The organism is Streptomyces sp. NPDC055243 (genome assembly GCF_044544025.1).
Lineage (GTDB): Bacteria > Actinomycetota > Actinomycetes > Streptomycetales > Streptomycetaceae > Streptomyces.
On sequence record NZ_JBITWR010000001.1, the window covers coordinates 330,240 to 385,854 of the forward strand.

At 70.8% G+C, this 55,615-nt stretch carries 54 protein-coding genes (2 of these 54 only partly in view); 23 read left to right on the top strand and 31 right to left on the bottom strand.

Annotation, left to right across the window (positions count from 1 at the left end):
• The 7 genes from ACIGXX_RS01830 to ACIGXX_RS01860 all read left to right on the top strand — a co-directional run.
• Positions 1-26: the final stretch of a phytanoyl-CoA dioxygenase family protein gene (locus ACIGXX_RS01830; RefSeq protein WP_361464147.1), read on the top strand. It extends 856 nt beyond the left edge of the window; 26 of the gene's 882 nt are visible here — the last part of the coding sequence; the start codon falls outside the window, past its left edge; the stop codon is at positions 24-26.
• Between the two features lie 193 nt (positions 27-219).
• Positions 220-1,320, top strand: coding sequence for an LLM class flavin-dependent oxidoreductase (locus ACIGXX_RS01835; RefSeq protein WP_383816642.1), 1,101 nt, complete (start codon positions 220-222; stop codon positions 1,318-1,320).
• Positions 1,321-1,635: 315 nt separating this feature from the next.
• Complete coding sequence (locus ACIGXX_RS01840; protein WP_383816645.1) at positions 1,636-2,073, top strand: hypothetical protein; 438 nt, start codon at positions 1,636-1,638, stop codon at positions 2,071-2,073.
• 17 nt (positions 2,074-2,090) lie between these two features.
• On the top strand, positions 2,091-2,570 hold the full coding sequence (locus ACIGXX_RS01845) for a PP2C family protein-serine/threonine phosphatase (protein WP_383816648.1): 480 nt from the start codon (positions 2,091-2,093) through the stop codon (positions 2,568-2,570).
• A 96-nt stretch (positions 2,571-2,666) separates the two neighbouring features.
• Positions 2,667-3,008: a metalloregulator ArsR/SmtB family transcription factor gene (locus tag ACIGXX_RS01850; RefSeq protein WP_351157098.1), complete on the top strand. Its 342-nt coding sequence runs from the start codon at positions 2,667-2,669 to the stop codon at positions 3,006-3,008.
• Positions 3,009-3,011: 3 nt separating this feature from the next.
• Positions 3,012-3,518 carry an SRPBCC family protein gene (locus ACIGXX_RS01855; protein WP_351157094.1) on the top strand — a complete coding sequence of 169 codons (507 nt, stop codon included), beginning with the start codon at positions 3,012-3,014 and terminating at the stop codon, positions 3,516-3,518.
• Positions 3,518-4,138: a dihydrofolate reductase family protein gene (locus tag ACIGXX_RS01860; protein ID WP_366461645.1), complete on the top strand. Its 621-nt coding sequence runs from the start codon at positions 3,518-3,520 to the stop codon at positions 4,136-4,138. The genes ACIGXX_RS01855 and ACIGXX_RS01860 overlap by 1 nt, the downstream gene beginning before the upstream one ends.
• 133 nt (positions 4,139-4,271) lie before the next feature.
• Here the strand turns inward: ACIGXX_RS01860 and ACIGXX_RS01865 are convergent, their stop codons facing one another.
• The 3 genes from ACIGXX_RS01865 to ACIGXX_RS01875 all read right to left on the bottom strand — a co-directional run bounded on the left by ACIGXX_RS01865 (position 4,272) and on the right by ACIGXX_RS01875 (position 5,777).
• Positions 4,272-4,706 (bottom strand): DUF2267 domain-containing protein, encoded by a 435-nt coding sequence (locus ACIGXX_RS01865; RefSeq protein ID WP_351157985.1) that lies wholly within the window; start codon positions 4,704-4,706, stop codon positions 4,272-4,274.
• A gap of 110 nt (positions 4,707-4,816) precedes the next feature.
• A complete protein-coding gene (locus ACIGXX_RS01870; RefSeq protein ID WP_351157090.1) occupies positions 4,817-5,206 on the bottom strand; it encodes a DUF2267 domain-containing protein in 390 nt (129 codons plus the stop codon).
• A gap of 136 nt (positions 5,207-5,342) precedes the next feature.
• Positions 5,343-5,777, bottom strand: a complete 435-nt coding sequence (locus ACIGXX_RS01875; RefSeq protein ID WP_351157087.1) for an Hsp20/alpha crystallin family protein — start codon at positions 5,775-5,777, stop codon at positions 5,343-5,345.
• 127 nt (positions 5,778-5,904) lie between these two features.
• Here ACIGXX_RS01875 and ACIGXX_RS01880 point away from each other — a divergent pair, with 127 nt between their 5' ends.
• Entirely contained in the window at positions 5,905-6,567 is a 663-nt protein-coding gene (locus tag ACIGXX_RS01880; RefSeq protein ID WP_366461644.1) for a type III effector protein, read from the top strand.
• Between the two features lie 49 nt (positions 6,568-6,616).
• Here ACIGXX_RS01880 and ACIGXX_RS01885 read toward each other — a convergent pair whose 3' ends face one another.
• A complete protein-coding gene (locus tag ACIGXX_RS01885; RefSeq protein WP_351157082.1) occupies positions 6,617-7,405 on the bottom strand; it encodes a SigB/SigF/SigG family RNA polymerase sigma factor in 789 nt (262 codons plus the stop codon).
• Between the two features lie 305 nt (positions 7,406-7,710).
• Here ACIGXX_RS01885 and ACIGXX_RS01890 point away from each other — a divergent pair, with 305 nt between their 5' ends.
• The gene (locus ACIGXX_RS01890) at positions 7,711-7,938 is read left to right on the top strand and encodes a DUF5133 domain-containing protein (RefSeq protein ID WP_351157080.1); all 228 of its coding nucleotides are present in this window, start codon (positions 7,711-7,713) and stop codon (positions 7,936-7,938) included.
• A gap of 202 nt (positions 7,939-8,140) precedes the next feature.
• On the top strand, positions 8,141-8,968 hold the full coding sequence (locus ACIGXX_RS01895) for a VOC family protein (protein ID WP_361464137.1): 828 nt from the start codon (positions 8,141-8,143) through the stop codon (positions 8,966-8,968).
• A 70-nt stretch (positions 8,969-9,038) separates the two neighbouring features.
• Here the strand turns inward: ACIGXX_RS01895 and ACIGXX_RS01900 are convergent, their stop codons facing one another.
• The 4 genes from ACIGXX_RS01900 to ACIGXX_RS01915 all read right to left on the bottom strand — a co-directional run bounded on the left by ACIGXX_RS01900 (position 9,039) and on the right by ACIGXX_RS01915 (position 15,592).
• On the bottom strand, positions 9,039-10,259 hold the full coding sequence (locus ACIGXX_RS01900; RefSeq protein WP_351157075.1) for a metallophosphoesterase: 1,221 nt from the start codon (positions 10,257-10,259) through the stop codon (positions 9,039-9,041).
• A 291-nt stretch (positions 10,260-10,550) separates the two neighbouring features.
• Positions 10,551-11,222, bottom strand: coding sequence for a DUF4232 domain-containing protein (locus ACIGXX_RS01905; RefSeq protein WP_399971843.1), 672 nt, complete (start codon positions 11,220-11,222; stop codon positions 10,551-10,553).
• Positions 11,223-11,498: 276 nt separating this feature from the next.
• Complete coding sequence (locus ACIGXX_RS01910) at positions 11,499-14,846, bottom strand: S8 family peptidase (protein WP_399971845.1); 3,348 nt, start codon at positions 14,844-14,846, stop codon at positions 11,499-11,501.
• Positions 14,847-15,112: 266 nt separating this feature from the next.
• On the bottom strand, positions 15,113-15,592 hold the full coding sequence (locus tag ACIGXX_RS01915) for a CGNR zinc finger domain-containing protein (RefSeq protein WP_399971847.1): 480 nt from the start codon (positions 15,590-15,592) through the stop codon (positions 15,113-15,115).
• 106 nt (positions 15,593-15,698) lie between these two features.
• Here ACIGXX_RS01915 and ACIGXX_RS01920 point away from each other — a divergent pair, with 106 nt between their 5' ends.
• Positions 15,699-16,565: an alpha/beta fold hydrolase gene (locus ACIGXX_RS01920; protein ID WP_399971849.1), complete on the top strand. Its 867-nt coding sequence runs from the start codon at positions 15,699-15,701 to the stop codon at positions 16,563-16,565.
• Positions 16,566-16,642: 77 nt separating this feature from the next.
• Here the strand turns inward: ACIGXX_RS01920 and ACIGXX_RS01925 are convergent, their stop codons facing one another.
• From ACIGXX_RS01925 to ACIGXX_RS01935, 3 genes are all read right to left on the bottom strand, one after another.
• A complete protein-coding gene (locus ACIGXX_RS01925) occupies positions 16,643-17,524 on the bottom strand; it encodes an SDR family NAD(P)-dependent oxidoreductase (protein ID WP_399971851.1) in 882 nt (293 codons plus the stop codon).
• Positions 17,521-18,018, bottom strand: a complete 498-nt coding sequence (locus ACIGXX_RS01930; RefSeq protein WP_399971853.1) for a MarR family winged helix-turn-helix transcriptional regulator — start codon at positions 18,016-18,018, stop codon at positions 17,521-17,523. Before ACIGXX_RS01930 ends, ACIGXX_RS01925 begins: the two co-directional genes overlap by 4 nt.
• Before the next feature lie 90 nt (positions 18,019-18,108).
• Positions 18,109-18,699 (bottom strand): TetR/AcrR family transcriptional regulator, encoded by a 591-nt coding sequence (locus ACIGXX_RS01935; RefSeq protein WP_399971856.1) that lies wholly within the window; start codon positions 18,697-18,699, stop codon positions 18,109-18,111.
• Positions 18,700-19,015: 316 nt separating this feature from the next.
• Here ACIGXX_RS01935 and ACIGXX_RS01940 point away from each other — a divergent pair, with 316 nt between their 5' ends.
• Positions 19,016-19,609, top strand: coding sequence for a dihydrofolate reductase family protein (locus ACIGXX_RS01940; protein ID WP_366461639.1), 594 nt, complete (start codon positions 19,016-19,018; stop codon positions 19,607-19,609).
• Between the two features lie 269 nt (positions 19,610-19,878).
• Positions 19,879-20,301, top strand: coding sequence for an Hsp20/alpha crystallin family protein (locus tag ACIGXX_RS01945; protein WP_351157982.1), 423 nt, complete (start codon positions 19,879-19,881; stop codon positions 20,299-20,301).
• Here the strand turns inward: ACIGXX_RS01945 and ACIGXX_RS01950 are convergent.
• The 4 genes from ACIGXX_RS01950 to ACIGXX_RS01965 all read right to left on the bottom strand — a co-directional run bounded on the left by ACIGXX_RS01950 (position 20,291) and on the right by ACIGXX_RS01965 (position 23,449).
• The gene (locus tag ACIGXX_RS01950; RefSeq protein WP_361464121.1) at positions 20,291-20,458 is read right to left on the bottom strand and encodes a hypothetical protein; all 168 of its coding nucleotides are present in this window, start codon (positions 20,456-20,458) and stop codon (positions 20,291-20,293) included. The two genes, ACIGXX_RS01945 and ACIGXX_RS01950, sit on opposite strands and share 11 nt — an antisense overlap.
• A 118-nt stretch (positions 20,459-20,576) precedes the next feature.
• Entirely contained in the window at positions 20,577-21,410 is an 834-nt protein-coding gene (locus tag ACIGXX_RS01955) for a PIG-L family deacetylase (RefSeq protein ID WP_351157051.1), read from the bottom strand.
• Between the two features lie 250 nt (positions 21,411-21,660).
• Positions 21,661-22,077 carry a cupin domain-containing protein gene (locus tag ACIGXX_RS01960; protein WP_361464119.1) on the bottom strand — a complete coding sequence of 139 codons (417 nt, stop codon included), beginning with the start codon at positions 22,075-22,077 and terminating at the stop codon, positions 21,661-21,663.
• 91 nt (positions 22,078-22,168) lie between these two features.
• Positions 22,169-23,449, bottom strand: coding sequence for an MFS transporter (locus tag ACIGXX_RS01965; protein WP_399971859.1), 1,281 nt, complete (start codon positions 23,447-23,449; stop codon positions 22,169-22,171).
• A gap of 705 nt (positions 23,450-24,154) precedes the next feature.
• On the opposite strand from ACIGXX_RS01965, the gene ACIGXX_RS01970 reads away from it, so the two are divergent.
• Complete coding sequence (locus tag ACIGXX_RS01970; protein WP_351157045.1) at positions 24,155-25,039, top strand: helix-turn-helix transcriptional regulator; 885 nt, start codon at positions 24,155-24,157, stop codon at positions 25,037-25,039.
• A gap of 80 nt (positions 25,040-25,119) precedes the next feature.
• On the opposite strand, the gene ACIGXX_RS01975 is transcribed toward ACIGXX_RS01970, so the two are convergent.
• A complete protein-coding gene (locus ACIGXX_RS01975; protein WP_351157042.1) occupies positions 25,120-25,536 on the bottom strand; it encodes a CBS domain-containing protein in 417 nt (138 codons plus the stop codon).
• A 379-nt stretch (positions 25,537-25,915) separates the two neighbouring features.
• Here ACIGXX_RS01975 and ACIGXX_RS01980 point away from each other — a divergent pair, with 379 nt between their 5' ends.
• From ACIGXX_RS01980 to ACIGXX_RS01995, 4 genes are all read left to right on the top strand, one after another.
• Entirely contained in the window at positions 25,916-28,522 is a 2,607-nt protein-coding gene (locus ACIGXX_RS01980) for a hypothetical protein (protein ID WP_399971862.1), read from the top strand.
• Positions 28,523-28,537: 15 nt separating this feature from the next.
• Positions 28,538-32,155 (top strand): Hsp70 family protein, encoded by a 3,618-nt coding sequence (locus tag ACIGXX_RS01985; RefSeq protein WP_399971864.1) that lies wholly within the window; start codon positions 28,538-28,540, stop codon positions 32,153-32,155.
• A gap of 5 nt (positions 32,156-32,160) precedes the next feature.
• Positions 32,161-33,345 carry a hypothetical protein gene (locus tag ACIGXX_RS01990; protein WP_351157034.1) on the top strand — a complete coding sequence of 395 codons (1,185 nt, stop codon included), beginning with the start codon at positions 32,161-32,163 and terminating at the stop codon, positions 33,343-33,345.
• Between the two features lie 267 nt (positions 33,346-33,612).
• Positions 33,613-34,182, top strand: a complete 570-nt coding sequence (locus ACIGXX_RS01995) for a hypothetical protein (RefSeq protein WP_399971867.1) — start codon at positions 33,613-33,615, stop codon at positions 34,180-34,182.
• Positions 34,183-34,208: 26 nt separating this feature from the next.
• Here ACIGXX_RS01995 and ACIGXX_RS02000 read toward each other — a convergent pair whose 3' ends face one another.
• The 11 genes from ACIGXX_RS02000 to ACIGXX_RS02050 form a co-directional block, all read right to left on the bottom strand.
• Entirely contained in the window at positions 34,209-35,432 is a 1,224-nt protein-coding gene (locus ACIGXX_RS02000; RefSeq protein WP_351157979.1) for a low temperature requirement protein A, read from the bottom strand.
• Positions 35,433-35,646: 214 nt separating this feature from the next.
• Complete coding sequence (locus tag ACIGXX_RS02005) at positions 35,647-36,261, bottom strand: hypothetical protein (protein WP_351157030.1); 615 nt, start codon at positions 36,259-36,261, stop codon at positions 35,647-35,649.
• Between the two features lie 99 nt (positions 36,262-36,360).
• Complete coding sequence (locus ACIGXX_RS02010) at positions 36,361-36,948, bottom strand: hypothetical protein (RefSeq protein WP_351157028.1); 588 nt, start codon at positions 36,946-36,948, stop codon at positions 36,361-36,363.
• 204 nt (positions 36,949-37,152) lie between these two features.
• Positions 37,153-37,992 (bottom strand): endo alpha-1,4 polygalactosaminidase, encoded by an 840-nt coding sequence (locus ACIGXX_RS02015; RefSeq protein WP_351157026.1) that lies wholly within the window; start codon positions 37,990-37,992, stop codon positions 37,153-37,155.
• A gap of 126 nt (positions 37,993-38,118) precedes the next feature.
• On the bottom strand, positions 38,119-38,997 hold the full coding sequence (locus ACIGXX_RS02020; protein WP_399971870.1) for an SIS domain-containing protein: 879 nt from the start codon (positions 38,995-38,997) through the stop codon (positions 38,119-38,121).
• 84 nt (positions 38,998-39,081) lie between these two features.
• Positions 39,082-40,392 (bottom strand): alpha-glucosidase/alpha-galactosidase, encoded by a 1,311-nt coding sequence (locus ACIGXX_RS02025; RefSeq protein WP_361464104.1) that lies wholly within the window; start codon positions 40,390-40,392, stop codon positions 39,082-39,084.
• Positions 40,389-41,345, bottom strand: a complete 957-nt coding sequence (locus ACIGXX_RS02030) for a carbohydrate kinase family protein (RefSeq protein WP_361464102.1) — start codon at positions 41,343-41,345, stop codon at positions 40,389-40,391. Before ACIGXX_RS02030 ends, ACIGXX_RS02025 begins: the two co-directional genes overlap by 4 nt.
• Positions 41,346-41,415: 70 nt before the next feature.
• Positions 41,416-42,306, bottom strand: coding sequence for a carbohydrate ABC transporter permease (locus ACIGXX_RS02035; RefSeq protein WP_361464101.1), 891 nt, complete (start codon positions 42,304-42,306; stop codon positions 41,416-41,418).
• A complete protein-coding gene (locus ACIGXX_RS02040) occupies positions 42,306-43,256 on the bottom strand; it encodes a carbohydrate ABC transporter permease (RefSeq protein WP_399971872.1) in 951 nt (316 codons plus the stop codon). The genes ACIGXX_RS02035 and ACIGXX_RS02040 overlap by 1 nt, the downstream gene beginning before the upstream one ends.
• A 19-nt stretch (positions 43,257-43,275) precedes the next feature.
• Positions 43,276-44,604 carry an ABC transporter substrate-binding protein gene (locus ACIGXX_RS02045; RefSeq protein ID WP_399971874.1) on the bottom strand — a complete coding sequence of 443 codons (1,329 nt, stop codon included), beginning with the start codon at positions 44,602-44,604 and terminating at the stop codon, positions 43,276-43,278.
• Between the two features lie 151 nt (positions 44,605-44,755).
• The gene (locus ACIGXX_RS02050) at positions 44,756-45,574 is read right to left on the bottom strand and encodes an endo alpha-1,4 polygalactosaminidase (RefSeq protein ID WP_399971876.1); all 819 of its coding nucleotides are present in this window, start codon (positions 45,572-45,574) and stop codon (positions 44,756-44,758) included.
• Positions 45,575-45,843: 269 nt separating this feature from the next.
• Here ACIGXX_RS02050 and ACIGXX_RS02055 point away from each other — a divergent pair, with 269 nt between their 5' ends.
• Positions 45,844-46,602, top strand: coding sequence for a DeoR/GlpR family DNA-binding transcription regulator (locus tag ACIGXX_RS02055; protein WP_366461631.1), 759 nt, complete (start codon positions 45,844-45,846; stop codon positions 46,600-46,602).
• Between the two features lie 96 nt (positions 46,603-46,698).
• Here the strand turns inward: ACIGXX_RS02055 and hemC are convergent, their stop codons facing one another.
• On the bottom strand, positions 46,699-47,634 hold the full coding sequence (hemC, locus tag ACIGXX_RS02060; RefSeq protein WP_351157007.1) for a hydroxymethylbilane synthase: 936 nt from the start codon (positions 47,632-47,634) through the stop codon (positions 46,699-46,701).
• A 178-nt stretch (positions 47,635-47,812) separates the two neighbouring features.
• On the opposite strand from hemC, the gene ACIGXX_RS02065 reads away from it, so the two are divergent.
• Positions 47,813-48,292, top strand: a complete 480-nt coding sequence (locus ACIGXX_RS02065; RefSeq protein ID WP_351157005.1) for a GNAT family N-acetyltransferase — start codon at positions 47,813-47,815, stop codon at positions 48,290-48,292.
• An 89-nt stretch (positions 48,293-48,381) separates the two neighbouring features.
• Here the strand turns inward: ACIGXX_RS02065 and ACIGXX_RS02070 are convergent, their stop codons facing one another.
• From ACIGXX_RS02070 to ACIGXX_RS02080, 3 genes are all read right to left on the bottom strand, one after another.
• Complete coding sequence (locus ACIGXX_RS02070) at positions 48,382-49,899, bottom strand: MFS transporter (RefSeq protein ID WP_361464090.1); 1,518 nt, start codon at positions 49,897-49,899, stop codon at positions 48,382-48,384.
• Between the two features lie 15 nt (positions 49,900-49,914).
• The gene (locus tag ACIGXX_RS02075) at positions 49,915-51,441 is read right to left on the bottom strand and encodes an MFS transporter (RefSeq protein ID WP_383816705.1); all 1,527 of its coding nucleotides are present in this window, start codon (positions 51,439-51,441) and stop codon (positions 49,915-49,917) included.
• 167 nt (positions 51,442-51,608) lie between these two features.
• Entirely contained in the window at positions 51,609-52,022 is a 414-nt protein-coding gene (locus ACIGXX_RS02080) for a VOC family protein (protein ID WP_399971880.1), read from the bottom strand.
• A gap of 284 nt (positions 52,023-52,306) precedes the next feature.
• Here ACIGXX_RS02080 and ACIGXX_RS02085 point away from each other — a divergent pair, with 284 nt between their 5' ends.
• The 3 genes in view from ACIGXX_RS02085 to ACIGXX_RS02095 are tightly spaced (at most 56 nt apart) and all read left to right on the top strand, a layout consistent with a single transcriptional unit that may run on beyond the window.
• Positions 52,307-53,917, top strand: a complete 1,611-nt coding sequence (locus tag ACIGXX_RS02085; RefSeq protein ID WP_399971882.1) for an ABC transporter substrate-binding protein — start codon at positions 52,307-52,309, stop codon at positions 53,915-53,917.
• A 56-nt stretch (positions 53,918-53,973) separates the two neighbouring features.
• Positions 53,974-54,927 (top strand): ABC transporter permease, encoded by a 954-nt coding sequence (locus ACIGXX_RS02090; RefSeq protein ID WP_366461701.1) that lies wholly within the window; start codon positions 53,974-53,976, stop codon positions 54,925-54,927.
• Positions 54,924-55,615 carry the 5' portion of an ABC transporter permease gene (locus tag ACIGXX_RS02095; protein ID WP_399971884.1) on the top strand. Its footprint extends 193 nt past the window's final position, so the window shows 692 of its 885 coding nt (coding positions 1-692); it begins with the start codon at positions 54,924-54,926; the stop codon falls past the right edge of the window. Before ACIGXX_RS02090 ends, ACIGXX_RS02095 begins: the two co-directional genes overlap by 4 nt.

The window sequence follows — 55,615 nt, forward strand, 5'->3', positions numbered from 1 at the left end:
ACGCCACGCTGGGGGAGGCGAAGTGACAGCCCCCTGAGTACGCCGAACGTGACCGTCGTCCGTGCCTGCCCGCGGGTCGGCGCGGACGGCGGCCACGCCACCGTCACCGCCACGGCGGGCCGGACGGGCAGGCCGAACTCGGCTGCACCGTGCGGGTCCTGGCGGAGCAAAACCATCAGAATCGAGCGATCGGAAGGTGAGAACGTGGTCGTCAGTGGCTTGTCAAGCCAACCGCGGTCGGACTCGGACGAGTTGAGAGTCCACTGGAACTCGCCGCTCAGTGGGCAGCAGAAGGCGTCGGGGAAATACCAGGTCGGCCAGCTCGACTTCGAGGGAATCGTCGACTTCGCGCAGGAAGCGGACCGCCTGGGTGTCGACTCGCTCCTCATGGGGATCGGCTTCCACATGCCTGATCCGCTCCCGATGCTCGGCGCCCTGGTCCGCGAGACCCAACGCGTCAAGTTCCTTCTCGCCTACCGTCCCGGGCTGCTCCCCCCGACGCTCTTCGCCCAGGTGGTCAACACGGTCTCTTGGATGGGGGACGGGCGGATATCCCTCAACCTGGTCGCCGGTACCTCCCCGGTCGAGCAGGCGTTCTACGGAGACTTCCTCGCCCACGACGAGCGCTACGCACGCTCCAACGAGTTCCTGGACATCCTGCACCGGTTCTGGCGCGGTGAGACCCCGCTGTCCTACGAGGGCGACCATTATCGACTCAAGGACGCGCAGGTCGGCCTCGGATACAAGGGCGGAGGCCGTCCCGAGATATACATCAGCGGGGCATCCGATGTGGCGCAGCGGACCGCCGTGGACCACGGCGACTGCTGGCTGCGGTACGGCGATACTCCCGAGGGAATGGCCGCGGCGGCGAAGCCCGTCCTGACGCGGGGCGGCCGTGTGGGAACTCGTATGCATGTGCTGGCGAGGGAGAGCCGCGCGGAAGCGCTGGCGGATCTCGCCGACATGATGCGCGACCCCGACGAAGAACACCGGAAACGGATCGCGGATGCCGTGGCCTCCTCCGATTCCGTGGCAGTGAACACTTCTTTCCGCCTGGCCGAGTCCGCGGACTCCGGCTGGCTTTCCCCCATGCTGTTCTCCGGTGCCGTGGCATATCGCGGCGGGCCGGCCCTCTGCGTGGTGGGCAGCTATGAGGAAGTGGCGGCGTATCTCTACGCGTACAAGGAGGCCGGGATCAGCGAGTTCATCTTCTCCGGCTGGCCGACCCGGGAGGAGATGCGGATCTTCTACACCCGCGTGCTGCCGCTGTTGCGCCAACTCGAACGCGCCGGGTCTCCCGCGGGCCGCGCGGCGCCGTGAACTGATCGTCGCGACGCCTGTCAGTGGGCCTTTCTAGGCTCCGGGCCATGACGGCAGAGCTGGCCCATGACCCGCGTCCGACCTTCGCCCGAGCACGTGATCAAGCGGGGGAGCAGGTCGCGGCGACACCCGCCTGACCACCGTTTGGCATCCGGGCACGGGCAGCCCCGAAGGCTTCTACCTCGGGCTCGGATTCCGCCCGAGGAGAACCTCAAGCGGTTCGGCGAGTACTTCACCCGACGTGCCAAGAAGGCGACGGCCGCTCGCAAGCGGACCGCCCAGTGCGAACTGCGACTGCCCAGCAGGGGCGGGCGCGTGATCCGGATGACGGCCGAGCCCCTCCGCATCGCGCCCGGCGGCCTGGTGTGGGCCGTGCGCGGCGTCCTCGTCGACGTCACGGGGGACCTGCGCCACCGTGCCGAGGCCGAACGGGCCGAGCGCGAGGCGCGCCGTCAGCGCGAGCGCGCAGAAGCGGTCGCCGAGGTTGCGGACGCGCTGCGCGAGGCGGTACTGCCGCACTTCCAGGACGAGTTGGCCGCCTACGGACTCGAAGCCGCCGCCGTCTACCGCCCCGATGCGCGGGAGGCCGGGGTCGGCGGCGACTGGTACAAGGCGCGCAGGCTCCCCGGCCGCCGCCTGCTGATCACCCTCGGCGACGCACGGGGCCACGGCCTGGAGGCGGCCACACTGATGGCGAAACTGCGCTACGCGCTGGCGGGCTCGCCTGTACCGATCGGCCGGTCGAGCAACTGACGTACTGGCTCAACGAGTTGGCGTGCGCCGACGGCATCGAATCCACCGCCACCGCGATCATCGCCCGATTCCACCCCGAGCGCGATCTGCTGCGCTGGACCTGCGCGGGCCATCCCCGCCCCGTGCTCGTCCGAGCGGGCGAGGTCACCCAGCTGCCCGAACCGGAAGGCGGGCCCGGACCGCCGCTCGGAGTGCTCCCTGGTACCGGCTACACCGCTGCGGCCGTCTCGCTCGAGATCGGCGACATCGTGCTGCTGTACACCGACGGCCTGACCGAACGCCGTGACCGCGACCCGGACGAGGACACCCGCCGCTTCCTGACCGCCGCCGGCAGTGCTTCGCCCAACAGCCTCCCGGCGCCGGGCACGACGGCTGACGACTACGCCCGCCGCCTGGCCGCCCATCTCGATGGGTCGCACCGCACGGACGACGCAACCCTCCTCGCCCTGCGCCGCATCCACCCGAGCCAAGGAGCCGACAAACAGGCACTTACTTGAGCCTGGACTCGTCGGTGCGTGGCAGGATCCGGCAAGCCTCACCCGGCCCGTCCTGACCCGCTTGACGTATGCCGATATGGGAATACGATGGCTTCCATGGCACGAGCAGCGACGACGTCGGATGTCTTCAACGCGATCGCCGAGCCGCAGCGCCGGGACATCCTGGCGCTGCTGCGGGCGGGGGAGCGGCCGGTGACCGAGCTGGCCCAGGAGCTGGGGATGAGCCAGCCGGGAGCGTCCAAGCATCTGCGGGTGCTCCGGGAGGTGGGCCTTGTGCGGGTCCGCGGGGCGGGCAAGCAGCGTCTCTACGGCCTGGACGCCGACGGGCTGCGGCCGGTCCACGAGTGGGTCGGCGGCTTCGAGCGGTTCTGGAACGAGAGCTTCGACCGGCTGGACGCCTATGTGCAGGACCTCAAGCAGACGCAACAGGAGGAATGACCGATGACAGGGGCAAGGCAAGAATCGCGGGCGGAATCGGCGACGGCCGACCGGGAGACCGTGATCTCCAGGGTCATCGACGCCCCGCGGGAGCTGGTGTTCACGGCGTTCACCGAGGTCCGGCACCTGTCGCGGTGGTGGGGGCCTGAGGGGTTCACCACCACCACGCGGTCGTTCGAGTTCCGTGTCGGCGCGGAGTGGGACTTCGTGATGCACGGACCGGACGGGACCGACTACAGCGAGTGGATCACCTGGACCGACATCTCCGCGCCGGAGCGCATCGAGCTTCTCCATGGTGCGTTCCGCGGCGACCCGAACGCCTTCGAGACGGTCCTGACGTTCGCGCCCGACGGCGCGGCGACCCGGATCGAGATGCGCACGGTGTTCCCCACCAAGGAACTGCGCGACGAGGCGGTCGAGAAGTACCACGCGGTCGAGGGCGGCCGGCAGACCCTGAGCAACCTGGCCGCCTACGTCACCGACCTCGCTCGGAAGGGAGCGGAGGGCTGATGGCCGGCAAGGTGTTCTTCAGCGTGACGATGTCGCTCGACGGGTTCATCGCGCCCGAGTCCGTCGAGGACTTGATGCGGCAGCAGTGGATGGAACTGCAGCGGTGGGTCTTCCCGCAACGGTTCTTCCGGGAGAACCTGAAGCTCGGCGAGGGCGGCGAGGAAGGGCGCGACAACGACATCGTGCGGGAGACGTTCGAGCGCACCGGCGCAAGCGTCATGGGCAAGCGCATGTTCGACGCCGGCGAGCGGATGTGGCCGGAGGAGGCGCCCTTCCATACGCCGGTCTTCGTCGTGACGCACGAGAAGCGCGACCCCTGGGAGCGGGCCGGCGGCACCACGTTCCACTTCGTCAACGACGGCATCGAGACCGCGCTCGACCAGGCCCGCGAAGCCGCCGGCGACCGCGACGTCCGCATTGCGGGCGGCGGCGCGACGATCCTGGAGTACCTGAACTCCGGTCTGGTCGACGAGTTCTCGATCGCGCTGTCACCGGTGCTGTTCGGCGCCGGCATCCGCCTGTTCGACGGCGTGGACGCGTCCAGGGTCGCTCTGGAGCAGGTCCGCTCGGAGCCGTCCCCGCGGGTGACGCACCTGACCTACGCCGTGCACCCACGGTAGCCACACCACCGCTCCAAGGGCACGCGGGCAGGGCTTCGACAGTGTTCTCGCCGGAGCCCTTGCCCGGTGCCCGGTGCGCGCTCACTCCTCAGTCGCTACGGCTGCCGGTGCCACGTCTCCCGCCAGGCATCGCTCATGCGGCCTGGGTGAGTTCGGCGCGGCCGAACAGCAGCGCGTAGCCGGACGGGAGTTGGGTGAGGACGCGATCCAGGAGGCCGGGACCTGCCAGGTGGCCGACGGCGGCGAGAACGGCTCCGGTGTCCCAGCGGGCCGTCGCGGGGGTGGCGCCGGTGCGGGTGGCGAGATCCTTGACGAAGCCCCATCCGGTGAGCCGTTGGGTGTCGGGTACCTGGCCGGTGAAGACACGTGCGGCCTCGAAGGGGAGGCGGGCGGCGAGGTCGACGCGTTCGTCGCCGGTGAGTTGACGGCCCAGGGCGGCCAGCACGGCACGCGTGACCTCCTCGGCCCGCTCCCGGGTGGGATAGGCGCCCTCGTAGCGGATTCTCTCGACCATCTGGTCAAACGTCATGCCGACCCGTGCGGTAGCTGGTGCACGCAGCGGAAGCATCGCGAAGTGACTGCCTTTCTCGTCCAAGGGTGTTTCTCGCCGGGGAGGGCCGGCCGGGGGAGCGGTGGCCGACTCTGCCGATGTGGTGGGCGGGTGATGGTCCGGTGGGTTCAGGTGTGTTGGGGGCGGCCGAAGAGGAGGTCGTACCCCGGGGGCAACTGGAGCAGGATGCGGCGGGTCAGGTCCTCGCCCGCCGCATCGGCGGCCACGCTCAGTACGGCGCCGACGTCCCAGGCCGCGGTCTGTTCGGTGGCGCCCTCGATCCACGCCGCACTCGCCCGCAGGAACCGCTCCGGCGGGAGCGGCTCGGGGGCCTGGAGCGGGTTGAGCAGGATCATGGCGAAGGTCTCCGGGAGGCGGGCGGCCAGCTCGGCCCGGACCTCACCCACCAGATGGGCGCCCAGCAGCGCCAGAACCGTACGCGCGGCCCGCTCGGCTTCCTGGGGGGTGGCGTACTCGCCGCGTTCCTGCACGTGACGGAGAAATGCTTCCCATCGCATGGCCACTACTGCCCCTTTCGCTTCGGGGTGCGAAGTGCGGAGTACGGGGTGCGAGGGCGAAGTGCGGAGGGCGGAGCTGGAAGGGGAGCTTGGTGCCCGCCCTCCGCTGTCGGCGCGGTCGAGAAGCGCCGGTTCCTCAGCCCCTGATCTGCTGGTGCCTGGTCTCCCCGCCGATCGCGATCTTGCGGGGCTTGGCGCGCTCGGCGATCGGGATGCGCAGGGTCAGTACCCCTGCTTCGTAGTCGGCCGTGATGCGTTCGGTGTCCAGCGTGTCGGCCAGGACCAGCTGACGGGAGAAGACGCCCAGGGGGCGCTCGGCGAGCTCGAGCTGCACGTCGTCCTCCTTCACCAGAGGCCGGCGCTCGGCCTTGACGGTGAGCATGTTCCGCTCGACGTCGATGTCGATCGCGTCCTTGGCGACCCCGGGCAGATCGAGGGCGATCACGTACTCCTCGCCCTCGCGATAGGCGTCCATCGGCATCGTCGAGGGCCGGGACCACGTGCCGCTCACACCCGTCAGCTGCTGGGCGAGGCGGTCGAGTTCGCGGAACGGGTCAGTGCGCATCAACATCACGAAAACACCTCCACAGGTCTGGCAGTAACTGCCAATGCGCTTCGTCTGACACGGTTGTAACATGTCATCCAAACGATGACAAGTTCCGGTGTCATCCAACGGGTGACGCCCTGAGAGGATCTCCATGAACGCTTCTCCCGAGCCTCGTGACCCCACCTCGTTCTTCGCCGCCGCGGCAGCACTGAGCGCCATCGACGAAGCCATCCGCACCGCCCAGACCCCGCAGGCAGGGCCCCGCCCGGAGGACGGGCAAGCCAGTGCCGACCAGGCGCTGGCGGCCCTCCTCCTCCTGCGTGAACTGCGCGACCAGCTCGCAGGATGGGAGCCCTCGTTGATCGACGCGGCCCGCACCGCGGGCTCCAGCTGGGCGGACCTCGCCCACCCCCTGGGCGTCGCCAGCCGCCAGGCCGCGGAGCGGCGCTACCTGCGCGTACGCCCCGGAAAGCCCGGCACCACCGGCGAAGAGCGCGTCCAAGCCACCCGAAGCCGGCGCGCCGCCGACCGCACCGTCACCGCCTGGGCGCGGAGCAACGCCGCCGAACTTCGCCAACTCGCAGGCCAGATCACTGCCCTCTCCGACCTCCCCGCCCGCGCCCGCGCACCCCTGGCCCGGCTCACCGAAGCCCTCGCCGACAACGACGCCGCCCGCCTCATCACCCCGCTCGCCGACACCCACACGCACCTCAAGAGCAGCCACCCGGACCTCGCGGCCCGCATCGACGCCATCACCCACGACACCGACCGACTCCGCCAAACGGACGGCGACGGCCGGGGGCCCACCACCTGACGTCCCAGTCCACCGCGGCGAACCGATACGGCCCGTGAGTAGGCCGGGGTCAAGCAGCCTGCTGGACGTACAGATCGCGGCTGACGTCTTCGCGGACCTTCTCGCAACTGCTGGTGATGAGGCGGGAGATGTGCATCTGGGAGACGCCCATTTCCTCGGCGATGCGCGATTGCGTCATGTCCTTGAAGAAGCGCAGGTAGAGGATGGTGCGTTCCCGCTCCGGGAGCTTCTTCAGGCCCACTTTCGCGGCTTCCCGGTCGGCTATCAGGTCGTAGCGGGGTTCGGCCCGGCCGAGGGTGTCGGCGAGGCTGTACCCGTCCTGTGCGGTACCGATTTCGGCGTCCAGGGACAGGCTGCTGTAGCTGTCCAGGGCTTCCATTCCGTCCCGCACCTCGTCCGGCGTGAGCCCCGCCTGCGCGGCGATGTCCTCCACGCCGGGTTCGGTGCTGCGGCCGGGCTGGAGCATCAGGTCCCGTCGGGCGGTGCGGACCTTGTTCCGCAGGTCCTGGACCCGGCGCGGAACGCGTACGTCCCAGCTGTGGTCGCGGAAGTGGCGGCGCAGTTCCCCGGTGATGGTGGGGACGGCATAGGCCTCGAAGGCCCCGCGGTCGGGGTCGTATCGCTCAACGGCCTTGACCAGGCCCAGGGCTGCCACCTGTTGCAGGTCCTCGAGGCTTTCGCCCTTGTTGCGGAAGCGACCGGCAAGGCGGTGGGCCATCGGCAACCAGGCCTTCACCAATTCCTCGCGCAGCACATCGCGTTCACGGCCCTCAGGTGTGGCGGCGAGACGCTGAAAGACCTGCTCGGTGTCGGGGGCATCGTGGTGGCGGGTGGCCATAGAACACTCCTCATGACGGTGGTCAGCGGGAGGACCTGCGGACTTGAGTCCTGGTCCCTCCTTGAGAAGCGCCTGTTGTCCCAAGCACTTGATGACCGCCTGCCCCTCGGCCCCGCCGACAAACAACGCCGACAAACAACGCCGGCGAGCGAACGCCGCGGGCCGGCCGGTGGTGGCACGACGCCCGCGACCGAGGGCTTGAACGGGCCGGGCGACAGAGCGAAAGTACGGTCGAATACTGGTTTGGTCTTGGGGCACAAGGTGCGTGCAACCCCTACACATAGAGGCTTTGAGGGAGGCCCCTGATGTTGATGGCACACCCGGTCGTGCTGAAGAACCTGCTCGAGCAGTACGAGACGCTGAGCGCCCTGCATGCCGAGAAGGGCACCAAGGAAGCGCGTCAGCGCATGGAAGATGTCGCCTACACGCTGTGCGTGTCGACCGGTACCCGCAACATCAGCGCCGCCCTCATCGCCGCCCGACGCCGGCTTTCCGCGGCGCGCGTCGAAGACGACTCCGTCCCCGCTTCCTGACCGGCGCGTCTGCCGCGCCGCAGCAGACCCACGGCTGAGGCCCGGGGCGCAGGTCCGGGCCTCAGCGGACGCCCGATGCCGGATAAGATGGAGAAAGCGGGTAAAACCGGGCGATCAAGCCCTCCGGATGGGCTTGGCGTGGCAACGCGCGAGTCGCGGCTGACCCACTCCCGCGTCTCCTTGCCCAGGGATGTCGAGTGCGATGACCGAACACCGAACTGCCACCCATGCCGCGGACGCGACCCGCAGCCGCGAGATCGTCGGCGCGCCCTGCTGGACGAGCTTGCTGACGCACGACCTGGCGGCCGCGGAGTCCTTCTACAGCGCGGTCTTCGGCTGGACGTTCCGCCCGGCGAGTCTCGGCGAGGACTTCCGCGTCGCCCTGCACGAGGGCAAGCCCGTGGCCGGCATCGGAGCTTTCGCCTCGACGCTCAGGGTTCCTGTCGCCTGGACGCCCTATTTCGCGGTCGAAGACGCCGACGAGACGGCCGCACGGATCCGTGAGCGCTGCGCCACGGTCGCCGTGGGGCCGCTGCGCTTCCCCGTAGGCCGGGGCGCGCTCGCGGCGGACCGGGACGGCGCCGTTTTCGGCATCTGGGAGGGTCAGCTCATCTCCGACTGGCACTCCTGGCGTGCGGACGCCCCCGTCTGGCTGCGCCTGCGGTCACCCAACCCCTTCGAAGCGGCCATTTTCTACGGCCAGGTCCTGGACTGGGCCTGCGAACGTCCCGGCTGCTGCGACGTCGGCTACGAGCACGACGAAGTCGTCCTGAGCCAGGAGGGTCAGGTGCTCGCCCGACTCGGATCGGGCGCCGTCGATGCCGCCCCCAACCCGGCGGACCTGCCCCGATGGGACGTCTACTTCACGGTCGCCGACCCTGAGGCCACCGTGCGTGCGGCCCTCCGCCATGGCGGATCCGTGGTGCGACACGGTGACCAGCACACCCCTGCGACTACCCTGTGTGACCCTCAGGGCAGCATGTTCACCGTGACGGGACGCGCGGAGCCTCGGAGCGAGAATCTGCGCTGATCCGATCCTGTCTGCCGCGGCGGCCTGCGCGATCGTCGGCACGCTCCGTGTCAGGGCGTGTCAGGGCGTGTCAGGGCGTGGCGGGCCGCTGCGGGGAACGGAGCACGAGCAGGGTGATCTCGCTGGGGGCGAAGACGCGGAACGGCGGGCCCCAGAAGCCGGTGCCGCGGCTCGTGTAGAGGAGGGTGCGGGTGCCGTGGCGGCTGAGGCCTGCGAGGGCGGGCTGGTCGATGCGGACGAGGTGGTGGAAGGGCCAGATCTGGCCGCCGTGGGTGTGGCCGGAGAGCTGGAGGTCGACGCCGCCCGCTGCGGCCCGGTCGACGAACTTGGGCTGGTGGGCCAGGAGCAGGACGGGCAGGTCGGGGTCGGCGCCGTCCAGGGCTCCGGCGAGGTGGGCCCGGTGGCCGGCCAGGCCCGAGGACTCGGCGGTGACGTCATCCACGCCGGCGACCACAAGGGTGTCGCCGCCGCGTTCGAGCAGCAGATGGCGGTTGCGCAGCGGCTCCCAGCCCAGCTCGTCCATCAGGTCGACCCAGCCCTGGGCCTCGCTGTAGTACTCGTGGTTGCCGGTGACGTAGACCCGGGCCCGGGTGGCTCGCACGGTGCCGAGCGGGGCGGCCTGGGCGCGGCGGCGTTCGGCCGTGCCGTCCGCGATGTCGCCGGTGTGGCAGACCAGGTCGGCTTCCAGGGTGTTGACCGTCTCGCAGACCCGCTCCGACCAGCGGGCGCGGTCGAGCGGGCCGTAGTGGGTGTCGGTGATGAGGGCCACGCGGGTGCCGTCCAATCCGGCTCCCAGGCGCGGGAGTTGGACGTCGAGCCGACGCACCCGGGGCACCCGGCGGGCCTCGGCGTATCCCCAGGCGAGCAGCACGGCGGCCGTGCCGAGGACCGCCCAACTGACGATCCGGGCCCGGCTCTGCCCGTCGCCTACGCCCGCCACGGTCAGGGCGAGGCGCAGCAGGACGCCGAGCAGGACGGACCAGGTGAACAGTACCCAGGCCGCCCCGAGGAGGGTGTCGCCGACGATCGCCGCCCGGTCCTGCTGCCGTCGGCCGTGGCCGCGCGCCATCGCGAGAGGCATCCCGATCAGACCGAGGGCGAAGAGCGCGGTGCCGCCCAGTGCGACGGGGAGCGGCCAGTGCTGGCCGGTGTGGAGCAGCACCCAGCACGGCACGGTCCACAGCAGGACGGGAGCGATCAAAGGGATGTAGCGCATCAGGCGGCGCAGTCGGCTCTGCTGGGCCGCATGCGCCGCACTGTCCGCGGATCGGGCCTCGCTGGTGTCGGTCACGCTTCCCCTCCTCAGGTAGCCAGGCTGCAGGCGCGCACTGTACCCGGTCGCCCTAATGCCCTGAGCAGGTCCCGCTCCGCAACCCCCTGGCCCAGGACGGCGAGTGCGGCCTGATGACCCGTGACGGCTGCACCGCACCGTTCCCCAATGACGATCGTCTGCTACTTGCTACTTGCTACTTGCTACTTGCTACTTGCTACTTGCTACTTGCTATGTGCTGAAGACCGTCCCGGAGCGGAACAGCGGAACAGCGGAACAGCGGACCACGGGCGCTGTCTATGGCCGCGACCTCTACTTGGTGGTGTGTGTGGGGAAGACCTGAACATCGGTGTAGGCGCCCTTGATGTCCCCCGCGTCCGCGGGCCACCGCAGGGTCACGGTGTGGGTCTCGTTCGGGGGCGTCACCAGGATGTTGGTCGGGTGCGAGAGGGTGTCGCCGGTGGTGTCGATGTCGTAGGCGAGGTTGAAGACAGCGGCGTCGCCGGGCTTCAGGGTGGTGACACGCGGCTGGGCCCGGCCGCGCTCGATGGGGTTGGAGGTGTTGTCGGCGTCCTTGATGTCCACGCCCGCGAAGCCGGTCGCCGAGCAGGTGGCCGAACCCCGGTTGATCATGGTGATGTCGATCCGGCCGGAGGCCTCGTCGGGCGCGGCGTCCTTGGCGTCGATGGCCAGGTCCTCCGTCTTGCAGAACGTGACCTTGCCGCCGGTCTTCGTCGCACCGTTCGCGGCGCCGGCCTTGGCGTCCTGTCCGGAGCCCGACTGTGTGTCGCCGGCCTCCGACTTCGAGCTGTCGGAGCCCGAGCCGCTCTCCGACTGTGAACCGTCCTGCGAGGACGAGGAAGACGGGGACGAGGAGCCCTTGGAGGACGAGTTCTTCCCGGAGTCATCGCCGCCACAGGCGGTGAGCGAGAGGCTGGCGGCGACGCCGATGGCGGCGAGAGCGGCGATGCGGGTGTGCTTCACGGTGTTCCCCCAGGAGGAGCTCGGTGCGTGCGGTCTGAAGTATTTGTATCCCGCACCGAGTTACAGGCGGTCCTCAGCGACGTCCTCGTTCTGTCACAGGCAGCGGACGCAGCGGACGCAGCAGATCACCGGGCACCTCGGGATCGCCCGCCAGGTCCCGGAGGCTTCGCCTCAGCCGACAAAAGGGGCCGGGCCACGGGAAGTGTCCCCGTGGCCCGGCCCCGACCCGGCCTCATGATGTGGCCGCTGGGTCTGTGCTGAGTGCAAGTTTCCCCGTTACGGGGCGAGCCGGTAGGCGTTCGTGATCGTCTCGGTCACGGTGTTGCCGGTCGTGTCCTTCAGGTACACGCGGTACGACACGGCCTTGGCCGTCGCCGGGTGCTTCACGCTCGCCGTACGCGCCCCCCTCGTGTCGGTCGTGACGGGGGCCGACTTCCACGTGCTGCCGCCGTCGTAGGAGACCTTGACGGTCAGGCCGGCGATCCTGCCGGTGCCGGCCGCCGCTCCGGCCACCTTCAGCGGCACCGTGAGCGTGCTGCCTGCCCGGGCCGTGCCGTTCAGTGCCAGTTTCGGCGCGAGGCGGACGGTGGACAGGGGCAGCGCGGTGGGCGGGGTGTCGGGCGTCTTGGCCGACTTGAACGTCCAGACCGCGGCCACCTTGGTGCTGGTCGTGGAGACCTTGGCCGCGCGGGTGGCCTCCATGATCAGGCGGTAGGAGGCGGAGGCGGCCGGGAGTTCGGCGCTCACCGCGCCGGGACCGCCCTCGGCGATGGTGCGGCCGCCGGACTCCAGCCGGGTGAAGCCGCCGGTCGTCAAGGAGCTGCCCGCGTGCCCCGCGCCGTCGCTGAAGAGCTGGACGTACGCGTCCATGGCGTTGCCCGCGCGGCGCGCGCCCTGCCCGTCATCGGCGTCGAGATCGGGGCCGACGACGCCGGTGTTGAAGTTCAGCGTGTAACGCTTCCCCGCCTTGTACGCGACCGCGTCGGTGCCGTAGTCGATGGTGGAGTCCCCGGCGTCGTCGAGCTGCGCCATGGACCAAGTCCAGCGCAGGTCCTTGGTGTTGACGTAGCTCGTGCCGGAGGCCGGAAGCTTCAGCCGTGTCACCGGCTGGAGCGGCGGGTTGTAGTCGTTCGTGCCGATCGGCGTGGCCGACAGCGTGCCCTTGCGCCCGGCGGCGGAGGCGCCGACGCCGTACTTCACCTCGGCGAGTTCGGCCTTGGTGGTGGCGTGCTTCAGGCCCGAGAACCAGCTGCCGCTGCGGCTGAAGCCCAGCCGGTAGTCGACCTTCGTCGCCGCTGTGCCCGAGGCCTTCCAGACGCCGTTGTACTGGGCGTTCAGGGTGGGCGAATCGGGGCCGATGCCGAGGGTGCGGATGACGGCGCCGTCGCCGAGGCTCCAGCTGCTCGCGATGCCGAGGGCCGCGTCGTCGTAGCTGATGTGCGACGCCGTGAGACGCGCGCCGGCGTCCGGGGTGGTGACGGCGACCGGCTTGGCCTTGCGGGAGTCCAGCGTGACCGTCGTCTTCGCGCCGATCTTCAGCTTCGGCTGGACGAAGACCGCGAAGCTCTTGGTCGGGCCGTAGACGGAACTCTCCAGCGCGTACGTGCCCTTCGGCACCCGCAGGGTGACCGGTCCCTCCCGGTAGGGGACCTCGATCTTCCGCTGCGTGCGGTCGGTGAGCGTGGTGACGTGGCTGGACGAGTCCTTGCCGTTGACGTCGAGGTGCCCCAGCGTGAGGTCGTACGACTCGATCTCACGGTCGACGACGAGACCGGTGCGCACCTCCTGGCCGTCACCGGCGGCCAGGAGTGTCCCGCCGTAGACGCCGTCGGCGGAGCCGATCCTGGTGTCGGCGGTGACGGTGGTCTTCGCGGTGCCGCCCGCCGGGACGGTGAGTTCGGCGTCCTTGACGGTGAACATGCCCGCCGGGCCCGGGCGGCCCTTGGGGTCCATGGATTCGGCGGAGAGCGTGAGGGTGACGGGCTTGGTGCCGAGGTTGCGGTAGGTGACGGTCTTGGCGACCGGCTTGTCGTCGGTGTGCGGCCAGGCCTGCGTGCCGAAGGCGAGCGTGCCGGGCTCGGGGACGACGGACGCGGTGACGGCGCGCGTCAGGTCGACGCGGCCCGCCCCCTGGTGATGGGCGTTGAGCGTGGGGTGGGGCGTGGCCGAACCGGTCAGCGCGGCCTTGAGCTGCGGGCCGGTCCACTTCGGGTGCTGCTGGAGGAGCAGGGCGGCGGAACCGGCCACGTGCGGAGTCGCCATCGAGGTGCCCGACAGGGCGACATAGGGGTCGTTGTCGGAGCTGTCGGGGATCTGCGTGGAACGTGCGGCCGTGATGTCGTCGCCGGGAGCGGTGAGGTCGGGCTTGGCGACCCCGTCGGCCTGCGGGCCCCGGCTGGAGGTCTCCGCGATGTTGTCCTGCTTGTCGACGGAACCGACGGTCAGGGCGGCGGGAGCGCTGCCGGGCGAGTTCAGCGTGCCGGGCTCGGGGCCGTCGTTGCCCGCCGCGATGACGAAGAGGGCCTTGCCGGAGAGCCGTGCGACGGCTTCCTCCATCGGGTCGGTCCCCGGGGAGTCGAGGCTGCCGAGGCTCAGGTTGACGATCTTCGCGTTGCTGTCGACCGCCCACTGCATGCCGGCGATGATGCTGGAGGCGGTGCCGGTGCCCTCCACTTCGGAGATGACCTTGCCGTCCATGATCTGTACGTCGGGCGCCACGCCCTTGTACTTGCCGCCCGACTTGGCCCCGGAGCCCGCGAGGGTCGAGGCGACGTGCGTGCCGTGGCCCATGCGGTCCTTGGCGTCGGGCGCGGATTCGGTGAAGTTCTTCTCGGTGACCTCGACGTTCTTGAGGTCCGGGTGCGTCTGGTCGACTCCGGTGTCCAGGACGGCGACCTTGACGCCCTTGCCGGTGAATCCGGCCTGCCACATGGTGGGGGCGCCTATCTGCGGCACGCTCTTGTCGAGGGCGGGGCGGACCTTGGCGTCCAGCCAGACGTGCGCGATGGCCGGGGCCGCGGTGGTCCGCGCGTTCGTACGGCCGCCTGTCCCGCCGGTGAGCTTCGCCCAGACGTCGTCCGCGCCGGACTTGGGCGCGTCGAACGCCTCACCGCCGATGGCGGGAAGCGTCCGGCGGTCGCGGGCCAGGCCCTGGAAGGTGTCGTCCGAGCGGCTGTTGGCGCGTCCCGGCCGGTATTTGACGATCAGCGGCAGCGAAGTGCGGTGGGCGTCACCGTACTTGTCCCTGACGAGCCGTGTGACGTCGAAGAGCCGCCGGTCGAGCCTGCCCGCGGTGATCAGTGACTGGGCGTCCTGCGGCACGACGTACGTGTGCCCGGCCTCGCGCCGTACCGCGATCGCGACCTCCTCGCGACCCTCGCCGCGGATCAGCCGGACGACCTGCTTGCCCCCTGACCGGACGACCGCCCGGTCGCCGGTCAGCAGCGTGACGGTCTCCGTCTTCCCGCCCTGCGCTGCCCGACCGGTCTTGGTCTCCCCACCGGTACGTGTGCCCGCGGTACGGTCCGGCCCTGGCCCGGAGTCGGCCGAGGCCACCCCCGCGATCAGTGCGCCGGACACCACGGCGGCCATCGCCGCCGTCCCCACCCTCGATATGACTGCCACCCGATTTTGCCTGTCTTTTGAGCGTGCCTGTTGTGGTCGCCCGTAACACGTGATCTTTGAGGTGTTTGGTTCTGGCGAGCCGGAAGATGGTCCTGAGATATTTTTGGTAATGGCGGTTGACATCCCGTCAGGGGTGACCAAGTCCCCCTAAAAGCAGGCAGTTCGACGGGAGGCGTAAGGCCGCCGGAGTGTGGCGGAAACGGGCGACCGGCGTGATCCGGGGGAACGTGACGGCTTCGGCGTGGGGTGGTGGACGGGGTCGGGGGTCAGCGGGTGCGTTCGTAGTGGCGACGTGCCTTTTCGCGGTTGCCGCAGACGGCCATCGAGCACCAGCGCGCGCGGTTGGCGCGGCTGCGGTCGAGCAGGAACAGCCGGCACGCGTCGTTGGCGCAGGGGCGCAGCCGGCCGGGCAGTTGCTTCTCGGTGGCGGCCCAGGCGAGGACCGCCTCGACGGCCAGCCGGGAGTGCGGGGGAGTCCGGGTCGTCCACTGGAGACCGTCCGAAGTGATCTCCGGGGTCTGGTGGACCCCTTCGAGCAGCGGGCTCAACGCGGCGGGTGAGCTTTCTCCGCGCACGATGTCCTGCAGGACGTCCCGCGCCTCCCGCAGCCGCGCCAGTTCCGCGAGGCTGCCTTCGCCGCCGTGCTCCCGCGCCCAGCGCCTGCCTCCGGCCGGGTCGCCGAGCGCGTCCTGTTCCTCGCCGTCGACCAGTGGCCTGCTGTTGAGCAGGTCCAGCAGCGTGTCCATCGGGTGCCACTCTCCCTCTAACCGGATCGAGTCGTTTGACAGGTTAGCCCATGCGGTGCTTGCATGGCGAAGAGCTAACCGGATCAAGCGTTTGAAGGGGTTAGAAATGAACTCGGTGCACCATCGGACCGCCACCGTCGACGGCCATCAGATCTTCTACCGCGAGGCCGGCCCCACCGACGCCCCCGCGATCGTCCTGCTGCACGGCTACCCGACCAGCTCGTTCATGTTCCGCGACCTCATCCCGCTGCTGGCCGACGACTACCACGTCATCGCGCCGGACCACCTGGGCTTCGGCCACTCCGACGCCCCCCTCGTGGAGGAGTTCACCTACACCTTCGACGCCCTCGCCGAACTCACCTCCGGACTGCTCGACCAACTGGGCCTTGACCGCTACGCCCTCTACGTCCAGGACTACGGCGCCCCCATCGGATGGCGCCTCGCGCTCAAGCACCCCGAACGGATCTCCGCCCTCGTCACCCAGAACGGCAACGGTTACGAGGACGGTTTCGTCGAGTCGTTCTGGACCGACGTCTGGGCCTACGGGGCGAATCCCGGCCCCGACACCGAACCCGCCGTCCGCGTCGCACTGGACGTCGACGCCATCCGCTGGCAGTACGTGCACGGCGTGCCCGACCCGAGCCTGGTCGACCCGGACACCTGGGAGCACGACTTCGCCCTCGTCTCCCGCGAGGGCAACGACGAGGTCCAGCTGGCGCTGTTCCGCGACTACCCGAACAACCGCCCGCTCTACCCGCTGCTGCACGAGTTCCTGCGCACCAGCGAGGTCCCGGTGCTCGCCGTGTGGGGCCGCAACGACGAAATCTTCGGCCCGGCCGGCGCACGAGCCTTCGCCCGCGACGCCAAGGACGCGGAGGTGCACCTGGTCGATGGCGGTCACTTCCTGCTGGAGAGCCATCTGGACGTCGTCGCGGGATACCTGCGCGGCTTCCTCGGGCGGGTGTTGGGGTAGGTGGGATCGGGCTGCCCGGCAGCGAACGCTGCTGGGCGAGCTGGGCGTCCGCCGGGTGGTCGATGACCGCCAGGGCCCTACCTCGTGAGGGGCTCCACCCCGAGGAGGGCCGCGGTCTTGACGTAGACGGTGCGGGCGAGGGTGTCGTCCAGAGCCAGGCGTGAAGGGGTGTCCGGCTGCGACTCGCTGAAGAAGCCGCCGCTGGGACGCGGTGCGGGCAAGGCGCCGGCGAGCCAGACGGGGGTCCGCACCCCTTCGTCCGGGGTGATGGCGAACGGGCGGAACAGTGGGGCGGTCAGCCGCATCAGGCCACCGGCGTTGCTGTTCATCGCGGTGCCTTTGACCATGCCGGGATTGGCGTTGTAGACGCTCATGCCGTCGGGCAGGCGGTGGGCGAGTTCACGCGCGGCCAAGAGGCTGACGAGTTTGCTCGTCGCGTAGACGTTGATCTGGTTGTAGAAGCGCTTGCTCCACGATGTTCCCGTGACGTCCGGATCGGTGGCGTCGAGCTTGCCGCGCTTCTCCACGAACGAGGACATGTTGATGATCCGCGCTTCACGCGTGAGCACTCCTTCGGCCAGGAGCGCGTGGGTGAGCAGGAAAGGGGCGTGGTGATTGAGCGCGTAGGTGAACTCGACGCCGTCCGGCGTCTGCTCGTACCGGGGGAACGCCGCCCCCGCGTTGTTGATGAGGACGTCCACCCGGTGTCCGTCGGCGGCGAGTTCCGCCGCCAGTGCCCGTACCTGCGACCACTGTTTCAGGTCGGCGGTGTACGTCCTCGGCGGTACCGCGTCACTGCCCGCGGGAGCCAGGCCGCGCAGGCTGTCGGCGGCGGCCCGGGTGCGCGTCGCGTCCCGGCCGACGAGGACGACGCTCCGACCGGCCTCGATCAGGTGGCGTGCCGTCACCAGGCCCAGGCCCGAGGCTCCGCCCGTGATGACCGTGCTCTCGCTGCTCACTGCTGCTCCTCGACCTCGGTGCCCTCGACGCCGGCGGCCTCATGTGTCGGGCTGAGGCCGTCCTCCCCTTTCGGGCCGGGGCCGTCGATCACTTCGCGGAGAAGTGCGTGCAGGCGCAGCCTGCTCTCGTGGTCGAGGAGGGCGAAGGGGGAATGCTCGACGGTGTGCCGGATGACGCGATCGCGCAGCGCGCATCCCTCGGGGGTGAGTTGGATGACTTTCGCCCGGCGGTCGATGGGGTGGGGCACACGGCGGACCAGGCCGCGCTTCTCCAGCCGGTCGATCATCGACGTGGCGGTTGAGGCGTCGCACTGCAAGAGGTCGGCCAGACGACGCGCGGTCATCTCCCGCCCGCGGCTCAGCCTCCACAGCGCATCGGTCTGCGTGTCGGTCAGCCCCGCTTCCCGGGCCAGCTCCTTGAGCTCGCCGTGCACCTGGGCACGGATCGCGAACAGGCAGTCGTAGAGCTCTTCGGTCAGCTGCCGATCATCCATGACCCGACAGTACATGGAAAATCCAATCATTGGAAAATCCATGTACTTTGCGGGAGTGTGGCGCTGATCCCTCGCGGCGGGCCTCTGGAATCAGTCGTCAGCGCCCGCGCCCGTGCCCACCACGCGCCGCGCCAGTTCGTCGATCAGCTTGTCGACGGAATGCGGCTCGAGCAGATCCGGCACGGTCAGGTCGTCCACGATCAGGCCGACCATGGCGAGATACATCAGGATGACGCCGGTCCGGTCGCCCGGCAGGCCGCTGTCCAGATGGAAGCTGATGTTGGCATCGAGCTGGGCGGTGAAGAACCGGGTGAGCTCGGCGTGCAGTTCGGGGCGGCGGGTGGCCTCCAGGCGCAGCTCCATCAGGGCGAGCCAGCTGCCGCGGTCCGCGCGCATGCGGCCGAGGAGCTGCTTGAGCAGGGTGGCGACCAGCTCGACGGAGGGCTCCTCGTCCATGGTGTCGGCGAGTTGGGACTCCTCGGGCGTCAGACGCTCCTGGATGCGCGTCATGACCTGGGCCAGCAACTCGGCGCGGTTGGCGAAGTAGTTGGTGGTGGTGCCCTTGGGGACCTCGGCCTGGGTGTCGACCGCGCGCAGGGTGAGGCCGCGTGAGCCCTCGCGGGCCAGGACCTCGATCGCGCCATCGAGCAGGGCGGCCCGTCGTGCGGGGTTCTGACGCATGACATTTTCCTTTCGGAAACCTGTTGACACCACTGCGGGTGCAGTACTAAGTTCTAACCACTTCACTCAGAGTACATCACTCACCGTGCCGCCGATGCTTCCCGAGGAGCGCATTGCGAAACCAGCCGAAGTCCCAGCCGAGCGCCCGATTCCCCGTTCCCGCCAAGCCCCGCTCGCTGCCCCGCCCCCGCCCGCTGCCCAAGCCGGGTACCCGCCGCTGAAAGGCCGGATGACAGACCCCATCGCGCACTCCACCGAAGATCACCGCGTCGAAGCAGGCCGCGGCCCCGGATTCGCCGACCACGAGGAGACCTCCATGCGAAAGCTCACCTACTTCATCGCCGTCAGCCTCGACGGATTCATCTCGGGCCCCGACGGCTCCGACCCCACCTCGGGACCGGGCGCCTTCTGGCCGATCGGGCAGGACTACATCGAGCACCTCGTCGCCGAGTACCCCGAGACGCTGCCGGGCCCGGCGCGGGACGCGTTCGGGGTCAGTGGGAACGGTGCGCACTTCGACACCGTCATCGAGGGACGCAGGTCGTATCAGAACGGTGTGGACGCCGGAGTCACCAACGCCTGGCCCCACTTGAGGCACCTCGTCTTCTCCCGCTCCCTCGCCGAGTCCCCCGACCCGGGCGTCGAGCTCGTCGCGGGCGACCCCGTGGCCAAGGTGCGCGAGCTCAAGCAGGAGGACGGCAAGGGCATCTGGCTGTGCGGGGGCGGTGAGCTGGCCGGGGCGCTCTTCTCGGAGATCGACCAAATGGTCGTCAAGCTGGCGCCCATGGCGATCGGCTCGGGAACACCACTGTTCGGGCAGAAGCAACCGTTCGACCCGACGTTCTTCACGCTGGCCGACAGCAAGATCATGGACAGCGGCACCATCTTCCTCACGTACGCGAAGAAGTGAGGGCGCCCCGGGTGGCGGCCAGGCTGCGTCGCGGGGCGGAACTCGCCCCGCGACGGCCGCCTGGCCCGCCGCCGGTGTCGCTTTCACCTGGTGCCCTTTCCGTCAGGAACGGGTTCTGACTCATCGTGGGGGGCGTGTAGGTGCCCGATCGCTGTCGACGTAGCCTCGGCGCTCCACAGATTGAGTCGAGGGTTGTCAACTTTACTGCGGCGAGGTATATAGGTGGTGTCGTCATGTGCATCCCGTCTTCGGGAAAGGAGTGAGTGATGATGCTCATGCGAACCGACCCCTTCCGCGAGCTGGACCGGCTCACCCAGCAGGTGCTGGGCACCGCGGCCAAGCCGGCCGCCATGCCGATGGACGCCTTCCGCGACGGCGACACCTTCGTCGTCGAGCTGGACCTGCCGGGCGTGGACGCCGAGTCCATCGACCTGGACGTCGAGCGCAATGTGTTGACCGTGAAGGCCGAGCGGCGCCCGCGCAGGGGTGAAGACACCGAGGTTCTGATCGCCGAGCGGCCCGCCGGATCCTTCAGCCGCCAGCTGTTCCTCGGGGAGACGTTGGACACCGACCGCATCGACGCCGCCTACGACGCCGGGGTGCTGCGCCTGACGATCCCGGTCGCCGAGCAGGCCAAGCCCCGCAAGATCACCATCAGCCGCGACGACACACGCAAGCAGATCAGCGGCTGAGCCCGGAGGCGAGGGGCGGGAGCCGAGCCGTCTGGGGCTCCCGCCCCTCGCGCCACCCCTCCGTGAGGGCGTCCAGCGAGGGCGTCCAGCGCGTGGACCGGGACGCGTCGGCGGGCGGGTCAAGACCGCCGTCAACTGCCGTTCGCCCTGCGGGCACTGACGCCAGACTCATGAGTGCGGACGCGTCCGTCGGCGCCCGCGCGGTGTCGGGCCGGCCCCGCGGGCCCTCGTCGACGCCGCCGACGAGGGCCGCCACGCGGGGTGGACGGACAGGGTCAGCGCAGTCCGGCGAAGAGGTCGTTCTCGGGCAGGGCCGCGCCGGTGGCGTCCTGGACCCGTACGAAGGTCTCCATGCCCATCAGCTCGCCGAACCTCTCCTTGCCCATCTTGAGGAAGAAGATGTTCTCGCCCTGACTGGCGTGCGCGGCCAGCGCGTCGAACTTCTGACCGCTGTAGGCGATGGTGTCCACCCACGTGCTGATCTCGTCGTCGGGGAGGCCGATCTTGGCCATCTCGGCGACCTCGGCGGGATCCGGCTCCGGCATGTCCTCGCTGAACTCGCGCATGAGCTCGCCGAACCGCTGCATCCCCGAGTGGGGCATCGTGGTCCAGTACACCTTCGGCGTCAGCTCGGTCATCTCCAGTGCCGCCATCGTGATGCGGTGGGCCTGGATGTGGTCGGGGTGGCCGTAGAAGCCGTTCTCGTCGTAGGTGACGACCACGTCGGGCCGGTAGTGCCGCATGAGTTCCGCAAGCCGCGCGGCGCCTTCCTCCACGGGGGTCTGCCAGAAGGAGCCGGGAGCATCGTTGCTCGGCCAGCCCATCATCCCGGAGTCGGCGTAGTCCAACATCTCCAAGTCGCTGATCTCGAGGACCGCACAGCTCGCCTCGAGTTCCTTTCGACGCATCGCGGCGACGGCCGCCGGGTCGTGCCCGGGATCGCCCGGCTTGGAGCCCCCCGGTCCGTCACCGCAGCCGCCGTCGGTACACGTCACGAGAACCGTACGGATGCCTTCCGCCGCATACCGCGCGAGGATTCCTCCGGTTCCGGTGGCCTCGTCGTCGGGGTGGGCGTGCACTGCCATGAGGGTCAGGGGCCGGTCAGTCATCAAGCAGTCCTTCTGTAGAAAATCGCCTCGGTCCGAGTGCGCGGCGGCGTACCGCGATCCCGGGGGCCCGGATCCTGACAGGGTGGACGACCTTGTGCTCGCCGTGTCCCCGCCCGTGCGGCGCCGGTCCCTCGGTCGATGCAACCGTGCCGGGCGGACGGCTTGTTCCCGGCACGGCTGCTCGGACTTCGTCGGATCTGACGTCCCTGCGGCACCAGCCGTGAGATTCCGACACGAGATTCTGTGTTGGTCAGCTCTCGTTCGTGCTGCCGAGGGCGTGGGTGTACTGCTCGTCGGTGACGGGTTCGAGCCAGGTGGTGCCGTCGCCGTCCGCGTCGCCCACGACCATGGCGATGTGCGCCATGAGCGTGGTGTCGGTGCCGCCGTGCCAGTGCTCCTCACCGGCCGGGCACTTGACGGTCTGTCCGGCGCCGACCCGCGCGACGCTGCCGTCGCGGGTGCCGACCAGGCCGATCCCGTCGGTGATGTAGAGGGTCTGGCCGTTGGCGTGGCTGTGCCAGTTGGTGCGGGCGCCAGGGGTGAAGCGGACCAGGGCGGCGGCGAGGCGGGCGGGGTCGGCAGGGGCCTCGATCATGTTGAGGTAGACGTCGCCGGTGAATCGCTCGGCCGGTGCCTTGGCCGTCGGCGTCGAGGTGATGTGCTCCATGGTGGTCCTCGTCCTTGTCAGGTGGGGTTGTCGTGGTTCTTCGGGTTCATGGGGGGACCCGGTAGGTGAGGTGCGGGACGGCCCGACCGGTTCAGCTCCGCGTCGACGCCGCTTCAGCCGTCTCCCGCGCTGCCGGGACAGCATGTGCTGCGGGGACAGAGCCGTCGGGAACGCCATGGGCGACGGCGCGCGTCGTCCCGCGCTTGGTGGTGACGGCCAAGGCGATCAGCGGCAGCAGGGTCCGGCCCGCGAACACGGCGCCGACCAGGGCGGGTCCGGTCACGCCGAGGGAGGAGCCGAGGGCCTGTCCGGCGAGCGCGGAGCCGACGGCGATGCCGGTGTTGTACGCCGACGTCGTCAGCGCCGAGGTGAGAGTGGGGGCGTCACCGGCGAAGCGGACGGCGAGGGCGGTGACGACCGGGTTGATCGTGAACCCGGCCAGCGCCATGAGGAAGATCAGGGCGATGGCGGCGGCCGGCACGGCGGACAGCGGGATCAGCGCGAGCAGGATCAGCGCGGTCACCGTGGCGGCCGGGATCGTCGTGGCCATCGGGCGGCGGTCGCCGAACCGGCCGCCGATCGCGGTGCCGCCCAGCGCACCGGCGCCGAACGCGATCAGCACCAGCGGCACGGCACCGTCCGGGATGCCGGCCCGGTCGGTCAGCAGCGGGGTGATGTAGGTGTAGACGGCCAGAACCCCGCCCATGATCAGTACGGCCGAGGCCAGCGCCAGCCACAGCGGGCCCTGTCGCAGCGCCCGGACTTCATCCCGTACGGAGACATCGGCGCGCTGCTCCGTGCGGGGGATGAAGCGCCCGATCACGGTGGCGGCGAGGACGGCGAGCGCGGCCAGCGCCCAGAACAGTCCGCGCCAACCGGTGACGTGACCGACCAGCGACCCGGCGGGGACGCCCACGACGTTCGCCAGGGTCAGGCCGCCCATCATCACGCTGACGGCCCGGGTGGCGTTCGCGGGCCCGGCGGCGGTGGTGGCGATGACGAAGCCGACGGCCCAGAACGCGCCGGTGGCCAGCGCGGTGACGAACCGGGCGGCCAGGACGACGGTGAAGGAACTGGTGAGGGCTGCCACGACGTGCCCGGCGGCGAAGACCGCCAGGGCGAGGACGAGGGTGAGGCGCTGGGGCAGGCGCAGGGTGGCCAGGGCCATGGTCGGACCGCCGACGATCATGCCGACGGCGAAGGCCGTGATCAGCAGGCCGGCGTGGGAGACGTCGGCGCCGAGGTCGGGGGCGATGTCCGGGAGGATCCCGGCGATGACGAACTCGGTGGTACCCATCAGGAAGGTGCCGACGGCGAGCACCCACACGACGAAGGGCAGCTTGCCCGGCGCACGAGCGGCGGGAACGGACATACGGGGAACTACTCCTTGGGACGAGGGGACGAGGGGACGGGGGGCAGGGGAGACGTGGGCAGAAGTCAGGGGACGGGGGCAGGAGAGGGTTCGGCCTCTGGCTGGTCCGTCGGCTGGTCCATCGGCTGGTCCGTCGGCCGGTCCGTCGGCCGGTCCGGCGCGGACTGCCGCGGTGAACCCTGGGGTGCCGACGCCGCGTGCGTGGTGTCCGGCGCGGTGCTACACGCCGTGACTGCCAGGAGCAGTGCCGCGGCCGGGACCGCGTGAGAACAGAGAGGGCGCAGGGCGGAGCGGGGCACGAGCACGACAGAACGCCTCCGGGTCAGCCGGGCACCGGTCCGGCGTAGTGCCGGAAGCCGTCCCGATCCGTGTGCAGGCCGTACAGCCGCTCGGCCGGCGCGCTCGGGCTCGACGGCCGGATGGAGGATCTTGGGGTCGTCCAGCCTCTCGAAGCGGATGTCGCCGGGGGCGTAGATCATTGCGCCGCGCATGAGAGGGGGTTCCTTCGCGTGCCGAGGCGACGTACCGGGGGAGTGGCCGTCGCCGAGTGCAGAGCCGCGGGCCTTCCGTCCGGCCGGTTCGTGGCCGGGCGAGAAGCCCCACGTCATCCAGGTAACCCGCTCCCGGCGCGTGCAGCGAGGCACGGTCAAGGGGTGTACCGCCAGTACATCCCTTCCGCCGCGGACGGGACGTACCGTCGAAGGCGTGGACAACCGAGCAGAGGTCCGCGAGTTCCTGACCTCGCGGCGAGCCAAGATCACCCCCGAGCGGGCGGGCCTGCCCTCCGGCAGCCGGCGCCGGGTGCCCGGCCTGCGCCGCAGCGAGGTCGCCGCGCTGGCCGACATGAGCGTGGAGTACTACTCCAAACTGGAACGCGGCAACCTCGCCGGCGCCTCCCCGGCCGTCCTGGAAGCCCTCGCCCGCGCCCTCCGGCTCGACGAGGCCGAACGCGCCCACCTCCTGAACCTGGCCCACGCGGCAGACGGCTCCGATGCCCTCACCCGCCCCCGGCGCCGCTCACCCCAGTGGACGGCGCACCGCAGCCTGCAATGGGTCCTGGACGCCGTCACCGCGGGCCCGGCCTTCGTGCGCAACGGCCGCATGGACCTGCTCGCCACGAACCGGCTCGCCCGCGCCTTCTACGACGACGTCTACGCAGCGCCCCACAACCAGGCCAACCTGGCCCGCTTCAACTTCCTCGACCCCGCCTCCCGACGCTTCTACCCCGACTGGGACCAGGCCGCCGACGTCGCCGTGTCGATCCTGCGCACCGAAGCCGGCCGCAACCCCCACGACAAGGGCCTGCACGACCTGGTCGGCGAACTCTCCACCCGCAGCGACGACTTCCGCACCCGCTGGGGCGCCCACAACGTCCGCCACCACGGCACCGGCACCAAACGCTTCCACCACCACGCGATCGGTGAACTCACCCTCGCCTACGAAGGACTGGAGATGGCCGCCGAACCCGGCCTCACCCTCACCATCTACACCGCCGAACCCGGCTCGCCCTCCGAAGAGGGACTGCGCCTCCTCGCGTCCTGGGCCGCCACCAGAGACGCTGACGCGACGGAGCCCTCCACAACGAACTGAGCCCAGTGTTTCGACAGGTAAGAGGCGAAGCTCGTCGGAGCTTCGCCTCAGGAAGGTCGCAGGCCGGGCCCGTGGGCCGGTCAGTCGGTGGAGAGTGCTTCGATGAGCTGGCCGGCCTTGGGGTCCTGGAGCGCCCGCGCGGCGTCGGCGAGGGAGACCATGCCGACGAGGCGGCGCCCGTCGATGACGGGAAGCCGCCGCACCTTGTGATGCGTCATGGTGGCTACGATCTCGTCCGCGCTGTCGTCGGCGCCGATGGTGACGGCCTCGCCCTGGGCGAGTTCGCCGGCCGTGACCGTGGCCGGGTCCTTCGACTGGCCCAGCACCTTGACGACGATGTCCCGGTCGGTCAGGACGCCCTTGAGCCGGTCGTCGGTTCCGCAGATGGGCAGTGCGCCCACGCCCAGGTCGGTCATCTTGCGGGCGGCGTCGAGCACGGTTTCCTCGGCGCCCACGCACTGGGCGCCTCCGGTCATGATGTCGCGGGCAGTGGTCATGTCAGGCTCCCTCACTGACTGTTGGCAGCGCCTCCTACGGGCTGTCGGGCTCTCCGGGTGCCCGATGGGCCCGGGCGCTAACCCGGGAGTCGCGCAGCGGGGGGAGAAGTCGCCACCCATGCCCGAAGCCCCCGGCACGGAAGGCACGGACGGCACAGACGGCCCGTACGGCCCCGGTTTCGGTCGTGGTTCCTGAGTGTCAGGAAAAGGCTCAAGTGTGTACAACTGAGAGCGAATTCAGTGAATTTGTCACAGACGGTTGTCGCGTGGCTGTCGGCGCGGCACATTGCCTTCAGCGTCGTAGTGCCAGGGATTGATGCGGCTCGAACCGTGACCGGACGATCCTTGCCGGGGGAGGCGCGGGGGGAGGCCCAGAGCCATGGGCAGCGACACGGACAGCTATGTCCAATGGGCGGTCGGGATGCTGGAAGCCCTGGACAGGGCTCCGTCGGACGGCTCCGCGGAGGATCGGGAACTGCACGCGGGACGTGAGGAGTTCCGGGCCGCTGTGGCTCAGCTGCTGCGGGAGGCGCGCGGGCCGCTCTCGGTCGGTGTGGTGGGGGAGTTCAGCGCGGGGAAGTCTCTGCTGATCGAGGCGCTGCTCGGGCTGCCCGGGCTGCTCTCGGTGAGCGATGTGGCGACCACCGGGAACGTCACCGCCCTTCACATCGGCCAGCTCACGGGCGGCGAGCGCACGTCGCGTCTCGACGGGCGGGCCGTCGTGTACTGCACGGCCGCCGAGACCGCCGAGCTGATGACTCATCTGCACGGCAGGCTCGAGGAACTCGCGCCGCTCGAAGGGCCGCCCGACCAGCGGTCCCAGGCGCTGCACGCGGCCCGGCCCGGCCCCGACGGCTGGGCGCCGCTGGTCGAGTGGTGCGGTCGGCACGGCTCGGCCCTGCACGGTGCGCGGATGCGTGCGGTCGCGGCCGAAGTGGAACTCCTGCACACGGCGTACGAGGTCGGGACGCCGATGCTCGGTCGGCGCTACGAACTCTCCGAGGCCCAGGCCAAGCGCGCCATGTCGCTGCCGGGCGTGAAACTGGAGGCGGGCGGCGGCGACAGCCCGGCCCTGCGGGTCAAGGAGGGTGAGGGACACCGGATCCCCGACGACGTCCTCGCCGCCTGCGTGCCGCTCATCCGCCGGGTCGAACTGCGGGTGGGGGTGCCGCGCGGCATCTGGGACCTGGCGGGCGCGCGCGCCCTCACCCTGATGGACTTCCCCGGCCTCAACAGCCCCGAGTCCGGGGAGCGCGACCGGTTTCTGAGCCGCCGCGAGCTGCGCGACATCCACACGGTCCTGGTCCTCATGAACGGCCAGCGCGGACCGGTCGCCCAGGAGCAGGACTTCTTCGACATGCTCCGCGAACCCACGGCGGACGGCCGGGAACGCAAGTCGGACAAGGTGCTGCGCGAGAGCCTGCTCGTGGCGGGCGGCCGGTTCGACCAGATGCCCGTGGACCCCTCCGCCCTCAAGGCCGCCCTTCTGGACTCGCCCGAGCGCCTCAAGGAGCAGCGGCTGCGCGGACTGCCGGACACGGCGGTCCTGGACAAGATCGTCGAGGCGGCGCACCGGCTGCTGCCCGCCGGCCAGCGCAAGCAACTCGTCCTGGTCTCCGCCATGGTGGGACTCGACCGGCTCGCCAGGTCCCAGGGCGTACAGCTCGACGAGGCCCTGCGGGCGCGGCTGCGTTCGGGCGCCGAGGAGCGACTGCAGATCACCGAGCTGTGGGCCAAGGCGGCGGCACGCCTGGCGGCGGACGACCCGGGATCGCCCCTGAGCACGGCCCTGCGCGAGTTCGCCGAGGACGGCGGACTCGATCTGCTCCGCCGACAACTCACCCAGCACGCCGAGAAGTACGGCGGGGACATCCGCCACGAGGCCGTGCGGCGGCGGGCCGCGGTCGTCGACCGGATGCGGGTGGAGCTGATCTCCAGGGAGCAGGCGGCCCACCCCGAGGAGGCCTGTCCGCCCGAGTACCGCGAGATACAACGGACGCTGGACGAGACACGGCGCTCCCTCGGAGACCTGCGGGACAGCCTGGTCGTCGGCATGGGACCCGGCAACGCCTGGGCCGACGACGAGCTGCGGCAGTACATCGACGGGGAAGCCGCGACGATGGTCGCGGGCTGGCCGCTGTGGAAGGAACTGTTCGCCTCGGTCGACCGGGAGAAACAGCTGATCTCCGTGCGGCGCGCCGACCGGACCGCGGCGGACGAGGCGTTGCGGCGCAGGGTGCGGGAGCGGGCGAGGGCACGCAAGTTCGTGATCGCCGACTCCGGCGGCACGGACACCCGGGGCCCCGCGGCGGCGGACGAGCCCGAGGCGCTCCTGCCGTTGTTCCGGCAGTGCTACGAACAACTCCTCGCGCTGGTGCGCGACTGGGCCCGCGCCGCGTACGAGCAACGACTGGAGCGCCACCGGGGCGCCCTGGACGAGCTGTTCCAGATGTGGGAGAGGGTCATCGAGCGGGAGCAGGAGCGGGGCGCCGTGGGTCAGGAGCACGCCGACCGCCTGCTGGTGCTGCAGGACATGACCGACGTCGACGTGTGGCGCACCGCGTTCCGGGACACGGCATCACCCGGCCCGGACCTGGACGAGGCGGACGCCGCCTACCCGCTCCGTCTCGACCGCGGCTTCCCCTGGCACCCGGAGTCGCCCGACGGCCGTGACCCGTGGGAACGCCACATCGTGCACGCCGTACGCATCCGCCGGGAGCTGGTCACCGCACTCCTGAACCTGGTGTACAAGCAACTGGCCAAGGAACACATCGTGCTGGCCTCGGAGGCCAAGGGCCTGATCGACGCGTACGAAGAGGCCGTGGGCGCCTCCGACACCCTCGACCTCCTCGTGTCCGGCCTCAGGGGAGAGGGCGGCTCACCCGGGGCCGCCGTCCTGGACCTGGCGGGTCACCTGGACGTCATGCCCGCCCCGGGCTCCAGGTACGACGCCGCCCATGCCCCCATCCCGCGCCCCCGGCCCTGACCCAGGGAGACCCTCATGGGACTGCACGCCCAATTCGTCGCGTCAGGACCGTTCTGCGTGGCCGATCCCGGCGGGGACGGCTTCACCCTGACCGGGGTGGCGGGCGCACTGGAACTGCCCGCGCTGCGGCTGGTTCCCTCGCCCGGCAGCGCCGCGCTCATCCGTGCGCTCGAGGTGGTCGCGCCTCCCGACCTGCCCAAGACGCAGCTGCCCGCCCTGCGCGGACTGTGGAGCGAGGCCAGGGGCAAGGTCGTCGACGAACCCTCCGTCTTCCGCGGATCGGGCCCCGTGCCGCTGCCCGCCCCGCCCGCCCCGGAAGACCTGCCCCTCCAGCTGCGGATCACGTACCACGAGATGAACACGGTCACCGGACGTCCGGTGGGGGCCGACCACCGCACGATCGAACTCACCACCACGCTCCATCTCGCCCCTGCCGAGCCGCCCGACGATCCGTCCACGCGGCGACAGGAGCAGCCCCACATCGAGGCTGACCCCGGGCAGTGGTACCACCCCCGGCAGTGGTCCGCGCCCGTCACGAAATCCGTGCCGGACCCCGTCCCGGACCCGGCCCCGGAGCACACCGTGCACCCCGCGCACCCCGCTCCCGAGACCGTCGGCGCCCGACGCGGCGAACGCATGGACCGCGTCCCGGCCGGTGCCGTACGCCATCTCGGCTTCGCGGCGGTCGACTTCGGGACGACCAATTCCACCGTCACGATCCACGACATGCAACAGCTCGCCGTACGCGCCATGTCCCGGGACCAGGAGACGAGGCTGCGGGCCGAACTCGTCGCCCTGCTCGGCGATCCCGCCACGCCGGGACCCGAGCGGGCCCAGTGGCGCGAACTGCTCGGCGATGTCGTGCGCCAACTGCTCCAGCGCGACAGCACGGCGTACGACGCCACGACGGGCAGCGGACACCGCGACACTCCCCGGCCCGCGTCCGGCGACGATCCGGGGCGGGCCCTGGTCGACGCCCTGGAGGGCGGATACGGCGGCGAGGCCTGGCCGCACGCGCTCTACACCGCGCTCGAACTGCGGCTCGCGGCCCGGGACGAACGGCTGCGCCGGGCCGTCGCCCCCCGGCTGCACGCCTGCTACGACCGGGTCTTCAGGGAGGTGCCGCTGGACGTGCTGCGGCTCTTTCCCGCCGACCTCGACCAGTCCGGCGGCACCGAGCTCGCCAGCCGCATCGAGGTGGTCGACACCTTCCCCGAACTGCGGGTGCGGATGGGCGAGGAGCGCGTCGCGGTCGGCACGCAGCAGGGGAGCGCGCCGCGCGCCTACCGGGGCCTCAAGCAGTACCTCGCCCGGCACCACGAGCTGCCCGAGCTGCCGACGCGTCCGGACGGCTCCGCGACCACCGCCGACGACCTCATCCGCGAAGGGCTGAGGCACCTGCTGGATCTGAGCGACGAGTACATCGGCGCCAACCCCAAGGAACTCCACCAGGGAAAGATCGACCACGTCGTCATGACCTACCCGACCGTCGCCCCGCCGGCAGTGCGCCGCAGACTGCGTGAACTGGTCGGATCGGGCGCCGAGGGAGTCGACGGGCTTGGCGTCACGATCGTGGACACCCGGTTCGACGAAGCGGTGGCGGCGGCGCTGTTCTTCATCATGCGGGACTTCGGCGGGGACTTCGCGGCGGGAGTCGAGGCGTTCCGCGCCCGCTGCAGTCCGGTCGCCGGCACGGACCGCTGGGGGCAGAACATCCTGGTGGTCGACATCGGCGGCGGCACGACCGACCTCGCCGTGATCAACCTCCAGTTGAAGGACGCCACCCCGGACCCGCTGCCCGGCCAGGACCCCCGGTTCACCGGCCGCCTCTACGTCCTCACGCCGACGCTGCTCGGCTCGACCGGCAGCCTTCAGCTCGGCGGCGACCTCATGACGCTGCACCTCTTCCGCTGGTACAAGGCGGCCTTCGCGGACCATCTCCTGACCCGGTGGCCCGACCGCTTCGAGCTGGTCATCGCCACACAGAAGGAGAAGGAGGGAGGCTACGTCGACGACGGGCGGTACGTGGCGGGGTCGCTGCTCAACAGGAGCCCCGACGAGGAGAAGTACCCGCACGACCTCGTGGAGCAGGTCGTGCCCACGCGCTGGACGGGGGAGCGCGTCCTTGGCGGACCCCGCGAGGAGTCCGAGCAGACGTTCTGGCTGCTGTGGCGGATCGCGGAGGAGGCAAAGATCCGGCTGGGCGCGGGGGACGACGCCTACCTGCCGCTTCCCGAAACCCTTGACGCCGTCCTGGGGCGCCTCGGTGCGCCCGAGACGACGCGGGACGCGGAGTGGGCGCCGCGGATGGACACGGAGATCTTCGAGGGCCTGATGGCCCCCGTCCTGAAGGACATTACGGACCTGGTCGCCTCCCTGGCTAAGAACGCCCTGAAGGAGAACCAGGAGCTCGACCGGATCTTCCTCACCGGCAAGAGCAGCCGGATGCCCCTCGTCCGCCGCTCCCTGGAACGGCGGCTGCGCCAGGAGACCGAGGTGCGGTGGAACCCCGCGGGGATCGAGGTGGAGGAGGAGTACGGCAAACTCGCCACGTCGATCGGGGCCTGCTGGGGCTACCACATCCGCCGTTTCGCCCACGCCGAGCAGGCCGCCCGCGGCGTACTGGGCCGGGGCCGCTACGTCCTGCGCATAGAGGTGGACAACCTCAGCTACTACCTGCCGTGCGACTTCGGCCCGACCTTCCAGCTGGAGGCGGGCGAACCGACCGACACCCTCCTGCGGATGAGCACGGAGCTGAGCCCGATCGGGCCCGGCGGCGCCTGGGCGGTGCGCAGCGAGTGGCGCAACCTCACCGAGAGCCTGCGCATCCACCGCAACACCGGCCCCAAATGGCAGGCGTGGGGCTACTTCGACCCCGATGCCTGGGTGCGCCGCGAGGAACCGGGGTTCCAGCTGAACATGGAGGAGTGGGTCAACCAGGCGAAGTTCCAGCTGGAGGTCGACGCCGATCTGAACCTCTACATCCACCTCGCGCGCGGCGAGGCCCATGACGAGGTGGGCGGCGCGGCCCCGATCCGGGTGGATCTCGGGGGCGGCGCGGACGCTCCCTGGACGCCTCTGGAGATCGTCGTCGACAACCGGGTGGCCGGGGACCGCCCGGACGCGGGAACCGTCGTCTTCCGGCTCACGGAAAACCCCTGGCTCCCGGAGGCCGATCCGCCGCCCCCGGACGACACCTCGCCCGGTGCCCCGCCGAGCGACCGGTTCGACAAGTGGTTCCGGGGCAGTGGCGCCCCCGGAAAGGCCGCGGTGCGGGGCATGGAGAGCAAGCCCCTGGTGCCGCCCGGTCACGACGGCTGGGTCTTCTACCTGCGCAGGCCCGGGGAACCGGACCGGGAGATGGAGTGCGTCGACGCCGTCCCGGTCCCGCGCCACGGCCCGGCGCCGGCGGAGGGATGGAACGGACCGGACGTACCGCACGGAGGGAGCAAGTACGTGGCCACGCTCGACGAGTACGGCGGACTGCGGGTGCACCGGATGCCGGTGCCGTACTGGGAGGCGGGTTCCGTCGCCGAGATGTGGACCAACCCGGGGTCGGTGTTCCGGGTGACCATGGAGGACGCCACCTCCGAGCACATCGCCGAGCGCGATCCGTTCAACGGCAGGCACTGAGCGCCGTGGACGCGCTGCGCGCACTGTGTCTGACACCCGGATCGCGGCTCGGCACCGTGGCCAGGGCCCAGCTCGCCGGGCTGCACACCACCTTGGACGAACTGCTCCGTGTCTGGCCCGACGACCCGGGCGCCGAGCAGTGCAGGGCGGCCCTGCGGGAGGTGGAGAAACTGCTCGCGTCGGAAGGGGAGGAGTCGCGGGAGGAGACGCCCGCCTTCACCGGCGCGCGGCCCGTGGCCGTTCCGGCACGAGGTCCGGCGGGCCCCGATGCCGCGGCGGACGCCGAACTCCTGGCCCTTTGCGGGGAGTTGGTGAGCAGCCCGGAAACCTCCGAATACCTCGGACCGCTCCGGGCCCCCACCACAGCCGACACCTCCACCCGCTGGCTCTGGCTCCACACCACACTGCTCCGGCTGCCCGCCGCCTACGCGACGAAGTGGCGGGAGCGGGCGCAGCTGTCGGCGGCGTTCGCCGCGGCGGACCCGGCCGATGAACGATGGATCGAGTGGTGGGCGTACGACCGTGAACAGGTCCTCGTCCCTCCGCTGTCCCGCTTCGGGGCGCCCGGCGTCCGGTTGAACGCCGCCGGTGTGCGGCCCGACTGGGCGCTGGACGCCGCCGAGGCCGCCTGGGTGCCACCGGCGGTGGGCGCGGAGGACCGCGCACCGCTGGAGGTGTGGGTCCAGCTCGCCGGCTGGGTGGCGGAACTGGCCCGGCTGGACGGCCAGTTGCACCACTGCCTGGAAAGCCTCACCCACCGCGGCACGCTTGCGCTGCACACCCCGGAACATCTCGGCGCCTACCGGCACGAGGTGTCCCAGCGGCTCACCCGGCTCGCCCGCGCGCCCCGGGACTCTCCGGCGGAGCTGCGGGCGGCGCTCGCCGTCGACGAGGCGCTGTGCTCCGTGATCCACCTGCCGCCTGCCGCCCCCGGCAGCTGGTGGGCCGAGGTGGCGGAGACCTCCCAGCGTGCCGTACTGGGGCTGCGCCGCAGGGTGCAGGGCAGCGGATCGGACGTCGAGGTGAAGGCCCTCGCCCCCTCCGCCTACCGCGACGCCCGCCAGCGCACCGGCGGCAACGACATCCCGCTGGATGCCGGGGGCCGCAAGGGGCAGGTGCTCGCCGGACTGCGGCTGTGGGCGCGCGTCGAGGGGCGGGAGCTGCCGGGGCGGGTGGTGTACCGGGGGTGACCGGCGCACGGGTGCCGTACTGTCTGCTCGTCGCAGGCGAAGCGGATCAAGGGGGCGGCGACGGTGTGGACAGGGTGCCGTAAGGCGGCGGGTGCGGTGGTGGCCGCCGGGGTGTTCGTGGGTGTCGCGGGGTGTTCGGCCCAGGGTGCGGTCGATGCCACGGAGCGGAAGGGCGGGGCGTCGGCGTCCGAGGCGGCCTCGCACTCGCGGTCGTCATCACCGTCGTCATCGTCATCGGCATCGCCACCGCCGTCCCGGGCCAAGCCGATGACAGCTGGGCAGTTGAAGTCCCTGCTGCTGCGGGAGGGGGATGTGCCGCGGGTCGCCAGCGCGCCCGTGCAGGGGCCTGTTCCCCCGTACGATCCGCGGGTTCTGGTGGCGGGGCCGGGCTGCCAGGACGTGTTCGACGTGCTCGTCGCGCACGACGCGTCCGCCTCCGTGATCCAGGACTTCTGGTGGAAGGACAACCGCTGGGGCGGCCGGACGTGGCTGGCCTTGTATGCCGGAACCGGGGCGGCGAAGCGGTTCCAGGAGTTCACGGACGGACTCAGGACCTGCAAGACGCTGGTCGGGCAGACCCCCGAGGGCAAGCTCAACTCCCGGATCACCGTGAAGAAGGCGCCCGCACTCGGTGACGAAGCCGTCGCCTTCGACCTGAGCATGGACGGCCCGGGGCGCACCGTGCGGACCGACCACCACGTCCTGGTGCGGGTGGGAGCCCTCACCGTGAACATCGGCGACCGCGGCGCGCAGCGCGACCCCGGGTTCCCTCTCGACGTGGTGGTCGACAAGCAGCTCGATCGGCTCACGGCGTCTCCCGCCCCTGCGGGGCGCTGACCCGGCCGCCCAGCTGACCGCCTCCGTCAGTGAGCCCCCGTACCGAGTCCTTCGAGCATCTTCTGCTGGTGGCGGTAGCCCACCGTCTCGTAGCCGATCACGGTGACGAACGGGGCGAGCATCACGACGAGCAGGCATACCGCGATCGCGACCCCGGCCGCGGCCAGGAGGACGGCCACGAGCAGCACGGCGAGCGTGAGCGAGATCAGGAGCAGGTGGAACCGGTCCGCCGTCGACAGCAGCAGGGTGTGCAGCAGGTAGACCATCAACAGGTAGAGACCGACCGGGACGGCCAGGGACAGGACCACGGCCACGTCACCGAGCTCGGCGTGGTGCTCCAGATGGAGGCCCGCCACGTGCAGCCCGGCACCGGCACCGGCGATCCCGATGAACAGGGGGATGTGTCCGTAGCCGAAGAGGTAGCCGCGGCCTCGGCGGTGGGCGAGGACCTCGCCGAAGGGCGTGGTGAAGTAGACCCACCACATGCCGAAGGTCAGTCCGACGCCGGAGATGACGACGGCGATCGCGTTCCCGCTCCAGTGCGTCCCGTCGCCCCCTCCCAGGAGGTCGCCGGACGAGGCGATGGTGCCGACCACTCCTTCGCCGAGCGTGATGATGGCGAACAGGCCGTACCGCTCCGCGACGTGGTGCGGGTGCCACGGGGTGTCGCCCGCGCCCCCCTGGGTGAGCACCGGCAGCGCCAGTTCCAGCGCCCCGAGCAGGATGAACGCGGCGAACACGGCGGCGAGCGGCAGATGGACGAAGGCGATGACGATCCAACCGGCCTGCACGATCACGGTCCAGCGGATGTTGGCCATCCCTACGTCGTGGAACGCGGGGGACTCCCGGGCCGCCCGCCACCACTGGAGCACCATCGCGATCCGCATCACGACGTAGCCCATCACCATCGCGCGCAGTTCGAGGTGCCCGCCCTCCTCGACGGAGTGGAACATCGCCGGCAGCCCGAGCGAGAACACGACGACGCCGACCATCTGCAGCATCGTCAGGGCGCGGTAGAGCCAGTCGTCGGTGCCGAACGCGGAGGCGAACCAGCTGAAGCTGATCCAGGCGACGCTGATCGCGAACATCGCGAGGACGAACGCGGTCACCGCCTGTCCGGCGTGCCCCTCGGCGACCATCTCGGCGAAGTGGGACGCGGCGGTGCCGACGGCGACCACGAAGGTGAGGTCGAACAGGAGCTCAAGCGGCGAGGAGACCCGCCCCTGTTCGTCCGGATCCCGGCCGGTCATCGGGATCAGCCGTCGGGACAGGCCACTCTTTCCGGCTCCTCCGGCCTCGCCGGTCTTGCTGGTGTTCGGGTGATCGTTCATGCGCTGCATCATTTCGGACGCCGTCGCATCACGCACTCGCGCCGCACGGAGTGGGGGTGTGCGGCCGCCGAATGATGCAGGAAGAGGGCCACAGGCCGTTGCTGCATCATTCGGCGGCAGGGGCGGTGGTGCGTCAGCCGCAGTGTTCGGCCTTCTCCTGCTCCGTCATGGGGCGGGTGTGTTGCGTCTTGGTGCTGGGCGCGTCCGGCTTGGGACCCGTGGCGTCGAAGGGGACGTACCAGATGTAGTGGCCGTGGAACCTGTCCGGGAAGTGCAGCTCGTAGGTGCCCTTGACCTGCTGCAACTGCGACTCCCGCGTGACCCAGCCGACCTCACCGGGGCGGACGTCGACGTTCGTGGTGTCGGTCTCGGTGTGCGAGCTCTCCCAGGTGTGCCCGTACGAGGTCTCGATGCTCACCTTGAAGACCTCGGCGAAGCCGTACTCCGCGCTGAGCGAGACTCCGACGCTGTTGGACTCGCCCGTCGTGTCGGCCCAGGAGATGCTCGAACGCTGAAGGTCCGACGTGCAGTTGTAGGCGCTGTCACCCACCTGATGGGCCTCGCCCATCGAGTCGGTGCCGGGTCCTTCGGGGTGGAAGACGCACGAGTCGGTGCCGTTGTCGCACTGGTCGAGCAACTCGCGGGTGGTGGGGGGCTCTTCGTCGGCCTGCGCGGCGGGCGCGAGGGCCAGGCCGCCCGCGGTGGCCATCGCCGCCAGCAGGACGGTCAGACGGGTACGGGTGATCATGTGTGATCTCCAGTGGGGGGAAGGTGAAACAGGTGGGGGGTACGGCGTGCGCGCGAGCGCGGCAGCGCTCCGGCCGACGCCGATGGATGCGGCAGCGCTCTAGCTGAAGCCGATGGACTGGCTGCGGTCGTTCATCATCTGGCCGACGTCGGCGGTGTTCTCGTCGAACGGTCCGTCGCGGTCGCCGCCGAGATCGGGCTCGGGGTAGAGCCAGATCGCGCAGTTGCCCCAGGGCTGTACCGAGGAGATGCGGTTCTTCCAGTCGTCGCCCAGGTCGTGCTGCCAGTTGACCCAGCCGTCCTTCTCGCACAGCGAGGGCCCGCTGATGGTGAGCGAGTCACCGGCGAAGTCCGGGTCCGTGAAGAACGTTCCCTGGATGACGTCCCCGGCCGCGGCGACGTCTCTCTTCGCCGCCGTGCCGGACACCTCGGCGCGGAACCCGGGCGACGTGACGGCGGCCCGTGGGGAGGCCGGGGCGTCGGTGACGCGTCCGTCGGTGGCTCGGTCCACGGCTTCGGTGAACGTGCCGAAGCAGCGCTGCTGTCCGGACGTCGCGTCCAGGACGCAGTGGCGCGCGGCGCCTTCGTCGGCCCCGGCGGGCTGCGTCGACAGGGTGCAGATCAAGCCCGTGGTGACGGCGACCGCGGCCCCCGCCAGACGGGTGCGGTGCGTGGTCCGTATCGCCATACGGTTACCTCTTTCTCCGGCGTGAACAGATCACCATCCTGTGTAGTGGCTCCGGTCAGCTTCTGCGGTTGGAATCCCGAATTCCGTTGGCTGTGACGGGGGTTGAGCCAACTCGGGCACGCCACATCCCCCTTCGGGCGCGGGGAAGGGGGAAACGGGCAGCAGGCGGGCAGGGAGTGGTCAGGGCCTTCGGCGCCGCGCCCTTCAGCACTGCGCGAAGACGTACCCCTTCGTGCCCTTGGGGTTGACGTCGCGGTCGCGCAGGGTGACGGACAGGCGGGGGCCCCAGGCGTCGCAGGCGGCGCGGTAGTCCTTGCGGGTGTACTCGACGGCGAAGACCTTGTCGTCGTAGGCGTCGGCGAAGTCCCCGCACTCCTTGTACGCCGCGCACTCCTCGACGACGGCGAAGTCGAACCCGACGCGGCGGCGCTCCGGAAGCAGGTCGGTGGTGTTCTTCTGGGCAATGGCAAGACCGCGCCTGTGTGCCCGCTCGGCGAGCAACTCGGCGAAGGCGGCGGCGTGTTCGGCCGTCAGGAGATCGTCGGAACGCTCGTAGGAGTCCAGGTTGTCGGGCTCGACCGCGTCGTAGCCCTTGTCGGCGCAGCCGTCGATCCACGGCCCGACGACGTCCATCAGTTCCCGGCGCTTGCCCGGCGTGGAGATGTCCAGGAGCGGCTCCTCCCAGTCGGTGTCGATCACCAGGGAGCCGTCGTCGTCCTTCAGGAGCAGGTCGGGGTGGTTCTTCTTCCACCAGGTGATGGCGTCGCCCGGCTGGGTCTGGAAGGCGTTGACGTAACAGACGTTGTACAGGCCCTCGGCCGGCTCGGCGGAGCGGTCGCGGGAGACCGCCTCGACGGCGTCGTCGGGCGGGTAGGGCCCGCCGAGCTGGTAGTCGAAGACGGCGTCGGCCTCCGGCGGACGCACGGACGGGCGGTCCGTGGCCTTGGTGTCCTTGCCGCCGTCGGTGGTGCAGGCGGCGGCCAGCAGGAGGGCGGCGGCGCAGGTGGCGAGGCGGCCGAGGCGCGAGCGGTACAGGCGGTGCATGGAGGGCTTTCGTTCGGGGCGGCGGCCGGTGGGGCGCGATATGCACGGCCTTGGTGAAACCGTGCTGAAGCGTGCTGAAATGTGTGCTGATGTCGATCTTACGTAGGGCGGCAGGAGCCGCGGCGGTCAGGGCAGGACGACGGAGCGGGTCAGATGGGCCGGGCGGTCCGGGTCGCGCCCCGCGGTCTCGGCGAGCCGCACGGCGAGACGCTGGGCGAGCACCAGTTCCGCCAGCGGGTCGAGCACCGGACGGCGCAGGTGGGCGCCGGTGGCCTCGATCTGGGCGGTCAGGTCGGCGGGCAGCGGGGACAGGCTCCACACGGCCCGCCCGGGGCCGGCCACCGCGATGGGGCCGTGGCGGTACTCCATCACCGGGTAGGACTCGGTCCAGTGGGCCGCTGCCTCCCGCACCTTGAGCGCCGCCTCGTGCGCGAGCCCGGCGTGCCAGCCGTCGCCGAGGAAGGTGATCTGCTCCGCCGCGAGGAGTGGCGGATCCAGCGGAGCGCTCAGCGCGGTGGCGACGTCGGTCAGGGCCTGATCGACGCCGTGCCCCAAGTGGGCCAGCAGCAGCACCAGTTGCGTGGTCGGGTAGCGGGTCTGCACGACGGACTGCTCGTCGGCGTGGTCGAGGATGATGACGTCGTCGGCGGCGTGCGCGGCGGGCGATCGGGGCACCGCCGTGATGGTGGTGACCCGCGTGGAGGTGGGCGCCGCCTCGAGGGCGGTGAGGATCTCGGTGGTGGTGCCGGAGCGGGTCAGGGCCAGGATGCGGTCGTAGGGGCGGTGCAGTCGGGCCGCCGACGCGGGGAACGCGTCGGTGGGGCCGTGCCCCGCGTCCTCCCGCAGGTGGGCATAGGCCTGGGCCATGAACAGCGACGTACCGCAGCCGATCACGGCGACCCGCTCGCCCTGGGCGGGCAACGCCTGCGCGTATTCCGGCAGTTGCTTCAGCGCGTACTCCCAGCACTGCGGCTGGGTGTCGATTTCCTGGCGTGTGAGCGACATGGAAGGTGCTTTCTCTGTGCGGGGGATGGTCCGGGGGATACGACGGATACAAGGGATACGAGGGATACGGCGACGACCGGCCGGTCAGTCACCCAGCAGTCGGCGCAGGGAGGGCTGGAGGCGGTCCGCGTGCGCGCTGACCATGTCGTCGCACAGCCGCCAGATCTGCTCCACGGTGAGGGCCGCGGCGGTGGCCGGGTCGGTCATCGCCGCGTGCCGGATGTGGCGCGGCTCATCCTCGATGGCGGCGCGCACGACCAGGTCGTTCATGCTCAGGTAGGTGCGGTTGAGCGCGGCGAGCTGCGGGGGCAGGGAGCCCGCGCGGGTGGGCTGGATGCCGGAGGCGTCGACGAGGCAGGGCACTTCGACCACTCCGTGGCCAGGGAGGTTGTCGATCAGGCCGTGGTTGGGGACGTTGCCGTAGACGGTGCGCGGGGTGCCGGTCACGATGCTGTGGATGATCTGAGGGGCGTACTCCATGGTGCCCTCGACGGCGAGCGGTTCGCCGGCCGCCAGGGCGTCACGGGTGTGGTGGTAGGCGGCGACGTTCTCGTCGACGATGCCGAGATAGGCGCCGATCGGCAGGCGCAGGCGCTCGATCTCGCTGTCGTGGTGCAGGTACCACGGGACGTACTCGGAGGAGTGCTCGCTGGTCTCGGTGGGGTAGTAGCCGAGCCGCCGGTACATGTCGACGCGGACCCGGCGCCTCAACTGCGCGTCCTGGGCGATCAGTTCGTCGAGCCGGGGATAGAGGTCGCTGCCCTGGTGCTCGAAGCGCAGCACCCACGCCTGGTGGTTGACGCCCGCCGCCCGGTAGGTGATCTCCTCGTACGGGACGCCGACCAGCTCGGCCAGGTCCCGCATGGTCCAGTACACGGAGTGGCACAGGCCCACCACTCGCGTGAGGCCGGTGGCCTCGGTGAGGTACTGGATGTTCATGGCCATGGGGTTGGTGTAGTTCAGGAGCCAGGCGTCGGGGCACAGTTCGGCGATGTCCTCGCCCAGCGCCTTCAGGAGCGGGAAGGTGCGCAGCGCGCGGAAGATGCCGCCGATGCCGAGGGTGTCGCCGATGGTCTGGCGCACCCCGTGGCGGGCGGGGACCTCGAAGTCGGTGCGGGTGGCCTCGCCCATGCCGACCTGCACGATGTTGATGACGAAGTCCGCGCCCGTCAGGGCCTCGCGACGGTCGGCGTGGCTCGTGATGGTGGCGTGCGCGCCGAGGTGGTCGGCGATGTGGTCGGCCGCGGCCTGCGCGGTGCCCAGCCGTTCGGGATCGATGTCGTGCAGGGCGATGTGGGCGCCCTTCAGCTCGGGGAAGGCGAACAGGTCGGCGAGCAGGCCTTGGGTGAAGACGACGCTGCCGGCACCGATGAAGGCGATCTTGGGGTGGGTCATGAGGCGTGCGCTCCGCTCGGGGTGGTGTGGGCGAGGACTTCGTCCCGCGTGGGCTGGGCCGGGGTGCCGCCGTGCGCGCGGGTGGACAGGGACCCGCAGGCCACGGCGAACCGCAGCGCCTCCTGCGGGGGGCGTCCGTCGAGGAGGGCGGCGATGAACCCGGCGTCGAAGCTGTCTCCGGCGCCGACGGTGTCGACCGGGGTCATGGCGAGGCCCGGTGAGGTCAGCAGGGTGTGGCCGTTGTGGCACAGGGCGCCTTCGGCGCCGTTCTTGACGACCGCCAACGGGACGCGGGCGGCCAGGAGTTCGGCCGCCAGCTCCGGGGTGCCGGACGAGAGCCCGGCCAGGCGCAGGGCCTCTTGGGCGTTGGGCAGCAGGATGTCGGTCTCGGCGAGGACGGCGTCGATGGCCGCCGGGTCCCACTGCCCCGACGGGTCGTCCTGGGTGTCCAACGACGTGCTCGCGCCGTGCCATCGCGCGGTGCGCAGCAGCCTGGGCAGGTCGGCGGCGAGGCGGGGCTGGAGGAAGTACGAGGCGGCATGGACGTGCCGCGCGTCGGCGAGTAGTTCGGGGGGTACGTCGTCGCCGCTGACGGCGGTCAGGGTGCCCGGCGAGGTGAGGATGGCGCGGTCCTCGCCCTGGGTGAGCACGACGGTGAGCGGGGTCGGCCGGGAGGCGTCCATCCGCAGGGCCCGGGTGTCGACCCCGCGGGCGGTCAGCGCGTCGCGCATGTAGCGGCCCGCGTCGTCGTCGCCGACGCGCCCGGCGAAGGCCACCTTCAGGCCCAGGCGCGCCGCCCCGCACGCCATGATCGCGGCCGAGCCGCCGAGGGTGAGGGACCCGGCGTCGACCAGCTGTTCGCGCTGGCCGAAGGCGAGGGGGCCGGTCAGCGGGCCCAGGATCACATCGGGGTTGGCGTCCCCGATGACGAGCAGGTCGTACGAGTGAGGCATCGCGTTCCTTCGGATCGTGCGGGGGAGTGGGGAGTGGGGAATGGGGAGCGAGGAGAGGGGCCGGGGAAGGTCAGCCCTTCAGGCCGCTGGAGGTGACCGAGCGGATGAAGGCCTTCTGCGCGACGAGGAACGCGAGCAGGACCGGAAGGACGGTGATGACGTTGCCCGCCATCACCGCGGACCAGCGGGTGTGGTGCTGCCCCTGGAAGGTGGTCAGGCCCAACTGCAGCGTGTACTGGGTGTCGTGGTTGATCGCGATCAGCGGCCAGGTCAGGTCGTTCCACGTGGTGAGGAACGTCAGCACGGCCACCGTGGCGAGCGCGGGCCGCGCAAGGGGCAGCACGATCGCGTAGAGAACCCGCAGCCTCGAACAGCCGTCGATCCAGGCGGCCTCCTCCAGCTCCCTGGGCAGGGAGAGGAAGAACTGCCGCAGCAGGAACACCGCGAACGGCGTGACGAGGGAGGGCACGATCAGCGCGCCGAGCGTGTCGATGAGCCCCAGCTTCTTCATCACCAGGAAGGTGGGGATCATCGTCAGCTGGAAGGGCACCGCCATGGTCGCCAGCATCAGTACGAGCAGTGTCCGCGAGCCGCGAAAGCGCATCCGCGCGAACGCGTAGCCGCCGAGGGCGCCGAAGACGAGGTTGGACGTCACGGCGACGGCGGAGACGATCGCCGAGTTCAGCAGCCAGCGCGGGAACATGGCGTTGCCCAGGACATAGCGGTAGCCGCCCAGGTCGATCCCGGAGGGCCACAGCGCGGGCGGGAACCGGTTGATCTCCGCGTTGCTCATCACCGAGCTCAGGAGCAGCCAGATCAGCGGCACCGCGAAGAGCAGCGCCAGCGGTGCGAGGAGCACGTGCCAGGCACTGAAGGGCAGCCGGAAGCGGCGCCGGCGCAGGGCTGCGGGCTCGGACGCCTGGCGGGCGGTGGCCTTGGGCGCGGTGGTGGTCGCGGTCATCAGGCGGCTGCTTTCGTACGAAGGGTGCGCTCACGGCCGCGGGCCACGCGCAGCACGGCGGCCACGACGAACAGGGCGAGCGCCAGGACGTAGGCGGCCGCGGCGCCGTACCCGGCGGTGAAGTTCTTGAAGGCCTGCTCCCAGATGAAGTAGACGATCACCGTGGTCGAGCCGAGGGGCCCGCCCTTGGTGGTCACATAGACCAGGTCGAAGACCTGAAGGGACTGGATGGTCTGCCACAGCAGCAGGAACACGCTGACCGGGGAGAGCGCGGGCAGCGTCACGTGCCGCAGCAGCTGCCACCGCCCCGCGCCGTCCAGGCGGGCCGCCTCGATCAGCGACTGATCCACGTCCTGCAGCGCGGCCAGGTAGATGACCGTGCACAGCCCGGTGCCGCTCCACAGGGTGATGGCGACCAGCACGAACAGCGCCTGCGACGAGTCGGTGAGGAAGCCCTGCGGCGAGATCCCCAGGTGATGAAGGACGGAGTTGGCCGCCCCGAAGTCGGGGTCGAGGATGAACGAGAACAGCACGCCCTGGGCGGTGGCCGAGATGACGAACGGCACGAAGAACAAGGTGCGGTACAGGCCGACGAAGCGGATTCGCCGGTTCAGCGCCAGGGCGAGGGCGAGTCCGATGGCGATGCTCAAGGGCACGTACAAGAAGGTGTAGAGCAGGGTGTTGCGCACGGCCTGGCTGAAGTGCGGGTCCTGGGACAGTGCCCGGTAGTTGTCGAGGCCCACCCAGCGGCTGGGTGTGACCAGGTCGTTGGCCTGGAAGGACAGCAGCAGCGACCACACGACCGGCAGGACGCTCAGGCCGAGGATGACGAGCACGGCGGGGGAGACGAACGCCCAGGCGGTGGCGGTCTCACCGTGGCGCCGGCGGCGCAGCGTACGTCGGCCGGACGGGTCCGGCGGCAGGGTCAGGGGGCGGGGAAGTGTCGGCATATCGATGTCCTCAACGTCCTCAACGCGGGATCAGCAGGGCGGCGTTGGCCTCCTCGGCGCACGAGCGCACCGCGTCGGCGGGGCTCTTGCGGCCGAGCAGCACGGAGACGACCGCCTGCCCCAGGGACTGGGAGATGCGGGGGTAGGCGGCGTGCACGGGACGGACCCGCGCCGAGGCGACCGCATCGGTGAACACCTCGAGGCCGGGCATCCTCTCGGCGTGCTCGCGCCAGGCCGGACGGTCCTGGCTGCGGCGGCTGAGCGGAAGGCTGCCCGCCTCCACCGCCCACCGGCTGTCCTGGCCGGGCTGGTTGAGCCAGGTCACGAACGTGCGGGCCGCCTTCGAGCGGGCCTCGCCGTTGTCGAAGACCGTCCAGGTGTCGGGCCCCGAGATGGTCACCGGGCGGCGGCTGAAGCTGGGCAGCGCCACCACGTGGTAGTCGATCTTCGCCTGGGTGATGTCCGGCAGCTGCCAGGGGCCGGTGGGCACCATGCCCATCCGCCCGGACAGGAAGACCTGGTACATCTGCTCGCTGCCGGGCTTGGGGTCGATGTAGACGCTCTTGTCGCGCGCCAGCTCCCGGACGACCTCCAGCGCGCGTACGCCCTCCTGCGCGAAGCCGATGCCGCGCCCGTCGTCGGCGATCACGTCGCCGCCCAGGTCCCACACCAGCGGCCACATCCGCCACACGGTGTCCTCGTCGCCGACGCCGGGCCAGCCGGTGCCGAACCGTCCCCGGGAGGCATCGGTCAGGCGCCGCGCGGTGTCGGTGAACTCCTGCCAGGTCCAGCCCGCCTCGGGCAGATCGATCCCGGCCTCGGCGAACAGCGTCTTGTTGCAGACCACGGCGAGACAGTCCAGCACCGCGGGCACCGCCCGGACCCGGCCGTTGACGGTGACGGCCTGCCGGGCCGGCGCCAGGAAGTTGCGCCAGGGCGTCGGCCCCTCGCGCACGTGCGTGGTCAGGTCGACCACCTCGGGGCTGCGGGCGACGCTGGCCAGGTCGGAGCCGAAGACGTAGGCGACATCGGGGTAGGAGCCCGCGGCGAGCGCGGCGGTGACCTTCTGCAGCATGGCGTCGGCGAGCACACCGCCGCCCAGGTCGACGCGGATGTCCGGATGGGCGCGCTGGAAGTCGGCGACCAGGCTCTTGACGACCTTCGCCGCGGAGTCCGTCTGGCCGTGCCACAGCTGGATGGTCACCCGGCCGTCGGGGCCGACCCCGTCGGCGGGCCCCGTGCCGCAGCCGGCCAGCGCGCCCCCGCCCGCCGCCATCGCCGCCGCGCCGCCCGCACGCAGCACACTGCGCCGCGACGGGCTTCCCGGCGCTCGGGGTCCTGCGGTCATCACTGCCTCCAGGGGATCGGGTGCCGCGCCCGCGGCGCGGAGAGTCCATGGCACGGAACGTCCATGGCAGGGAGGTGGAGCGGGAAGCCCGATTCCGGGCGAACCGCGCGCCCGGAATCGGCGCGGCACGGACGCCCGGAAGGGCAGGGGGTCAGCAGGTCTGGCGGACGTGGCCGCCGCTGCCCGCGGGCGACACCTCGATGTCGCGGCGCACGATGCTCAGCCGCTCGCCCCACCCCGAGCAGGCCTTGCGCAGACCGTCGGCCGTGTACTCGACGACCAGTACGTCGTCGCCGAACGCGGCGGTGTACTCCCCGCACTCGTCGTACACGCCGCACTCCTCGGCGACGGCGAAGTCCAGACCGGTCCGTTCGCGCGCAACGGCCAGCTGGGGCGTGTTCTTCTGCGCGGCGGCCAGGCCCTTTTCGTGGGCGTGCGCGGAGAGCAGCGCGACGTAGGACGTGGCCTGATCGGCCGTCAGGAGGTCGGGGAAGCGGGTGTAGGTGTCGAAGTTGTCCGGCTCGACGGCCTGGAAGCCCTTGTCGGCGCAGCCGTCGATCCAGCCGCCGACCTTGGCGGCGATCCGCTCGCGCTTGTCGGCGGTGCGGATGTCCAGGACGGCCTCGCCCCACTCGCCGTCGTAGACGACCTCGCCGTCCGCGTCGCGCAGCAGCAGGTCGGGATCCCAGTCGCCTTCCGCGCCGGGCTGCGCCTGGAACGCGTTGAGGTAGCAGATGTTGTACAGGCCGGGCGCGGGGGAGGCGCCCGCGTCGCGGCTGACGACCTCGACCCCGGCGGGCGGCGTGTACGCGCCGCCGATCTGGTAGTCGAACCCGGCATGCGGCGGTGGCGGCGCGGCGGCACCCGCACCGGCGGAGGCGGTGGAGGAGGTGAGCAGACAGGTGACCGCGGTGGCCGTGAGGGCCGCGGACGCGGCGATGCCCCTGCGCAGAACACGATTGAGGCTCATCTGAGAGCTCCAGATGTCCGAGGGCACGTCCCCGCCTCGGACACGTGAAGGGTCCTGGCGACTTAGTCCGGGCTCATGGCCGAGGCCAACTACCGGCTGGGCGTACCTCTGCGCCGAGTGCTCGGCATCGGCGTGCCAGGGAGTTAAGCGAGCAGCTTCGGTCATGTCAAGAGAAAAGGACTGAGGAGCACTTGGCGTATCCGCGCAGAAACGCGCAGCGATTCTGCGAGACCCTGCTCGTATCGGCCGTCCCGGACTATGCTCGCCCAGTGCTGAGAAGCGACCGCCAGGCGCGGATACTTGAGCATGTCGCTGCCCAAGGCAGCGCGGACGTCACGCAGTTGTCCCGGCTGCTGGGGGTCTCGCAGGCCACCGTCCGCCGTGACCTGCGGCAGTTGAGCGACCAGCGGCTGCTCGAGCGCACCCACGGCGGCGCGGTGCTCGGCGGCCTGAGCATCGAGGTGCCGCTCCAGCACCGGATCGACCAGCGCTCCCCGCAGAAGCAGGCGATCGCCCAGGCGGCAGCCCGCCTGGTCCCCGCCGGTGCGGTGGTCGGCCTCACCGGCGGCAGCACCACCACGGAAGTGGCCCGGCTGCTGGCCGACCGCGGCCCCGTCACCATCGTCACCAACGCCGTGAACATCGCGGCCGCCCTCGTGCTGCGCCCGACCGTCACCCTGATCGTGGTCGGCGGCACCGCCCGCAGCGAGAGCTACGAACTGGTGGGCCCCATCGCGGAGAAGACCCTCGCCGACCACCACACCGACATCGCGTTCCTCGGCGTGGACGGCATCAGCGCCGCCCACGGATGCACCACGCACGACCAGTTGGAGGCGGCCACCGACCGCGCCTTCGCCGGACACAGCGGCCGCACCGTCGTGGTCGCCGACCACTCCAAGATCGGCAGGGCGACGTTCGCCAAGATCTGCCCGACGGCCGGCGTGCACACCCTCGTCACCGACGCAGGCGCGCCCGAGGGCGAACTCGACGCCATCGCCGCCGTCGGCGTGCAGGTCACCGTCGTCTGAGACACAGAAGACACAGAAGGCGCAGAAGACACACAAGGTGCAGAAGACACACAAGGTGCAGAAGACGCGCGGGACGCATCAGCCCTCCGCGTACGGTCAGTGCGCGATGGAGTCGATCAGCTCGCGGGCGCCCTGGCGCAGCAGCGTCACCGCCACGGACGTGCCGAGCGTCGCCGGGTCGAGCGGCCCCGCCCACTCGTGGGCGTTGAGGACCGTCTTGCCGTCCGGGGTGAAGACGCGGGCGCGCAGCGACAGCTCGCCGCCCCGCTCGCAGCGTGCGTACCCGGCGATGGGCGAGTTGCAGTGGCCCTGAAGGACGTGCAGGAACATGCGCTCGGCGGTGGCCTCCCGCCAGGCCTCGGGGTCGCCGAGGCCCGACACGGCGTCGATGGTCTCCGTGTCGTCCTCGCGGCACTGCAGCGCCAGGATCCCCGCGCCGATCGGCGGGCACATCGTCTCCACCGACAGGACCTCGGTGACCACGTCCATCCGGTCGATGCGCTCGAGGCCCGACACCGCGAGCAGCAGCGCGTCCGCGTCGCCCGCGGCCAGCTTCTCCATCCGGCGCCCGGCGTTCCCGCGCATCGGCACGCACTCCAACTCCGGGTGCGAAGCGGCGAGTTGGGCGATGCGGCGCACCGACGACGTGCCGATGCGGGTGCCCGCGGGCAGTTCGTCCAGGGTGAGACCGCCGGGGTGGATGAGCGCGTCACGGATGTCGTCCCGCTTGAGGAACGCGGCGAACGTGGTGCCCGCCGGGAGCGGCCGGTCCGCCGGTACGTCCTTGACGCAGTGCACCGCGAGGTCCGCCTCGCCGGCGAGCAGCGCCGCGTCGACCTCCTTGGTGAACGCGCCCTTGCCGCCGAGCTTGGCGAGGTCCCCCATCCAGCGGTCCCCGGAGGTCGTGACCGGCACGACCTCGGTGCGGATTCCGGGGTGCAGGGCGGTGAGTTCGGCGCGTACGCGCTCCACCTGGGCCAGTGCCATGGGGGAGGAACGGGAGACGATGCGGATCAGCTCAGGAGCGGACATGCGCACCACGATAGGCGCTCGCAACACAAGCCTGTTAAAGGGCTCCACGGTTCGCCCAGGGGACCGGTGGTGCGCGTTCCCGGCGTGCGCCGGGCCCGCGGCCCTCATAGCGTGAGAGGCAGTCGGCCGCCGTGCCCGCTTCCGTGCAGGTCCCGGCGTCAGTACCCCGGGAGGTCCCATGTCCGCCGCCGCAGCTCACCAGCGGTCCCCGATCGTCCTCGAACGGATGGCTCCCACCCATCTGGCCGACGTCCTCGCCCTGGGGCGTGAGCTGTACGACACCTCGGTGAAGCCGTACACGTCCTGGTCCCTTTCGGCGATCGCCGGGCACATGGACGCCGACGCGTCCTCCTGCTGGGTGGCGCTCGACGGTGAGGATCTGGCCGGGTTCGTCCTCGGCTCGATGGGCTTCGACCAGCGCACGGACTGGGGGAACCTGGAGTGGATCGCCAGCGCCCCCGCCTATCAGGGGCAGGGCGTCGCCAGCCATCTGGTGCAGGCCTGCTGCGCCACGCTGACCGCCGCGGGCGCCACCGCCGTGGTGACCGACGTGGAGTCGCGCAACACCGCGTCGGCCGCGCTGATGCGGCGCAACGGCTTCGAGGAGAGCGTCTCGGTCACCCTCTTCGTGCGCGAGGCGCCCGACGCGGCGGTCTGACGGGAACCCTCCGAGGAGAAGCTCCTGCCGGGAAGCATCTGGAGGGAAGCTCCTGCCGGGACGCTTCTGGCGGGAATTGACCGGCGTCCTCAGCCCGCGCAGTCCTTGCCCGGCTCCAACGGCGGTGCGCTGACGCCCAGATGGGACTTGCAGCGCGGCGTGTTCCCCGCGTCCTCGTGCCAGGAGGCCGGACGCGGGCGGATGAAGACCGCCGCCGCTGCCGCCGCGAGCACGAACAGGCCCGCGCAGCCCACGGCCGCCTTGCCGAACGCCGTGTTCAACGCGTCCGGATCCGCGTACGCCGTCCCCGACAGGCCCACCGCCAGCGGCAGCGCGGCCACGACGAGCATCTGGGCCACCCGCGCCGCGGTGTTGTTGACGCCGCTCGCCAGACCCGCGCGCCCCGCGTCCACCGAGGCGAGGACCGTCGCCGTCAGCGGAGCGACGAACACGCTCATCCCCAGGCCCAGCACCACGACCGCGGGCAGCACCTCCGTGACGTAGGCGGCGCCGGGCTCGATCCGCAGCATCAACAGCGCCCCGGCTGCCGCGATCAACGGGCCCGCGATCAGCGGCAAGGTGGGGCCGACCCGCCGTGACAGATCGCCCGCCGCGGCCGAGAGCAGCAGCATCATGACCGTGATCGGCAGTGTCGCCGTGCCCGCCTGCAACGCGTCGTAGCCAAGGGTCGTCTGCAACTGCACCGGCAGCATGAACAAGAGCCCGCCGATGGCCGCGTACAGGCACAGCGTCATGACGTTGGCCGCGCTGAACAGGCGGGAGCGGAACAGGGAGAGCGGCAGCATCGGGTTGCGGCGGCGATGCTCGACCACGACGAAGGCGACGCCCGCCGCGAGCCCGCCGAGCCCCGGCAGGAGCGCCGCCGCCTTCGACGAGTCGCCCGACGCGCCGATGAGCGCGAAGCTGATGCCCGCGAGGAACAGCGCCGCCAGGCAGGCCCCCGTCACGTCGAAGGGCTTGTCCGCGGCGCCTTCGGCCCGGCTCTCCGGCACGTGGCGGACCGCGAAGAGCACGAGCGCGGCCAGCGGAATGTTGATCAGGAAGATCCACCGCCAGCCGGGCCCGTCGATCAGCCAGCCGCCCAGGAACGGCCCGACCGCGCCCGCGACTCCGCCCAGCCCCGACCACGCGCCCACCGCACGCGCCTGGTCCTGCGGTCTGAACGACGTACGCACCAGGGCGAGCGAACCGGGCGTGAGCAGCGCGCCGCCGATGCCCTGGAGCGCCCGCGCCGCGATGAGCATCCCCGCGTCCTGCGCGAGCCCGCACAGGGCGGAGGCGAGGGCGAACCACACGACGCCGATGACCAGGGTGCGCCGCCGCCCGATGCGGTCGCCGAGCGCCCCGCCGAGCAGCAGCAGCGCCGAGAGCGTGAGCATGTAGGCGTTGACGACCCACTGCAGGGAGGCGATCGAGGCGTCCAGGTCGCGGCCGAGCGTGGGCAGGGCGACGTTCACCACCGTGCCGTCCAGCATCGCCATGCCCGACGCGAGCACGGCGCAGGCGAGCACCCAGCGGCCCCGCGCCGACTTCAGCGCGACGCCGCCGTCGGCGCTGTCCGTCGCCGAAGCCTCCGTCGAAACCATCTGCCCACCGCCGCTCTACATGTGCACCGCGCCGCCGCCCGCCTCGGAGTGGACCGGCGCGCCCCGGCGGTACAGGACGACCGTAACGAGCAGTCCGACCGCGAAGAATACGGCCGACCAGGTGTACGCGGTGGAGTAACTCTCCATCGCCGACTGGGCCTGCACCTCGGGCGTCGGCTGCTTGCCCACGAGGTAGTTGGCCGCGGCGCTGGTGGCCAGGGAGTTGAGCAGGGCCGTGCCGATCGAACCGCCCACCTGCTGGCTGGTGTTGACCATCGCCGATGCCACACCCGCGTCGTGCGCGGCCACGCCCGCGGTCGCCATGCTCATCGCCGGGGCGAAGACCAGACCGAGGCCGAGACCGGCGACGAGCAGCGGCGGCAGTACGTGGGCCGCGTAACCGCTGTGCACGTCCAGGGCGGTCAGCCAGGCCATCGCGGCCGCCGCGAGCCCCATGCCGAGCGGCACGATCGGCTTCGCGCCGAACCGCGGCACGAGCGAGTTGGTCGTGACGACCGAGATGACCACCATCACGGCGACCATCGGCAGGAAGGCGAGGCCCGTCTTGACCGGGGTGTAGCCGAGGATCTGCTGGAGGTAGTACGTCAGGAACAGGAAGACACCGAACATGCCGGCGCCGGAGATGAACATCGCGAGGAACGAGGCGCCGCGGTCGCGGTCGAGCACCACCCGCAGCGGGAGCAGCGGGTGCTCGGCGCGCGTCTGCCACCAGGCGAAGGCGGCCACCAGGACGGCGCCGACCACGAGGAAGCCCCAGGTGTCGACGTCGCTCCAGGCGTGTGTCTCGGCGTTCGAGAAGCCGTAGACGATGCAGAACAGACCCGCGGAGACCAGCAGGGTGCCGGGCACGTCCAGCTTCGGCCGGTCGGCGGGCCTGCCGCCGTGCAGCAGCCGGGCGCCGCCCAGCATGGCGAGCACGGCGAAGATCAGGTTCACGTACAGGCACCAGCGCCAGTCCAGGTACTCGGTCAGGACGCCGCCCAGGAGCAGACCGACGGCGCCGCCCGCGCCCGCGATGGCGCCGTAGATGCCGAACGCCTTCGCGCGCTCCTTGGGGTCCGTGAACGTCGTGGTGAGCAGGGACAGCGCGGCGGGCGCGAGGAGCGCTCCGAACACGCCCTGCAGGGCGCGGGCCACCACCAGCATGGTGAAGCTCGTCGCCGCGCCGCCGAGGGCCGAGGCGAGCGCGAAGCCGGCCAGACCGGCGAGGAACACGAGCTTGCGGCCCACCAGGTCGGCGATCCGCCCGCCGAGCAGCAGCAGGCTGCCGAAGGCGAGTGCGTACGCGGTGACGATCCACTGGCGGTTGCCGTCGCTGAACCCGAGGTCCTGCTGGGCCGATGGCAGCGCGATGTTCACGATCGTCGCGTCGAGGACCACCATCAGCTGGGCGATTCCCACGATGCCGAGGATCAGCCAGCGGTGTTCGTGGCTGCCACCGCTCGGATGTGGGGGAGCGGAGGCCGAGGATCCTGCGGTCTGTACCGCATCGAAGGGTTCCGGCGCGGGTGAGCGGTCCATCGCTGGCCTCCAGACGCCCCCGTCACTCAAGACATCCCCGTCACACCGTAGGCGCGCTGGTCAGAGCCCGCGACCGGGGCCCGGCAGGGCCGGGCCCCGCACGGAGGAACGCATGAGGCACCGCCCGGCGGACCGCTCGGAAATCCGCCCGGTTCCGCTGGTGGCGGTCAGTTCTGCGGCTCGCTGATGTTGACCATCCAGGGGATGCCGAAGCGGTCCGTACACATGCCGAACACGTCGCCCCACATCTGCTTCTCCAGCGGCACGGAGACCGAGCCACCGGCGGACAGCTTCTCCCAGTAGCCGCGCAGTTCGGACGAGTCGTCCCCGCTGAGGCTCACCGAGAAGTTGTTGCCCGGGGTGTGCTGCATGCCGGGCGGGGTGTCGGCGCCCATGAGGGTGAAGCCGTTCGGCGCCTCCAGCATGGCGTGCATGATCTTGTCGGCATCGGGGGTGCCCTGCTGGCCGGCTTCGCCGAAGGTGTTCAGCGCCAGTTCGCCGCCGAAGACCTCCTTGTAGAACTCCATCGCCGGTCGGGCATCGCCACCGAAGCTGAGATACGGGTTGAGGCGCGAGACCATGAAAACCTCCCAGAACGGGGTGAACGGTCAGTTGCGCGGAGAGTAGCGCGGGGCACTGACAACGGCCCGGCGAGTGGCTCTGGGACGCGTCGTCCCTGGATGGACGGAAAGTCCGCCGAAGGCCGACCCCGGTCATTTGTCGCACCCGGTTATTCAATCTTCATCAAATCCGGTCCGGCATCCGGACGGACCTCTTGTGTGCGGACTGTATGCGAAATACGTTCTGCCGTATTCCTTGATCGTCCACGATCAGCCCGGAACCACCCTGGCGGAGGTACCTACTCGTGCGCCGAAAAGCGGTTGCCCTCGCGGCGGTTGCCCTGGTGATGTCCCTGACGGCGGGCTGCGGCTCCCTGCAGTCCTCGGCCACCGAGGTCGGCGGTGAGCGCATGACCGACGACCGTCCCGTGCGCGACGGCGGCACCCTCACCGTCGCCCTCAACGCCGACCCGGACAAGCTCGACCCGACCCTCGCGCAGACCCTGGTGGGCCGCACCGTCTTCGCCGGGATGTGCGAGAAGCTCTACGACATCGACGAGCACGGGACCGTGATCCCGCAGCTCGCCACCGCCCTGCCCGAGACGTCGAAGGACGGCCGCACCGTCACCTTCGGCCTGCGCAAGGGCCTGAGGTTCAGCGACGGCGGCAAGCTCGACGCGGCCGCCGCCGTCACCTCGCTGCTCCGCCACCGCGACCTCGCGGGCTCGGCGCGCGCCACCGAACTCGCCCCGCTCGCCGGGGCTCGGGCGACCGGACCGTACACGGTCGAGCTCACCCTCAAGCAGGCCTACGTCCCCCTCACGGCCGTCCTCGCGGACCGCTCGGGCATGGTGATGTCGCCCGCCGCGCTCAAGAAGTACGGCAAGAACTTCACCAACCACCCCTCCTGCGTGGGCCCGTTCAAGTACGTCGAGCGCGTCGGCGGCGACCGCATCGTGCTCGCCAAGGACCCGAACTACTACGCGGCCGACCGGGTCCACCTCGACAAGGTGATCTACAAGCCGATACCCGACGGCAACGTCCGCCTGGCCAACCTGCGCTCCGGCGACATCCAGATCGGCGACCAGATGACCCCCGTCGACGTGCGCAGCGCGCTGACCGAGCCCGGCCTCCAGCTCTTCAACTCGCCCTCGCTCGGCTACCAGGGCATCGGCTTCAACGTCGGCAACGTCAAGGGCCTGGGGGAGAAGCCGGGGCGCGTCGACACGCCCCTCGCGCGCGACCCCCGGGTCCGTGAGGCCTTCGAGCTCGCCATCGACCGCGACCTCATCAACAAGGTCGTCTTCCAGGGCATGTACGAGCCCGCCTGCGGCCCCGTCTCGCCCGAATCCGCCATCGCACCCGGCGTCAAGGCGTCCCAGTGCCCCGAGCGGGACGTGGCCAGAGCCAGGAAGCTCCTGCGGCAGGCCGGGGTGAAGACCCCGCTGCCCATCGAGCTGAAGGTGTCCACGACGCCCGAGTCCAGCCGCCTGGGACAGGTCGTACAGGCGATGACCAAGGAGGCGGGCTTCGCCGTCACGCTGCGCCCCACCGAGTACGCCACGATGCTCGAAGAGACCGACGCCGGGCACTACGACGCCTTCACCAGCGGCTGGTCGGGACGCCTCGACCCGGACGGCAACATCGCCAGCTTCCTGCAGACACGCGGCGCGATGAACGCCTACGGACTCTCGGACCCGGCCATCGACCGCCTCGTCGAGCGCGGCCGCGCCGAGGCCGACCCGGACGAACGCACCCGGATCTACCAGGAGTTGACCGAGCGCGCCCAGGAACGGCGCGGGCTCATCTACCTCTACCGGCAGAAGAACTACATCGTCGCCGGCAAGGACGTCGCCGGCGTCCGCGTCTACGGAGACGGCCTGGTCCGCGTCACGACTGCGGGGTACACCCGATGAGCCTGAGCCCCCCGCGCCCGAAGACCGCGCGCCCGATCTCGATGCGCCTGAGCCCCATGGCCTCCTATGTGCTCACCCGCGTCCGCCAGTCCCTCATCACACTCGTCCTGGTCAGCATGGTCGTCTTCGCCGGCATCCGCGCGCTGCCCGGCGACCCGGCCCTCGCGCTCGCCGGCGAGGAACGCAGCCCCGAGGCGCTCGCCGCGATCCGCGAGAGCTACGGCCTCAACGACAACATCGTCGTCCAGTACGGGCGGTTCATCGGCCACGCGATCACCGGTGACCTCGGCACCTCGTCGCGCACCGGCCTCCCCGTCACCGACGCCATCACCGCGGCGCTGCCCATCACCCTCGAACTGGCCGCCCTCTCCCTGCTGCTGGCGGTCGTCGTCGGCATCGGCGCGGGCATCGTCGCCGCCGTGCGGCGCGGAAAGCCCGAGGAGTGGCTCGCCAACGCCCTGGCCCTGCTGGGGCTCTCCGTCCCCACCTTCTGGCTCGGCATCGTCCTGGTCCTCGGGTTCGCCATCGCCCTGCCGGTCTTCTCGGCCTCCGGATACGTGCCCTTCGGCACCGACCCGCTGGACAACCTGCGCCGCATGGTGCTGCCCGCGATCGTCCTCGGCTCGGGTCTCGCGGCCGTGGTGATGCGCCAGACGCGGGCGGCGATGCTCGACTCGCTCTCCGCCGACTACGTACGCACCGCAAGGGCCAAGGGCCTGTCCCGGCGCGAGGTCATCGGCGGGCACGCGCTGCGCAACTCCCTGGTCACGGTCGTGACCGTGCTCGGACTCCAGCTCGGCCACCTCATCTCCGGCGCCGTCGTCACCGAGCAGATCTTCGTCCTGCCCGGCTTCGGCAAGCTCACCATCGACGCCGTCTTCACCCGCGACTACGCGACCCTGCAAGGCGTGGTGCTGTGCACCTCCGCCGCGTACATCCTCATCAACCTGCTGGTCGACGTGGCGTATTCGGTCATCGACCCGCGCATCCGGCTCGGAGGTGCCCGGTGACCACAGCGGCGCTCACAACACTGGGGCGGATACGTTCCGCGGGCGCGGGCAGCGGCAAGCTGCGCGCCCTGCGCAAGAACCGCCTGGCCATGACCGGTGGCGTCATCGCCGCCGTGTTCGTCCTCGTGGCGCTCTTCGCGCCGCTGGTCGCGCCCTACGACCCGGCGCGCCCCGACTTCGCCGACGCCCTCGCCGCGCCCGGCTGGTCGCACTGGCTGGGCACCGACGACCTCGGCCGCGACCAGCTCTCCCGCGTCGTGTACGGGGCGCGGGCGTCCATGCAGGTCGGGGTGGTGGCGGTGGCGCTCGCGTTCCTCGTCGGCGTACCCCTGGGACTGCTCGCGGGCTACTACGGCAAGTTCACCGACAGCGTCGTCTCGCGGCTCACCGACACGATGCTGGCCTTCCCCTTCCTGGTCCTGGCCGTCGGGCTCGCCGCGGTGCTCGGCCCCTCGCTCACCAACGCGACCATCGCGATCGGGATCTCGCAGATCCCGGCCGTCATCCGCATCACCCGCGCGGAGACACTGCGGCTGCGCCACGTCGACTACGTGGCCGCCGCCGTCGCCAACGGAGGCGGCGACGCCACCGTGCTCTTCCGGCACATCCTGCCCAACGCCACCTCGGCGCTGACCGTCCAGGCCACCGTCGGCATCCCCGCCGCGATCATCGGCGAGGCGCTGCTCAG

What these genes read in the sequence shown, in the direction of transcription:
- ACIGXX_RS02000 (WP_351157979.1), bottom strand. Translation starts at nt 35,432, where the DNA reads ATGACCGGCCGGGATCCGGACGAACAGGGGCGGGTCTCCTCGCCGCTT.
- ACIGXX_RS02045 (WP_399971874.1), bottom strand. Translation starts at nt 44,604, where the DNA reads ATGACCGCAGGACCCCGAGCGCCGGGAAGCCCGTCGCGGCGCAGTGTG.
- ACIGXX_RS01855 (WP_351157094.1), top strand. Translation starts at nt 3,012, where the DNA reads ATGACAGGGGCAAGGCAAGAATCGCGGGCGGAATCGGCGACGGCCGAC.
- ACIGXX_RS02015 (WP_351157026.1), bottom strand. Translation starts at nt 37,992, where the DNA reads ATGCACCGCCTGTACCGCTCGCGCCTCGGCCGCCTCGCCACCTGCGCC.
- ACIGXX_RS01940 (WP_366461639.1), top strand. Translation starts at nt 19,016, where the DNA reads ATGCGAAAGCTCACCTACTTCATCGCCGTCAGCCTCGACGGATTCATC.
- ACIGXX_RS01850 (WP_351157098.1), top strand. Translation starts at nt 2,667, where the DNA reads ATGGCACGAGCAGCGACGACGTCGGATGTCTTCAACGCGATCGCCGAG.
- ACIGXX_RS02010 (WP_351157028.1), bottom strand. Translation starts at nt 36,948, where the DNA reads ATGGCGATACGGACCACGCACCGCACCCGTCTGGCGGGGGCCGCGGTC.
- ACIGXX_RS01885 (WP_351157082.1), bottom strand. Translation starts at nt 7,405, where the DNA reads ATGGCCACCCGCCACCACGATGCCCCCGACACCGAGCAGGTCTTTCAG.
- ACIGXX_RS01865 (WP_351157985.1), bottom strand. Translation starts at nt 4,706, where the DNA reads ATGCTTCCGCTGCGTGCACCAGCTACCGCACGGGTCGGCATGACGTTT.
- ACIGXX_RS01965 (WP_399971859.1), bottom strand. Translation starts at nt 23,449, where the DNA reads ATGTCCGTTCCCGCCGCTCGTGCGCCGGGCAAGCTGCCCTTCGTCGTG.
- ACIGXX_RS01980 (WP_399971862.1), top strand. Translation starts at nt 25,916, where the DNA reads ATGGGCAGCGACACGGACAGCTATGTCCAATGGGCGGTCGGGATGCTG.
- ACIGXX_RS02080 (WP_399971880.1), bottom strand. Translation starts at nt 52,022, where the DNA reads ATGGTCTCGCGCCTCAACCCGTATCTCAGCTTCGGTGGCGATGCCCGA.
- ACIGXX_RS01955 (WP_351157051.1), bottom strand. Translation starts at nt 21,410, where the DNA reads ATGACTGACCGGCCCCTGACCCTCATGGCAGTGCACGCCCACCCCGAC.
- ACIGXX_RS02035 (WP_361464101.1), bottom strand. Translation starts at nt 42,306, where the DNA reads ATGACCGCGACCACCACCGCGCCCAAGGCCACCGCCCGCCAGGCGTCC.
- ACIGXX_RS02090 (WP_366461701.1), top strand. Translation starts at nt 53,974, where the DNA reads ATGGCCTCCTATGTGCTCACCCGCGTCCGCCAGTCCCTCATCACACTC.
- ACIGXX_RS01870 (WP_351157090.1), bottom strand. Translation starts at nt 5,206, where the DNA reads ATGCGATGGGAAGCATTTCTCCGTCACGTGCAGGAACGCGGCGAGTAC.
- ACIGXX_RS01915 (WP_399971847.1), bottom strand. Translation starts at nt 15,592, where the DNA reads ATGGACACGCTGCTGGACCTGCTCAACAGCAGGCCACTGGTCGACGGC.
- ACIGXX_RS01975 (WP_351157042.1), bottom strand. Translation starts at nt 25,536, where the DNA reads ATGACCACTGCCCGCGACATCATGACCGGAGGCGCCCAGTGCGTGGGC.
- ACIGXX_RS01960 (WP_361464119.1), bottom strand. Translation starts at nt 22,077, where the DNA reads ATGGAGCACATCACCTCGACGCCGACGGCCAAGGCACCGGCCGAGCGA.
- ACIGXX_RS01860 (WP_366461645.1), top strand. Translation starts at nt 3,518, where the DNA reads ATGGCCGGCAAGGTGTTCTTCAGCGTGACGATGTCGCTCGACGGGTTC.
- ACIGXX_RS02005 (WP_351157030.1), bottom strand. Translation starts at nt 36,261, where the DNA reads ATGATCACCCGTACCCGTCTGACCGTCCTGCTGGCGGCGATGGCCACC.
- ACIGXX_RS01895 (WP_361464137.1), top strand. Translation starts at nt 8,141, where the DNA reads ATGACCGAACACCGAACTGCCACCCATGCCGCGGACGCGACCCGCAGC.
- ACIGXX_RS01875 (WP_351157087.1), bottom strand. Translation starts at nt 5,777, where the DNA reads ATGTTGATGCGCACTGACCCGTTCCGCGAACTCGACCGCCTCGCCCAG.
- ACIGXX_RS01995 (WP_399971867.1), top strand. Translation starts at nt 33,613, where the DNA reads ATGACAGCTGGGCAGTTGAAGTCCCTGCTGCTGCGGGAGGGGGATGTG.
- ACIGXX_RS01985 (WP_399971864.1), top strand. Translation starts at nt 28,538, where the DNA reads ATGGGACTGCACGCCCAATTCGTCGCGTCAGGACCGTTCTGCGTGGCC.
- ACIGXX_RS02040 (WP_399971872.1), bottom strand. Translation starts at nt 43,256, where the DNA reads ATGCCGACACTTCCCCGCCCCCTGACCCTGCCGCCGGACCCGTCCGGC.
- ACIGXX_RS02030 (WP_361464102.1), bottom strand. Translation starts at nt 41,345, where the DNA reads ATGCCTCACTCGTACGACCTGCTCGTCATCGGGGACGCCAACCCCGAT.
- ACIGXX_RS01930 (WP_399971853.1), bottom strand. Translation starts at nt 18,018, where the DNA reads ATGGATGATCGGCAGCTGACCGAAGAGCTCTACGACTGCCTGTTCGCG.
- ACIGXX_RS02050 (WP_399971876.1), bottom strand. Translation starts at nt 45,574, where the DNA reads ATGAGCCTCAATCGTGTTCTGCGCAGGGGCATCGCCGCGTCCGCGGCC.
- ACIGXX_RS01890 (WP_351157080.1), top strand. Translation starts at nt 7,711, where the DNA reads ATGTTGATGGCACACCCGGTCGTGCTGAAGAACCTGCTCGAGCAGTAC.
- hemC (WP_351157007.1), bottom strand. Translation starts at nt 47,634, where the DNA reads ATGTCCGCTCCTGAGCTGATCCGCATCGTCTCCCGTTCCTCCCCCATG.
- ACIGXX_RS01880 (WP_366461644.1), top strand. Translation starts at nt 5,905, where the DNA reads ATGAACGCTTCTCCCGAGCCTCGTGACCCCACCTCGTTCTTCGCCGCC.
- ACIGXX_RS02025 (WP_361464104.1), bottom strand. Translation starts at nt 40,392, where the DNA reads ATGACCCACCCCAAGATCGCCTTCATCGGTGCCGGCAGCGTCGTCTTC.
- ACIGXX_RS02020 (WP_399971870.1), bottom strand. Translation starts at nt 38,997, where the DNA reads ATGTCGCTCACACGCCAGGAAATCGACACCCAGCCGCAGTGCTGGGAG.
- ACIGXX_RS02070 (WP_361464090.1), bottom strand. Translation starts at nt 49,899, where the DNA reads ATGGTTTCGACGGAGGCTTCGGCGACGGACAGCGCCGACGGCGGCGTC.
- ACIGXX_RS02065 (WP_351157005.1), top strand. Translation starts at nt 47,813, where the DNA reads ATGTCCGCCGCCGCAGCTCACCAGCGGTCCCCGATCGTCCTCGAACGG.
- ACIGXX_RS01920 (WP_399971849.1), top strand. Translation starts at nt 15,699, where the DNA reads ATGAACTCGGTGCACCATCGGACCGCCACCGTCGACGGCCATCAGATC.
- ACIGXX_RS01945 (WP_351157982.1), top strand. Translation starts at nt 19,879, where the DNA reads ATGCTCATGCGAACCGACCCCTTCCGCGAGCTGGACCGGCTCACCCAG.
- ACIGXX_RS01935 (WP_399971856.1), bottom strand. Translation starts at nt 18,699, where the DNA reads ATGCGTCAGAACCCCGCACGACGGGCCGCCCTGCTCGATGGCGCGATC.
- ACIGXX_RS02075 (WP_383816705.1), bottom strand. Translation starts at nt 51,441, where the DNA reads ATGGACCGCTCACCCGCGCCGGAACCCTTCGATGCGGTACAGACCGCA.